Source organism: Psychrobacillus sp. 05T411, from assembly GCF_056396485.1.
In genome coordinates this window covers 115,343-162,688 of sequence record NZ_JBFTLO010000006.1, presented here as the reverse complement: position 1 = coordinate 162,688, position 47,346 = coordinate 115,343, and the positions used below count along the sequence as shown (strand labels likewise).

Here is a 47,346-nt window from a genome sequence, read left to right as displayed (position 1 = left end):
CAATTTAGTTGCTCTCGTGCTGATTTGGTTGCTTTCCGATTAGAATTGATTGCTCTCCACTTGGTACTGGTTGCCTTCCATCATCAATTGATTGCCCTTATCCATTTCCTGGATGATATTACTGGATAGTGTATTTACTAAAAAATCATTTTCCACTGCATTTCTACTATCTATTTTTAAAGCAATACGATAATTTGCTAGCAAATCTTGTAGGTTGAAGCGGAAAGCGTCCGCCCTGCAGCGAAAATCATAGAGGTCACCGTACGACACATTATCCCTATACAACGCAAATAAGTACATTACCAACAAGTGATTTTGAATTGATTGCTCTAAGAAATTTTGTACCAAATCATTAGCTTTTTAGCTTGTCATTTAAAATGCTATCCTCCAAGACAGAAAACTTATCTCCATATACTTTTGTAATATGAACTTCTCCCCATGTACATAGCGCATCTAAAATGCTTCTTAGACTCAAACCATATTCACTCAATTCGTATTCTACTTTTGGTGGAACTTGGTTGTAAGCAATTCGGTTAATAACCCCATCTGCTTCTAATTCCCTTAATTGCTGTGTTAGCATTTTTTGCGTGATATCAGGCATGAGTCGTTTCAACTCACTTGTTCGTTTTTTTCCGTGAGTTAAATGGCAAAGAATCACACATTTCCACTTTCCACCGATTACTTCTAATGTTGCTTCAACGGATATATTATATTTCTTTTTTGTCATTTTTCTTCTCCTTCTTTATAGGAACTAATAAGTACCTATATAACTTTTTGGTTTCTATATTACTTTAAAGTGCGTACTTTTCTTTTGAATCCTTATTACTCATACTAACATTTGCTGGTAGATTTACACTAGTTTTAATGAAAACTCTCTAATACAACAGAGGAAAGAAAGGATGAGAAAAAAATGACTTTAGATAAAAAGCGAAGTATGTTTGCGCTACTTGCGTTGGCTATAAGTGCATTCGCAATCGGAACAACCGAATTTGTTAGCGTGGGGCTTCTACTATTAATTTCTCATGATTTAGATATATCCCTTACGACGGCTGGTCTTACTGTTTCACTATATGCATTAGGTGTAATGTTTGGAGCACCAATTTTAACATCTCTTACATCCAAAATGCCACGTAAAACATTATTATTATGGATAATGGTAGTCTTTATCATAGGAAACGGCATTGCTGCGAGTGCAACAAGTGTGACAGTTTTACTAGTTGCCCGTGTCATTTCCGCATTTTCGCATGGTGTTTTTATGTCGATAGGATCGACGATTGCCGCTGATTTAGTACCAGAGAATCGCAGAGCAAGTGCAATTTCTATTATGTTTACGGGACTGACTGTTGCAACGATTACAGGCGTTCCATTTGGTACATTTATTGGTCAACAGTTTGGCTGGCGTTTTGCTTTTATGGCAATTGTCGTCATAGGTATAATAGGATTTATCGCTAACAGCATCCTTATTCCATCCGATTTACGCAAAGGTACTTCAACAACCATTCGAGATCAAGTCAAGCTTATGACCAATAGTCGGATATTATTGGTATTGAGTATTACAGCGCTTGGTTACGGTGGAACATTTGTTGTATTCACATACTTATCCCCATTACTTCAGACAATAACTGGATTTAAACAAGAATCGATTGCAATAATTTTGCTTGTTTATGGAGTTGCGATTGCAATCGGCAACATGTTAGGTGGAAAGCTTTCGAATAAAAATCCAATCGGTTCGCTATTTTATATGTTTATAGTACAAGCGATTGTGTTATCTATTTTAGTATTTACAGCCCCGTTTAAAGTTGCTGGGTTAATCACAATTATTTTTATGGGCTTGTTTGCATTTATGAACGTCCCAGGACTTCAGGTATATGTAGTAATGCTGGCAGAACGCTTTGTCCCAAGTGCGGTTGATGTTGCCTCTGCTATGAACATTGCTGCATTCAATGCGGGAATTGCAATTGGTTCCTATTTAGGGGGTGTTGTAGCAGAATCTATTGGTCTTATCCATACTACATGGATTGGAGCATTAATGGTTGTACTTGCGGTAATACTAACCGGTATCAGTCGAATGCTCGAAAGAAAAGATAAACAACATATGATGAAATTGGAGGAACTATAAATGATGAAAAATTTACAATCTACAACAACGTTGAATAATGGTTTTGAAATGCCTTGGTTAGGTCTAGGAGTATTTAAAGTAGAAGAGGGACAAGAATTAGTTGATGCTGTAAAAACTGCTATTAAACATGGTTATCGCAGTATTGACACTGCTGCTATTTACGGCAACGAAGCTGGAGTTGGACAAGGTATTCTTGAAGCAATAGAAGAGACAGGTATTGCAAGGGAAGAATTATTTATCACATCTAAAGTGTGGAATTCGGAATTAGGATATGAAAAGACGATTGCAGCTTACGAAGAAAGTTTGTCTAAGCTTGGCTTAGAGTATTTGGATTTGTATCTAATACATTGGCCAGTAGAAGGTAAATACAGTGATGCATGGCGAGCACTTGAAACACTTTATAAGGAAGGTCGAGTGAAAGCAATCGGCGTAAGTAATTTTCAAATTCATCATTTAGAAGATTTGATGAAAGATGCAGACATTAGACCAATGGTGAACCAAGTGGAATATCATCCACGATTGACCCAAAAAGAACTAAAAGCATTTTGTAAAGAGAATAATATCCAGTTAGAAGCGTGGTCTCCACTTATGCAAGGACAATTGCTAGATAACGAAGAACTTCAGGAAATTGCAAATAAATACAGCAAATCTGTGGCTCAAGTCATCTTACGCTGGGACTTACAAAACGGGGTAATTACCATTCCTAAATCGACAAAAGCACATCGAATTGCAGAAAATGCAGATGTGTTTGATTTTGAATTAACAGAGGAAGATATGAAGCATATCGAGAGTTTAAATCAGAATCACCGAGTAGGACCAGATCCAGATAACTTTGATTTTTAAAAAGCGTCCCTGTGCAGCAAACAATTCAGAATCATTTGCTGCACAGGGACAAAAAAATCTTGATTGGAGCGCAAGGCGGCGACTCACCGCTCGCCCCACGGAAAGCGTCCGCCTGGAGCGGAAATCATGGCGAACACCTTAGTATCTTTACGACGCATTATACCTATACTGCACAAACACGATTCTTTTTCAGCGTGGTTTTCTTATTAATTCTTTGAGTTATGTGATAAGATTTCTAGAAGAAGGTAGCCTTCAAGAACGAGGAGGATGAATATGAAACGTCGAGTGGTTGTAACAGGATATGGAGTCATATCGCCATTAGGAAATGATGTGGGTACGCTGTGGAAAAATATTAAAGAAGGTAAATCAGGTATCAAGAAAATTGAATCAGATGATTTTAAAGAAATTAATACACAAATAGCTGGGATTATAGATGATTTTCCAGCGGAAGAATACTTAGATAAGAAAGACCTAGGAAAATATGATTTGTATACACAGTACGCATATGCAGCTACAAAGCAAGCGATAGATCAATCGCAACTAGACTTGGAAACGGTAAATAAAGAACGTATTGGTGTATATATTGGCTCGGGAATCGGGGGCATTAATACTACCCTTGAAAATCATAAAGTATTACTAGAAAAAGGACCGCGTAGAGTATCTCCATTTATGGTACCGATGATGATTAGTAATATGGCAACAGGTATTATTGCTATTAAATATGGATTTAAAGGACCAAGTTTTTCACCGGTTTCTGCTTGTGCAACGGCAAACCATGCAATCGGTGAAGCTTATTTAAATATTTTACACGGTTATTCAGATGTAATAGTAGCAGGAGGAGCAGAGGCATCTATAAACCCATTATCTTTTGCTGCTTTTTCTAGAATGCGGGCGATGTCTACTTTAAATGATGCGCCGGAAAAAGCTAGTCGTCCTTTTGATAAAAATCGTGATGGATTTGTTATGTCGGAAGGGTCAGGTATTTTAGTATTGGAAGAGTATGAACATGCTAAAAAACGTGGGGCAACTATTTTAGGGGAACTTGTTGGTTATGGTTCAACAACCGATGCTTACCATATTACATCGCCTGATTTTGATGGAGCAGCAAGAGCGATGAAGTTAGCTATCAATATGGCACAAATCGATCCTACGGAAATTGTTTATATAAATGCGCACGGGACAAGTACTCCTGAAGGGGATAAATCCGAAACGAGAGCGATTAAAGATGTCTTTGGCGAGCATGCGTATGAATTGAAAGTAAGTTCTACCAAATCAATGACGGGTCATTTATTTGGTGCTGCAGGTGGAATCGAGGCAATTATAACGCTTAAAAGTATTTTGGAAGACATTGCACCAGCTACGATCAATCAGGAAACTTCAGACGAAGAGTGTGATTTGAATTATGTGCCAAACGAAGCGCAGGAAACAGAAATAAACTATGCGCTTTCAAATGGTTTTGGTTTTGGCGGACATAATGCTGTGCTTGCTTTTAAGAAATTTATTGATTAATAATGACTGAACATAATAAAAGAAGCTTTTTGCTAATGCAAAAAGCTTCTTTTATTATGTTAAGATCCTACAAAGTCACCACCATCGACATGAATGGTCTGTCCTGACATGTAACTGGAATCAGCTGTAGCTAAGAGAACATAGGCGGGTGCAAGTTCTGCAGGTTGGCCACGTCTACCAATCGGTGTATCCGCACCATGTTGTTCGACTTGCTTTTTATCGAAAGTGGCTGGTATTAGCGGAGTCCAAATAGGACCAGGTGCCACGGCGTTTACGCGAATTCCTTTTGCTATTAAATGTAGCGCAAGGGAGCGGGTAAATGCAGTAATGGCACCTTTTGTGGCAGAGTAGTCGATAAGTTGTGGTGAACCATTATATGCTGTTATGGAAGAAGTGTTTACAATTGTATCTCCCTTTTTCATATGAGGCAATGCAGCCTGTGTCAGATAGAACATCGAATAAATATTCGTGGAAAATGTTTCTTGTAATTGATCAGGTGTAATTTTCAAAAAGTCGTTTGTAGGAAATTGCTTTCCTGCATTATTCACTAATATATTAAGTTGCCCAAAATGTTCAATTACTTCATCAACTGTATGTTGGCAGTTTTCATCGTCACTTAAGTCTGTTTTAATTTTTATCGATTTGACTCCGTATTTTTCTATTGCTTCGATTGTTTCTTCGGCGTCTTTTTGTTCATTTTCATCCAAATAGACAATGGCAACATTGGCCCCTTCTTTGGCAAACGCTACAGAAACGGCTCTTCCAATTCCACTATCACCGCCTGTAATAAGTGCTACTTTACCGGAGAGTTTTCCGGAGCCTTTATAATTTACATCATCATAAATTGGTTGGGGATTCATTTCTGTTTCTGCACCAGGTTGTTGGTTTTGTGTTTGTCCAGAAACCTCTTTATCGATTTTTGCATATTTATCTGTTGTCATGTAAATCCTCCTTTTAAGTAGTTAATTGTATTATTCCCTCCTTAAATGAAAACAAACTTGTTAAAAGTAATTTATTGGAATGAAAAGTTCGTTTTTCTTATATAGAAAAAGGGTATATGAAATTATTAAATATACATACTTGTAGAACGGAGATTTTTAGATGAAACCAATTGTGGGAATTACAGCAGAAGTGAAAGAGGATGGTAACTATTTTATGCCAACTGTCTATACAAAAACCATCATATAAGCGGGTGGAGTTCCAGTAATAGTACCGCTAATACCAGGAGGAGACTTGGATGAACTATGTGAAGGAATAGATGCACTTTTTGTAACTGGTGGGGAGGATATTGATCCATCCTATTATAATGCCGACCCACATATCCACTTAGGAAGGATCACACCTAAATTAGATGAAATGGAGTTTGCGCTCGTACAAAAAATGCTTGAGTTGGATAAGCCATATATAGGGGTTTGCCGAGGAATGCATATGTTAAATGTAGTCTCTGGAGGTACCCTTTTTCAGTCCATTCATTCACAAAGGAAAGAACCTGTTATGCAACATTTACAAATAGCAGATCGTACACATAGATCTCATCCGGTAAAAGTGGAAAAAGACAGTCGTCTATATGAATTATTGCAAGAAGATGAGTTTAAAGTAAACTCCTTCCACCATCAAGCGTTGAGTAAAGTAGGAGAAAATTTGCGAGTTGTTGCGAGAGCTACCGATGGCATCATTGAATGTGTAGAAAGTACAAAGCATACTTTCGTATTTGGTTTTCAATGGCATCCAGAGGAGTTCGCAGTAGAAGGGGACGAGCCTTCAAAACGTGTATTTAAAGCATACGTACAAGCTGCTTTAAAGAGAAAAATATAAAACCTAGTACAATTTTCGATTGTATGAGTTCAAGAATTATTGTAGATTGAGTACATTGCGAGTATTCAAAAAACGGACTGGGGACAAGAGAATGAGTGACACAAAATTACTGTTTGAGGCATATAAGGAAACAAAGTATCAAGTATCAGGACACGGAAATCGAGATATACAAGTCTTGAAGAATGCTTTGGAAAAGGTGGATGGCAAGCAGGAAATTGATGTTTACGGTAATGGAAGCCTTATCGAAGAATTTCAAACAAAAATGGCAGAATATCTTGGAAAAGAAAAAGCAGTTTTCTTCCCAAGTGGAACAATGGCCCAGCAAATTGCCTTACGTATTTGGTGTGATGATAAAGGTTCAAAAAAGGTAGCATATCATCCACTTTGCCATTTAGAAATACATGAGGAAGATGGGCTAAAGGAATTGCATCATATCCAGTCTGTTTTGTTAGCAGACAAAGATAAATTAATAGAGTTGGCAGATGTATGGAATATGGATGAAGAGGTTGCTTGTATATTACTTGAATTGCCTCAAAGGGAAATTGGCGGTCAATTGCCTGATTATGAAACGATAGAGAAAATTTCTATGTATTGTCGTGAAAAAGGTATTAGACTACATTTGGATGGCGCACGACTTTTTGAAATACTACCTTATTATGAAAAAACAGCTGCTGAGATTAGTAATCTCTTTGATAGCGTATATATATCATTTTATAAAGGCATTGGAGGAGTTGCCGGTGCTATTCTTGCAGGTGACAAAGCCTTTACTGATGAATCGAAAATATGGAAAAGACGACATGGTGGGGACCTGATCAGTTTATACCCATATATCGTCAGTGCTAATTATTATTTCGATGAAAATGAACAGAGGATGACTCAGTTTTACAACGACGCTATAGAACTTGCTGTCTTTTTCAATTCATGTGAGGCGGTTTCAACTATCCCGCAAATACCTGTTTCTAATATGTTTCATGTCCATTTTCAAGCATCTAGAGAACAGGTAGAACCTATACTGGCAGAGTTATATAAGGAAACGGGTGTTGGATTAACAGGTTATTTAAAAGAGGTAACACAAAAGTCATGTTGTTTTGAAGTGAATGTTGGTAATCAGTATGCAATTCTATCAAAAGAAAAATGGAAGCGAGTATTTCAATTACTTGATGAAAAACTAAGGAAATCTCAAATTTAAGTTTTATTGATGCAGTTTAGAAAAAGTTCATACTTGCAAAGTGGATATGAGTAATAGCTTACCCATGAATAAAAATGGACCAATTGCACAAATTATTTGTCATGGAGGTGAAAATTCATGACAAAAGGTAAAAATCCAAGAAAATCTGTAGATCGTGAAGAATATGGGTTTGGATACGATGTAAGCCCAGATGATTTAGATGTAAGAGGTCAAAATAAAGAAGCAAAAACAAATAATGACAATGAGAATAAAAGCAAACCTACCAATAAAAATAATCCTTCTAGATTAAATATTTGATAAACAAAACGGTGAAAGCGATATGCTTTCACCGTTCATTACTTTTTCAAATAATACATAACGACCCGATCTAAATAAAGACTAGCCCAACAACTCTATGAATAATATCTAAAATAACATCGAATATTGTTCTAATTCCTCTCTTTGTCTCTTACATTGTTATAACGACATGAAAAGGGAGTAGATCATGTATGTTAATAGATGGGGTTTTTTCGGGTGGTGGAATGAAAGGGATTGCCTTAGTTGGTGCTTTTCAAGTATTGGAAGAAAAGGGGTATGAATTTAAACGGGTTGCGGGAACGAGTGCCGGTGCCATTTTAGCGTGTTTTATAGCAGCGGGATATACAGGGAAGGAAATTGAAGAAATAATGGTGGAGCAAGATTTCCAGGCTTTGCTTGATCCACGTAAAACGGTACTTCCTATCCCCTTTATGAAATGGTTGAATTTGTATTGGGGACTAGGTTTATACCAAGGGAAAGCGTTAGAAAATTGGTTTTTGGAAAAGTTAGCGGCGAAAGGAATTTATTCATTTTCTGATTTGCCTCAGGGGTCTTTAAAACTTGTTGCATCTGATTTAACGAATGGGAAGATGATGGTGCTTCCAGACGATTTGGAGCGGTACGGGGTATCTCCTGATAGCTTTCCTGTTGCTAGGGCTCTGCGTATGAGCTGTGGCATTCCATTTTTCTTTGAACCTGTAAAAATGCGGGTTGGTTCAGGAGACACCATTGTTGTAGATGGAGGAGTTTTAAGCAATTTTCCAATGTGGATTTTTGATAATGGAAACAAGGAGCGTCCAATCGTCGGCTTAAAGTTAAGTGGTAATTCTGAGGAAATGAAGCCACATAAAATAAAAAATGGACTGCAATTATTTGAAGCCCTTTTTTCCACGATGAAAAATGCACATGATGAACGTTATATTTCTCGGAAACTCGAAAAGAATGTTATTTTTATTCCGGTTGATGAATATAGTGCTACGCAGTTTGATCTGGATAGAGAAATGAAGGCCAATTTATTGGATAAGGGAAGAAAACGAGCGACACAATTTTTAAAGATGTGGTGATTTAACCTGTTCATTTAAAAATTTAAACAAAGTAAACCCCTTCTTCAAGAAGGGGTTTACTTCATGATGCTAAATATTCCATGTGCCGGTTGACAAGCTACTATTTCAAATGACATTTCAATTCACTGTGTTTTATATCTACAGTTTCCACTTGTATGGTTGCATGCTCTAAGTGGTATATTGCTTTTAACTTATCAAGGGCTTGTTGGAGAATACGTTGACTATTCTTTTCGTCATCAATGACAATATGGCAACTTAAAGAATCTAATCCAGATGTAATTGTCCATATATGAAGATCGTGTACATTGTTAACGCCCTCGATTTTCTCTAACTCAGCTTTTACTTCTGCTTGATCGATGGATATTGGTGTTCCCTCCATTAAAATATGGACGGAATGCTTGATAAGCCCCCAGGCACTTCTTAAGATCAATAAAGCGACAAGGACTGAAATGATTGGATCAGCCACAAACCAATCAAATAATAGCATGAGAATTCCTGCTACTATTGCACCGAGAGATCCTAAAGCATCTCCGAGAACATGTAAATAAGCACCCCGTAAATTTACATTGTTCTTTACATCACCTTTTCGTATTAAAGCGAAAGCACTTAAAAGATTTGCAAACAAACCAATTGTAGCAATCAGCATCATTGTGCCACTTGCAACTGTTGGAGGTTCTACAAATCGTCCAACTGCTTCCCAAACGATAAATCCAGCAATAATAAATAGCGTAATCCCGTTAAATAATGCAGCTAGTATTTCAAAGCGATATCCTCCAAAAGTTCTAGCGGATGAAGGGGGTCTAGAAGAAAACCAGATAGCTACTAAGCTTAATAGCAGAGCACTTGCATCACTAAGCATATGTCCAGAATCGGATAATAAAGCCAAGCTATTTGTAAATAAGCCTCCGAAAAACTCTAAAAACATGATTCCGGTCGTAATAAGTAAAGCAATGAGTAAGCCCTTTTTATTTCCTTGTCGAGACTCCTCAAAATGATTATGAGAATGCCCGTGATGGTGATGGTCGTGACCATGATGGTGATGACCCATAAATTTTCCTCCTTATTTGCATTCAATATGTGAAATGACTTGATTTAAAACGGTAATAACATGTTCATCGTCGTACGTATAATAAAACGTGTTTCCATCCCGTCTGTACTTAACTAGCCTTAAATTTCTTAGTAAGCTTAGTTGGTGAGAAACAGCAGATTGCGTCATATTCAATACTTCCGTAATATGACTTACCGAGCATTCCTCTTGAGAAAGCAAATATAATATTTTGATTCGAGTTGGATCGGCTAATGCTTTGAAAATCCGCGAAGCATCATTGACCGTATTTGGAGATAAAAATACATGTTCTTGTTTTTTCATTAGAAAACCTCGCTTTCATTATTTGTATATGAACATATGCTCATATACATATTATACGCATTAACAAGAAATATGGTCAATGATTTAACAACAATTTAGAAGGGGAGTATTAGACTCGAAAAGCAAAAAAAGCCCCTAAAAGAGGCTTTTGTTACTTTCTTTTTTTCTTTGTGGTGTTTTCTTTCAGTTCTGCAAACTCCGCAGCGAACTCTTCTTGCACATTATTGGGTTTTATTTTCTGGTTTTTAGGTGTTTGAGGAAGTGTATCTTTGTTTTTGCTTTTACCTTGCTTATTATCTCTTCCGATATTAATTCTCCTTTCTATTTTTAGTTCTATAATAATATGGCACCAAAATGTTAATTTAATCATAAAAAATAAAAACACTGAGAATATTCTCAGTGTTTTTATTTTTCTTTGTTAAAAAAAGTAACTAATTGTTTTGGAGTTGGAGCTTGTATTTTGTACGTTAGTTCACGGTCCCCGTTATTTTCAATACGTGGAATAATGGATTCGATGACGTTAAATTTCCAAAATGAAGGTTTACTTTTTGTGCTCTTTTCCGTATCAGCAGTCATCATTTTTCTTTGAAAAGGATGAAGCTTTGCCATTAAGAACTTTTCTTTTATACGGATGAGTAAATATCCTTCATCAGTTTCGGGATCAAATTTTTTCATAAGTGATTCACCAAGTTCAAATGTGTTCGATTTATTTTGAACGGATGGTGAAATAACTAAGATATTTCCCTTTCGAAACAGGGCGGTATTTGATACTTGTCGAAGGCCCAAATCATTAATTAAAAAATCTAGGTTTACTTGAGATGCTTCACTAGCAACTGACATATTCATACCTCCTTTTCTTTTTTTTACGTTCTATAGTAATAGTATATCCTATTTGACACATAAAAAATTCATTTTTGGGAATATCCTCTTAAGTAATGTGAAGAAATGAATGAAAAGTACGAGGATTTCTTCATTTTTTAAGGAGAAATGTCGTTATTTGTATGATTCTCAAGTCTCTCGATAATTCTCCTTTTACGGAATAGCATTTGCCCTGCTTCTCCAATATCGTTTATAGCAGATCGGTTAATGAATGCTCCGAATACGAGACCTGCTATTGGAATCATTTGAAATAGTTTTTTCCATCCGAATTGATCACGATAAGAAAACATTACTTCACGCCAGCCTTGTAACTCAGATAGGATTTCTCTTTTTGCATGCTCATCTTGTTTGTCAAACATCGATAATTGAGCAAGAATTGTTTGCTTTCCGACTATATCGGCTGAGACAAATTGAAGGCATTTTATAATAAATAACCTCTCTTTTTTGTCGTTTGGATCGTAGCCATAGCAAATAGCAATATCTTGTAATGTCTTTAATTGCAAACCTAAAAGAAGGGGAATATCAATAGATAATGTGAAAATACCGCCAATACCTGTACTAGCCCCTTGTATGGTTGCTAAATTCTTTCTGTTTCCTGTAAGTTTTTCTGCGGCACCATCCATTTTAGCAACTGATAATTTGTTTACTTCTTTTAATGTTTGTACTTCCATATCGGGAAAATAGGAAGGGATTTTAGAAGTAGAACTTAAATAACTACCACCTGTTTGAACATATTGGCCAAGCTCATCCACAAGTATGCCGATTTTGTTCTGAATGAACGAGGGAGTCCATTTATCAATTATTTTAAAAGGTAGACGACCAAGTTTCTCCCAAAACCATAAATCATTTTGGTCTTTCTCCCAATCATCCACATGTTTTAATTCTTTTATTAACCACTCTTTGGAATCATGCACTTTTAGTCTCGCCTCTTTCTTTGTATACATACTTTTACGTTTTTATAAGTGAAAAGTTTCAAATGTGTATTTATTAGTATGGGGAAAGTACATAAAAAAACTACAGCAACTTGTATTTCTACAAGTATTGCTGCAGTTTTTTTGTTAATCTATTTCTATTACATACTTATATCAAGTCAGTTGCAACAGGTGTTTTTGGCGTTTGATCATTGTCTTCAGTCTTTGGTTGTCCTGTAGCTGGAGTGTTTTCATCAGTACCGGGTTGATCTGAAGTGTTAGTATCTTCATCAGTGCCAGATTGTTCTGGTGTTTCAATATCACCTGACTCCTCGATAACATCGGATGAATCTAAGAATTTCCAGTTTCCATCTTTATCTTTTTCAAGAAGATATACAGTAGTATGTTCTAGTGAATCTGTTGTATTGAAAATTGATTTTTGTTGATGTATAACTGATGCTGTATTGTCCGTAATGTATTGAACTTCTAAATCTAACGTTTGGTATCTTACATTATAATCTTTGAAAGTTGATTCTAAACTTTCTTTAAGTGACGCATAGCCAGGAAAGTCTTTGCTGTATAAACTTAACGTTTCATCAAGTTTTTCATCATTTGCATACTCAGTAGCTTTTTGGAAGAATTCAGTAATCTCTTTTTCTTGTGCAAGGAAGTTCTGGTCTTCTCTAATGTTGTCATAGTAAGCATCATAAAGGTCACTAATAATTGCATCATCTTCAATTGCATCTAATGAGTCAAAGAATGTAGATACTTGTGCTTCCACTGTTTTTTGATCTGCTTTTTTAGTGATCAAATCGTCTAGTTTGTCTAACTCCATTTTTGCAGTAATGACATATTTGGATGATTGAAGAGCTTTTTCACCTGGAGTTTTGTATTTCGTTAAAATTGCCTCACGAGTTGTTTTTCCATATACACGGTAAAGCAAGATTGCTTGCTTACGAATTTCGCTAGATAATTCATGGTAGCTTTTTTCTGTTACATCTGATGTTGGATTAGCCTCATATAGTTTGTTAAACTGATTTGCTTTATCTACAATTTTCTTACCAGAAGTGATTGCATCAATGTAACCCATTGCGCGAGTATAGTGGATACCAGCGTTATCTTCTAGGCGTTTTTCTAACTTCACTTTATCTTTAGCATTTACTTTTGCAATCTCTTTTTTTGCATTTAAGTAAGCGTCTTTTGTTAAGTTGAAAATTTTCATATCTGGATACTTAATCTCTTTTGTAAGTTCTACCGAGATTTGCCATTTTAAAGCTCCAGCTTGTTGCTCTGCTTCTTTTACTAAAGATTCAGCTTTAGTGATAGATGCTGCCTCAGCATTTGTAAAAGGTGTAAAAGTACTAGCTCCTGCAATTCCAGTTGCTAATACAATAGATAATAATTTCTTCATTTCTATTCTCCTGCAAAATAAAATAGTCTTATACAATCTTTATTACATAAGCCTTATTRAGAATATGTCATTTCAAGTATCTCTTCTAGTATTATCTTATGGGAATGTAACCATATAAAGGATATTATTATTGAGGATGTATAGTGAACTATTCATGTTCATCATTTTTAAACAATCAATCTTTCTCTTATTGCTCCTTGTCTATTAATTTACTATAATTTACTTTAAGGATCCCACTATTTAGAATTGTCCGTCAACAAAAGGTGCTATAAATTATCAATAGAAAGTAGGCTTTTATTTAGATGGGAAAAAAGGTGAAAATAGGAATTAACTCTAAAATTATGTCTGGTTATTTATTAATAATCATGCTAATTATTATTGCTTTTTTCCTTATTAGTAAGCAGTTTGCTTCGTTACAAGCGGATAAAGATTATATCATGGGTCATGATTTTAAAGTGAATGCGCTATCTCATCAAATAGAGAATAGCGTGCTTGAAATGGTTAGAGGAGAAAGAGGATACATTATTACCGGCAATGAAAACTATCTGCAACCTTATCTCATTGCACAATCAAAATGGCAAGATTCCTTCACTGAATTGGATCAATTAGTAAAGGACAATCCAGCACAACAAGAGGTATTAAAAGAAATTAAGCAAAATATTGACTACTGGATTGAGAATACCGGGGAGCCATCTATTAATCTCAAAAGACAAGGAAATAACGATGAAATTTCTGGTTATTTGGAAATTAATCAGGGGAGAGCAGAAGTAGAATCGATAAGAAGTATGTTCAATAGTTTCAGAAAAACGGAACTGGATGGCAGGCAGCAAAGATCAGATGAGTTAAATGAAGATATCAACTTGATTGTTAAAGGTTTAGTCATATTAGGTCTACTCGTATTTGGAATTGCTATTAGTATATCTATATTGGTATCTCGCTCTATTGTTAAAACAATACAAGAAGTAATAGGGACGATAAGAGATATTGCGACATTCTCCAATACAAACGAGCTAGATTTATCAAGAAGAATTCAATTACGATCTCGAGATGAGATTATGGAGCTAGCTACAGCGACAAATGGGTTGTTAAGTAATTTAGAGTTACGTGACTCACATCAACGACGTATTAATAATACTATCTATTCTTATCAAGGAATGACGAATATAGCAGGACTAAGTAATGCATTTATTTCATCTATATCAACAGAAGCCAATGCAGCGTTTGCAGTTCTTTATATAAGAGAATTTCACAATGAGCGAAATCGTTTTACAAAGTGCGCGACTTTTGCAGATGGGTTTGCTACAGTTGGGAGAAATAATTTTGAGTTAGGACAAGGGTTAATAGGCGAGTATGCACTTAAAAAACGCATGCATGTATTGAATGACTTGGATAATTTCCAATTGATACCTACAGCATTGGGAACAATACGTCCAAAAGGGATGATTATCGCTCCGATACTTCACGAAGAAGAAGTAATTGCTGTGATTGAAATACTAAGTTTGTCTAACTTCTCCAAGTTAGATCAGCAATTTATCACGGATGTTGTGGATCATTTTGGAGTTACGTTAAATAGTGTGAAGGATAGAGAAGAAATAGAGCGTTTACTGACCGAATCTCAAACAATGACAGAAGAATTACGCGTTCAATCGGAAAGTTTACAATCGCAGTCAGAAGAATTGCAAATGCAATCGGAAGAATTACAAGTAATTAATGAGATGTTGGAAGAAAGAACGAGAGACGCCGAACAAAAGTCAACAGCATTAGCTCAGGCGAAAATAGTATTAGAGGAACAGGCAAAACAGCTTGTGTTGAGTTCCAAGTACAAATCCGAGTTTCTTGCGAATATGTCACATGAGCTTAGAACTCCTTTAAACAGTATATTAATCCTTTCCGAATTGATCGCAGAAAATGCGCAGGAGCAATCGAGGGAGGAAGAAGAAAAATTCGCTAAAGTTATCCATACATCTGGGCAAGATCTTTTATCATTAATTAACGATATACTTGATTTGTCCAAAGTAGAGGCAGGTAAAATGGAAATTTTTTGTAGCGAAATAAACCTCCATAATCTTCCGACCTATTTAGAGATGAATTTTAATCATGTTGCAGAACAAGAAGGCTTGCAATTTACTATGAGTATGGATCCGAACATTCCAAATCAATTTTGTACAGATGAAAAAAGAATGCTACAAATATTAAAAAACCTTCTATCGAATGCATTTAAGTACACGGAGCAAGGAAGTGTGCATCTTAATATTAATCAAGTACAACGAGAAGGATTGGAGCATAGGTTTGCAGAAAAAGAAGGAGATTATTGGGTTTCATTTGCAGTAAAGGATACAGGAATTGGTATATCTAAAGAGAAACATCAATTGATTTTCGAAGCATTCCAACAAGCGGATGGAGCGACAATGAGACAATATGGTGGTACTGGTCTTGGTCTATCCATTTGTCAAGAATACGCCAAACATTTAGGGGGGTATATTACTTTAGAGAGTACAGAAGGGGTCGGCAGTATTTTTACATTATATCTACCAAGTTTGTCAAAGATGGAGGAAAAAGAAGTTGTCGTTTTAAACGCATTAAATGAGGTTGCAGCATCAAAAATAGAGGATGAGTTGTTACCTATTCAAAAAGTAGAAGTGAATTCTCTCCAAGTAGAAAAGAACAATATCTTACACGGAAAGAATGTACTAATTGTAGATGATGATTCACGCAATATCTTCGTGTTAGAAGTTGCTTTGCGGCAAGAAGGAATGATTGTGCATTCTGTAAATAATGGGGTAGAATGCCTGGATATATTAACAGAACAACCGGCATTATTTGATATTGTCTTAATGGATATTATGATGCCTAATATGGACGGATACGAAACGATGCGGAGAATTCGCTTAAATGACGAATTTCAAAAAGTGCCTATTATTGCGCTTACTGCCAAAGCTATGAAACAAGATCGTGAGAAGTGTTTAGAAGCAGGGGCCTCTGATTATGTAAGTAAGCCTCTAAATATGGGACAGCTTCTATCTGTACTAAGTGTATGGCTTTCTAACGAATAGAAATGGATGATTTAATGAATACTCAAGAGGAAATTCGGAAAAAAGAGCTAGAAGTGGACTTACTTTTAGAAACAATTAATAGTTTAGCCGGTTATGACTTTAAACAATATGTGCGTGCTTCTATTGTTCGAAGGATTGAAAACCAACTAACGATCGAAAACGCTCCTACTATTACTACGCTCGTTGAAAGGGCAATTCATGAACCTGGCTTTCTAAATAAAATGATTGAGGGATTTTCCATACCTGTCACAGAAATGTTCAGGGATCCCTCTTTTTTTAGAGAATTTAGAATGAAAATTATTCCCGTTTTACGCAATTATAAGGACATCCGGATTTGGCATGCTGGCTGCGCAACGGGAGAAGAAGTACTTTCAATGGCAATTCTTCTGGAAGAAGAGGGATTGCTACATAAAGCAACTATTTATGCAACTGACATGAGTGAAGTGGTACTTGAGAGAGCAAGAAAAGGGATAATTCCATTGAATAAAATGCAAATGTATACAAAGAATTATTTGCAGGCAGGGGGAACGAAAGAGTTTTCGACATATTATAAAACGAATTCTCAAAATGCTTTATTTTCAACTAGATTATTGGAGAATATTATTTTTGCACAACATAATTTAGTAACAGATCAATCGTTTAACGAGTTTCATGTAATTTTCTGCAGAAATGTATTAATCTATTTTAATGCAACGCTTCAAAACAAAGTACATGAATTGTTTATCCAAAGTTTGTCAAAAGGCGGATTTCTCGGGCTAGGCAATAAGGAAACTTTAAAAGTTAGTCAATACAATAGTGCTTATGAAGAGTTTTCCGCTTTAGAACCGCTTTACCGAAAACTATTATAGTAACTTTTCCATATATCTAGATGGGAGGGTTTGACAACTCTTTGTGTCCGCCTCTCCCATCTTTTTGATGTTTATGTAGTTTTGATCAGTAACAAGCAGATATCATCTTTTTGGTTAGACTGGTTAATATCGCTGAGAATCGTCTGGAACAGACAATCCGTATCTTTCCATTCTTGCAAAGTGACTAATTGTAACTTCTCAATAGTCTCCATTTCATCAATAGACTCAGACTCTAGTATTCCATCCGTATATAGTAACAGTTGGATATCCTTTTCATAGAAAAGGGTAGACTTTCTTACATTAATTTCATCAAATAATCCTACTGCACAAGCCCCCCTTTCCATCGTTTGAAGCGTTCCATCAATACGTAAGAATCCTGGTGGATGTCCAGCATTTACATATTCTATTTCTTTTTTTTCCGTATCGATAATTAGATAGATTGCAGTGAAATAATAATTCAAATTATTTTTATTATGTAATGAACTCATATAACAGTTTAATTCTTTAATAACAAGTACTGGATCTTCTAAGTTTTTTATTGTATCTCTCAGTACAGAGGAGATGAACATACTAACAAGGGAGGCGCTAATGCCGTGTCCCATCATGTCGAAGAGAATAATGCCGTATCGATATTCACTAAATTTATGCCAGTGGTACATATCTCCGGAAAGGTTATTGGAAGGACAATGAGATACTTGAATACTTAAATGTTTATCGATTATAGAGTCATTTAAGAGACTACCTTGTACTTGCATGGCAAGTAATAAATCTTCCTGCATCTTCGCTTCCTGCTCTTTATTTCGATCTTTTTCAAACTTCAATCTTAAAGCAAGTCGGATTCTTGCCAAAAACTCTAATTTATCAATTGGTTTAGTAACATAATCAGTTCCTCCGACATCAAATGCCTCTACTAGATGTTTAGAGTCATTTAAAGCGGTAAGAAAAATAATCGGTATCTCTTTTAATCTATCATCTTGCTGAATACGTCGGCAAGCTTCAATTCCATCGATTTTAGGCATCATAATGTCTAATAGTATTAGGTCAACCATTGGAGCAGGTACTTCTTTTTCATCCAATCGTAAGTATTGAAACAATTCTTCTGCAGAATTTAGGGGATGACAATTTTCATAACCTGCTTTTTTTAAGATACTTTCAATTACAAATAAGTTTACAGAATTATCATCTACCATTAGGATTGTCATCTCTAGATATCCTCTTTCCATTAAATCTATGTTCTCTATATAATAGAACATAAAGAGGGGAACAATCAACAGAGTAAAGTGAAAATAATGTAAATATATAATAATCAGAAATCAATTGGCGAGTTATGAAAAAAGTTCAAGTATATGCCAACCTTAACATCAGATATTGGTATAATATGATTTGTTACAAGTGAGATTTTATTAAATAGAACACAGGCAGGGATACATATGAATTTACGAGGGATTTTATTACTTATTTTTTTATTTCAGACAATCGTTAATGCGACAAGACCAGTTATTACGCTATCGGCTGACGAATTTGGAGCATCCATTTTTATGATAGGCATACTAACATCTTCGTTCGCGTTTTTACCACTGATTTTCTCTATTCACGCTGGTAAAATAATTGATAAATTTGGAAACCGTATGCCAATTATTTTTGGATTTGTCGTTTCCATGGCAGGAATGATTATTCCTACTCTTTACTCTTCTATATGGGCATTATTTGCGAGTCAACTGTTATTAGGGCTTGCCAATATTTGTATCCCTATTGCTTTGCAAAATCAATTAGGGCACCAATCTACTCCTAAAAATCGAGACTATTTTTTTAGTATGTTTAGTCTGTGCGTTGCTTTAGGGGCTGTTGTTGGCCCTTTAGTTGGCGGTTATTTATCGGAGCATGTATCATTCCAAATAGTTTACGTTTTTAGTATAGTAATCGGCGCTATATCCATTGTATTCTCTTTCCGAATTCCGAACGTGGCAGAGAGAGTTAATAGACCACCGACTAAATTAGTTGATTCGTTTAAGTTGTTTGAAAATCCGCTTGTAAGAAAAGCGTTGTTTTCAAGTGCACTTGTTTTATATTCGAAAGATATTTTTGTCGCATATTTCCCATTGCTTGGAAAGCAGATGCATTTATCGACTTCTGCAATTGGATGGATTATCGCATTACAAGGCCTTGCTACGATGTTTGTCCGCTTTATATTGCCGAAATTATTGGAAACATATAAGCGGGATACCGTTTTGTTCATGTCAATTTTAGTTGCTGGAATTGCATTTCTTTTATTGCCATTCAGTCATTCCGTATACTTGATTGCTGTATTTGCTATTGTGATGGGGCTTGGTTTAGGCTGTGGCCAACCGATTTCCATGACGACCACCTATAATGCATCTCCTCCAAATCGAACAGGGGAAGTATTAGGACTTCGAATTGCTACAAATCGTTTTTCTCAGTTAATCGCTCCGACTTTATTTGGGATGATTGGTGGTTCTGTCGGCATGATGGGAATTTTTCTATTTAGTGGAGTGTTTTTAGTAGGGGGTTCCTTGTTTTTTAGAAAACATGAAGAGTAATTGGCATCTCACTCCAAGTAAACTAGTTATTTTAAGAAGTGATTGCTTTCGTAGTAGAACTGGTTGCTTTCAATGACTAGTTAGTTGCTCTTAGCCATTTTCTGGTTTCTCACATTCGAAAGAACTGGAATAATTTTTTTTTCAATTTGATACTGGGTAAGTGAGCAGTTTCCTTAGATTTTCGCAGCAGGCGGGGATGGTTCATATCTTACCCGGCAAATAGAAAAAACCAGTACCTCCGTATAGGAAGACTGGCATATTTTTAACTTAATTCTTTTCAAAAAATGTATATCGGTCTGTGTGTACAAAACTACAATCCGCATCGCATAAAGGTCCATGAATAGCACCAAATTCATCTAAAGCCTGAGTGAGGTGTGCTAACTCAGCTTTCTCCATCTTATATTCCAAAACATATTGATACAAATGAGGTTTAGGTTCTGTTATGGAAACGATTGATCCAACAAACTTCACAATCTGATTTAGAATAGTTGTTTTTAACTGTAAAATAATCTCATGATTGATAGCTAACTTAAAATCTGATAAAAACTTCAATCTTTTCGTGCAAATTTCTTCAATGAGAATGTCCATTGTACCTAGTTCTACTTTATTACCACGAATTTGTGTTAAAGTCATCGCAGCTTTTAAAGGATTTTCTAGTATTATGTTAAAAGCTTTTCCGTATTCTATTGAATTCTCATCTACCGTGTTTATTTCTTCTGGCATCAATTTACCTTTACGCAATAGTAGCTCAAAGTCCGCTGCTGGCACTGGTTTGGAAAATAAATAACCTTGAATGGTATTGCAGTTATAATCTTTTAACACATTCAGTTGAGCAGTAGTTTCCACACCTTCAGCAACAACTTCCATATTCAATTGCTGAGATAATTGAATAATCATATTCGCGATAAAATTTGAATCAGCTGTATCAATTGGTGTTAAATCATTAATAAATGTCCGGTCAATTTTCAAGATTTCTATTAGCCCTTTGAATCGATTTAAAGAAGAAAGGGAAGAGTACCCTGTACCAAAATCATCTAAGGCCACTTTGACTCCTAGTCCTTTTAGTCCTTCTAGAACCAAAAACACAGTTTTTTCATTCTCCAATAAAGAGGATTCTGTAATCTCTATTTCCAAGTATTTGGACTCTAATTCTGTCTTTTCTAAAACACCTTCCACACTAGTTATTAGACTTCTATCTAAAAAGCGATTTGCTGAAAGATTAATGGAAACGGGGATTCTTGGTAAATTAGCGTCTTGCCATTGTTTATTTTGTATGCAGGCAGTCTGTTTCACCCAGTATCCAATTTCATTATCAAGTCCGGTTTCCTCGGCTAGTGGTATAAATTCATCAGGAGATACTAGTCCCCATTCAGGATGATTCCAACGTATGAGTGCCTCTGCACCAACAATCTCATAAGTACTTGGACAGACTTTTGGCTGATAGTATAATTCTAATTGTCCTAGTTCAATTGCATGCCGAAGACTGGACTCTAATGAAAAAATTTTATATGTTTGAGCATTTAAAGAAGATGAATATACTTGAAAATTATTTTTACCTAATTCCTTTGCTTTATATAAAGCGGAATCGGCATTTTTCATTAATGTGGCTGAGTTTTCCCCGTCCTGTGGATAAATACTTATTCCAATACTCGTAGTAACGAAAAGATTATAATTGTCTACGAGAAAAGGTTTATCTAAGGCTTCAATTATACTTTTTGAGCGCTCTTTTGCTTGTTGAGTATAAAAATCCGTCAATAGAACACCAAATTCGTCTCCTCCAAGTCGAGCTATAACAGCATTCTCACCTAAGCAATACTTTAGTCTTTTAGCAATTTGTATAAGTAATTTGTCTCCATGTGTATGGCCTAGTGTGTCATTAATATATTTAAATCGATCTAAGTCTAAATACATAACGGCTACTTTTTGATTTAATGTATTTGCTATGATTGTCGCTTGTTCGAGCTTTTCTTGAAATAGTTTTCTATTTGGTAATCCAGTTAATGAATCATAATTGGCTAAATAGGTATTTAACTTTATGGCTTCCATATGATCCGTTATATCTTTTGCAATTCCAAAGGCACCCAATATGATCCCGTCTAAATAAGCAGGCATCATGGTTAAGTTGATGTCAATTGTATGACCGGTTTTATGCAAGAACTTCATATTCATATTTTGTGGTATGCCCGAAAGTACTTTTTGAAATGCTTCCTTATGTATCTGACTGTAATTGGAAGGGATCAATGAGTCCATTGTGTTAATTTCGTAACTATTAGAGAATCCAAGTTTTTTGGAAAAAACATCGTTCGTTTTTTCTAAAATTCCCGATGTATTAACAAAATATACAATATCTGGATTGTATTCAAATAAAGATTGGTAAAAATGATTATTATCATCTTTGTGTTCCATTCTATCCATCCTTTTTTATTTAATAGTAATTTTGAATCTGTATTGATTTTTTCTTTTTTAGGTATTTGAATCTATTTATATGTATGGAAAATTGAATTTTGACAGGAAATTTTGTTATCTTTAATAATATTGTAAATTGCTAGATAAATATAGTGGATAAAGCAAATAAAAAATTTAGTAATTCTTTTCAAGTTTCTAAGTGATAAAAATCTATTTTCAAAAATGTTGGATACATAGTATAGTCTAAATAATATATTCGAAAAAAAGGTAGTGAACATTTTGAAATATTATGTTACAGCAAAGGATGTTGCGAAGCTTGCGGGTGTTTCACAATCGTCCGTTTCGAGAGTTTATTTTGAAGGGGCAACAGTTTCTAAAAAAACTCGTGAGAAAGTTATAGCAGCAGCGAAGGAGTTGGGATATAGACCCAATGAATTTGCGCGAAGCCTTATTACGAACCGCACAAAAATTATAGGGTTAGTAATGAAAGGAATTCAAAACCCTTTCTATCCACAAGTGTTAAAGCAATTTACAGCAGCGTTTCAAAAACTTGGTTATAGCGTATTGTTTGTATCTACAAACAATGATGAAATACAGAAAGAAGATATCGACATGCTGAGGAATTATAATGTTGCCGGAGTAATTATTACGGACGCCTCTTTATCTTTGAATGTAACAGAAGATTTTAAGGAGAGCCAAGTTCCACTTGTCCTTTTTAATCGCAAAATTGACGGCGAACAGTTTTACTCGGTTTGTTGTAATAACTTGGATGCAAGTGGAAAAATTGCGGAGTATTTTATCGAAAAGGGTTGTTCTGATGTAGCATACATTGCAGGAAATGCAAATACTTCTACAAGTCGAGATAGAGAAAAGGGCTTTACCTCTATAATTGAAAAGAATAATATGCCATTTAACAAGTATACATCAGATTATACATATGAAGGTGGCTTTAAAACGGCACAAAAGATTATTGCAGAAAAGAAAATACCAGATGGGATTTTTGTTGCAAATGATATTATGGCACTTGGTGTAGTAGATGCTTTAAAAGAAAATTCCATCATGATTCCAGCTGAAACAAAAGTAGTGGGGTTCGACAATATCGAAATGGCTTCATGGCCAACATATAATCTAACTACTTGGGAGCAACCAATTACAAAAATGGTCGAACAAACAGTAAATTATTTAATGGCTGAAATTGTTGAATTCTCTGGATATACTGAAAATGTAGAGATAAATGGCGAGTTAATTGTGCGAAAAACTACATAATTTTTATTGACTTGTGCTTGAATTTAGAATATTCTTCTCGTGAGGGTATTTTGCATACGTATGCAAAAATGAAATGAATGCGTTTACAATTAAAGGGAGGAATATAAAATGGTAAAAGTATTAAAAGCAGGTAAATCACAAGAAGAAGTTAGTGCAAATGATTTAAAAGTTTCTCAAATAGTATCAGAAGCATTGAAAGACGTAGAAGTAAGAGGAGATCAAGCGGTTCGTGAATTATCTGAGAAATTTGATAAATGGTCACCTGAATCATTCCGCCTATCTGAATCTCAAATAAATGAAATCGTTTCTAAAGTTCCAGCAGAAGTAATAGAAGATATTAAATTTGCACAAAAAAATATTCGCGAATTTGCAGAAGCGCAACTTGCTTCCATGCATGACGTAGAAGTTGAAAATATTCCAGGTGTTATTTTGGGACATAAAAATATTCCGGTAAACAGTGTTGGCTGTTATATTCCAGGCGGTCGTTACCCAATGGTAGCTTCTGCACATATGAGTGTTTTAACAGCAAAAGTTGCAGGTGTTAAGCGTGTAATCGCTTGTACTCCTCCGATTAATGGAGAAATTCCAAACGCGACAATCGCTGCTATGTCTTTAGCTGGTGCAGATGAAATTTACCTTTTAGGTGGAATTCAAGCGATGGCTGCAATGGCTATCGGTACTGAATCGATCGAGTCAGTAGATATGATCGTTGGACCTGGTAATGCATTTGTTGCAGAAGCAAAACGCCAGTTATACGGCCGTGTAGGAATCGATTTATTCGCTGGTCCTACAGAAACTTTAGTAGTTGCAGACCATACTGCAGATGCAGAAATGATTGCAACAGATCTTCTTGGACAAGGTGAACATGGGCCTACATCACCAGGTGCACTTATTACAACTTCTGAAAAACTAGCAGAAGAAACAGTGAAAGAAATTGAACGTCAATTAGAAACACTTCCAACAGCAGATGTTGCGCGCGTTTCATGGGAAGATTACGGTCAAATTTTATTAGTAGATTCTATCGAAGAAGCTCGAATTGAAGCAGATCGTCTTGCTTTTGAACACGTAGAAATTTTAACGGAAGATCCAAATTACTTCCTTGAAAATATGACAAACTATGGTTGCCTATTCTTAGGGCCAGAAACAAATGTTGCTTACGGAGATAAAGTAATTGGAACGAACCATACATTACCTACAAAAGGTGCAGCTCGCTACACTGGTGGACTATGGGTTGGGAAGTTCATCAAAACAGTAACGTATCAAAAAGTTACACCTGAAGCTAGTGCCTATATCGGGGAATATGCAGCTCGTTTATGTCAATTAGAAAACTTTGCAGGGCATGCTGAACAAGCATTACTTCGTGTAAGAAGATACGGAAATAAATAATTCATATAAAGGGTTATTGGGGGAAAGTTTATGTTAGGGATGATTGGTCTATTTGGTGGCCTAGCGCTACTAATTTACTTGACAATGAGAGGGATGAACCTTCTAATTGCAGCACCACTTATGGCTTTAGTTGTTGGGATTTTTAATGGTTTGCCAATTTTCCCGCAGCTGGCAGAAGAAGGAGCAGCAAACTTTTTAACGAACTATATGACAGGATTTACAGGATTTATCGCTTCTTGGTATTTAATGTTCTTAACGGGTGCGATTTTCGGTAAAGTAATGGAAGATAGTGGAGCTGCAGATAGTGTTTCACAATGGATTGTTAGTAAAATTGGTATGAAACGTGCGGCTTTAGCGGTTGTTATTGCCTGTGCTGTATTAACATATGGTGGGGTAAGCTTGTTCGTTGTTGCGTTCTCAGTTTATCCAATGGCATTAAGTTTGTTTAAACAAGCAGATCTTCCAAGACGCTTTATACCAGCGGCACTTGGTTTTGGTTCTACAACGTTTACGATGACTTCAGCAGGTTCTCCTGAAATCCAAAACTGGATTCCAATTGAATTTTTAGGGACAACTCCATATGCTGGTTGGGAAGTAAGTTTTATCGTTGCTGTATTTATGATGGCTTTTGGATACTGGTGGCTGAAAAAAATGATTTCCAAAGCAATGTCAAAAGGCGAGCGATTTGTTAGTAGAGATACGGATGTAGAAGCGGTTACTCGTTCTGAATTGCCGGATCCATTACTAAGTATGGTTCCTTTACTTGTTGTTTTAGTTATTTCATTTTTCTTCCATAATTCATTAGGGACTTCTGCATTAATCATTGCTTTAACTGGCGGTATTTTAACAACTTACTTGATTAACAGAAAGTATTTCCACAACTTTGGAAAAGCCGTTGGAGACGGTGCAATGGGTGCAATTGTTGCCATTGCCAATACAGCAGCAGTTGTTGGCTTCGGTGGAGTTGTAAAAGCAACACCTGCATTTACATCAGCAGTTGGCTTTATGACGGATATTCCGGGAAGCCCGCTAATTGGTGGAGCTCTTGCAGTAGCGGTTATTGCAGGTCTTACTGGATCTTCTTCAGGTGGACAAGCAATTGCATTGCCACTTTTAGCACCCCATTATTTAGATTTGGGCGTTAACGCTGAAGCCTTGCACCGTTCGGTTGCGATTTCTTCAGGGTCACTGGATTCATTGCCACAGGGTGGATATGTTGTAACCACAATTCGTTCAATAGCTGGTGAAACACATAAAGATGCATATCCTGCATTTGGGGCATTAACAGTAGTAGTGCCGATATTAGGTGTTATTTTAGCTGTTATATTATTCTCATTCGGTTTAGGAATTTAAGGAATAGAAATAAACACATGCCCAACAAACTAATTTATAATAAGTTTGTTGGGTGTATTTCGTTATACATACAAACATGAAGGGGACGTGGATTAGATGGAAAACGTATCAATTATTGGTTGTGGAACGATGGGGCATTCGATAGCATTATCAGCTGCTTGGGCAGGCTTATCTGTAAAAGTGTATGGTATTAATGAGAAGGATTTGGAAAATGCCGACAAAGGCTTACATAGTAAATTAAAAGTAATGACAGATAATAATGTGTTCACTGAAGAAACCGCGACAAAAATTAGAGAGAAAATAGTCTTATCCACATCGCTAGAAGAAACGATTGCAAATTCTACATTTATCATTGAAGTAATTCCAGAAGTATTGGACATGAAAAAAGAAATGTATAAAAAAATGGAAAGTATGATAGGTGAAGAAGTAGTCATTGCAAGTAATACTTCTGGCTTTAAGCCAAGTTTACTAGCGGAAGAGATGCAATATCCAAATCGTTTTGTTGTGACGCATTTTTGGAACCCAGGACATTTAATCCCTTTAGTAGAGGTCGTAAAAGGGGAACAAACGGATGATCAAACAGTAGAGCGTGCAATGCAAGTAATGAAAGATATGAATAAACAACCAATACTATTAAACAAAGAGATTCCAGGTTTCATCGGTAACCGCTTACAGTACGCTTTATTTCGTGAAGCACAGTCCTTACTCGATGCAGGTGTAGCTACAAAAGAAGATATTGATGCAGCAGTTACGTATAGTATTGGACGACGTTTGCCAGTGACAGGACCTTTAATGACGGCTGATATGGGCGGATTAGATGTATTTTCAGCGATTTCCAATTATTTATTTGAAGATTTAAGTACGGATCAAAGGTCGGGTACAGTACTTACGAAACTAGTAGAAGACAATAAGTTTGGGGATAAAAATGGGGAAGGTTTTTATACTTGGGAACCTGATTTTTCAGAGCAGAAAAATGCAGAGCGTGAGCAAACGCTTATTCATTTCTTAAAAAATGATTTGCAGAGAAATGAGGGGAAATAATGCAAGCCTTTTTCTCTGAACTAGCAAATAAAACAGTGGTTGTAACCGGCGGAAGCAAAGGAATTGGAAAAGATATTGCACTCACTTTTGCTAAATTAAATGCAAATGTGGTTATTTCCGGACGAAGTGAATCAGCTTTGCATGAGGCACTTAGTGAATTGCACGCATTTAACGAAAAATGTATTGCTGTGCAAGGAGATATGAGTAATATTGCAGTTGTGAAAGATTTAATCGATCAAGCAGCAAGCGAATTTGGAACTGTGGATGTACTCGTGAATAATGCGGGTGTGAATATTGCCAAGCCAGCAATGGAAGTAACCGAAGAGGACTGGGATACTGTACTTGATTTGAATTTAAAATCAGCTTTTTTTGCTAGTCAAGCAGCAGCAAAATATATGCTTGCCCAAAAAAGTGGTAAAATTATTAATATAGCTTCTCAAATGGCATTCGTTGGCTATTATAAACGGGCGGCATATTGTTCCAGTAAAGGTGGGCTCGTGCAAATGACGAAAGCCCTAGCTGTCGAATGGGCAAAGCAAGGTATTAGAGTGAATGCGGTAGCTCCGACATTTGTGGAAACTGAGTTTACGGAAAAGATGTTTGAAGACCAAGCATTCAAAAAAGATGTGGAAAGCCGTATTCTATTAGAAGGGTTATCCAAACCACAAGATGTTTCGGGAGCAGTATTATATTTGGCTTCCAATCTAGCAAATTTTGTAACAGGTGAAACTTTAAAAGTAGACGGTGGATGGACTACAATTTAATCTAGGGGGTAATGTAATGGAAGGAAAAGTGTTATTTATAACTGGAGCTGCACGTGGTATCGGCTTTGATATTGCTAAAGCATTTGCAGATGCAGGTGCCAATGTAGTGATTTCTGATTTGGCGCAAGATGCAATCGATGAAGCAGTAAGTAAATTGAGTGGCAAAGCAAAAGGAATTGTTTGCGACGTGACGAAAGAAGCGGACATAGAAAATGCCATTCAATTTACGGTTGAGAATTATGGACGCATCGATTTCCTAGTGAATAATGCTGGAATGCAACATGTTTCGATGCTTGAGGATTTTCCAACTGAAAAGTTTGAGTTACTCGTGAAAATTATGCTGACGGCTCCTTTTATCGCGATCAAAAACGCATTACCTCATATGAAAAAACAAGGCTTTGGACGAATCATTAATATGGCATCGATTAATGGCGTGATTGGGTTTGCGGGGAAAGCGGCATATAACTCGGCAAAACATGGTGTTATTGGATTAACCAAAGTAGCGGCACTTGAATCAGCTACAGATGGTATTACAGTGAACGCAATATGCCCGGGCTATGTGGATACAGCGCTTGTACGAAACCAATTTGCTGACTTAGCGAAAACTCGTAATATCGAAGTAGAGCAAGTATTGGAAGAAGTATTATATCCGCTTGTTCCGCAAAAGAGATTACTAGAAATTAGTGAAATAACAGATTTAGCTTTATATATTGCTAGTGATTCAGCAAAAGGAATGACTGGTCAAGCGGTTATTTTAGATGGTGGGTATACAGCACAATAAAGTTTTGAAAAATGCTCGTGAAGTTCATGACTTCAAGGGCATTTTTTGTGCTTTAGGAAATAATAAAACTAAACATGTGGATAACTATTCTTTTGTAGAATTCCCCTTCAAACTCACAACATTATAGACCATTTGCGCAACCCTTATAAAAAATACGTCGTAATCAGTTTCATCTCAATCCAAGTAAACTTATTAATTTGAGAATTGGTTGCTTTCACTGGCGATTTGGTTGCTCTCATGTTGGTTTGATTGCTTTCGGAATAGAATTGATTGCTTTCAGGGACTGATCTGTTGCTCTTAGCCATTTTCTGGATTCTCTTATTGAATAAACTGGGTAATAACCTGTTTTTGGCGAGTAGATACTGAATAGGTAAACAATTTTCCATTGATTTTTGCGGAAAGCGTCCGCCTTGCAGCAATAATCACTGTGGTCACTAAGACGCATTATCCCCATTATGTGCGACAGCCTATTATTGTTAAGCACTTCCCTTAAGGAAATATTCCCCAAGTCGTTCGCACCTTAATATTTCACGTAAAACATGTTAAACTAAGACTTCAGCAAATTTTTAACTTATTGAAGGACGTGTTTTGATGGTAGGACGTAATGATCCATGCCCATGTGGTAGTGGAAAAAAATATAAAAAATGTTGTGAGTCCAAAGAGACAATTACAATTGAAGAAGTACAAACAGAAGAACTAGAACGTATTTTACAAACATTTTATGATGAATATCCAGAAAGAAAAGATGTACCAGCCTTCCAGGAGCTGGTGAAAACTTGGGATGAATCCCTTAATAAATACTTAGAAGAAGAAATGATCGAAGCGATTGTATTAGATGAATTCTTTTTCCATCATAAACCGGAAATATGGGCTGGCTTCTTAGAAAAACAACAAAAGAAAATCGTGCGACCTTCTACATTGAGTGCAATCAAACAGTGGAATGAACCACGTGTGTTTGTTGGCGAAGTAATAGATGTAGATGATCATTATATGACCGCAATGCATATTTTGACGAAAGAAACGATACGGTTAAGACGCGAAGGTGAAAAACCAGTACCTACTGGTGTACATATGTATTGTTTCATCTTGCCGGACGGGACATCGAAAGAAAATCACTATTTATCAATTTCTAGTTTAATCTTCTTCCCGACAGATCACCAAAATGTGTTTTCCGCTTTTGTTAGTCAATTTGAATCTCAACAAGATTTATCAGCTTCAGCATTTTTGAAAGAAAAGGCTACTACATTGTGGACTTTACTTGGTGAAAATGGTTACGAAGGTGGAGAATACACGCAATTTGAAGCGGGAGTTTTACAAGTTGCAATAGATTTCTTAGAGAAAAATAATCGAGAATATCATAAGCTTGTAGAAATAGTGGAAGATTATTTAGTAGAACAGCAACCAAATGCGCGTAAAGAAGTCGCAATTTCAGCAGGTGCCATCAGGTTCGGTCAGGAAAATGGCTTTTTTGAACCGCTAGAGATGACGATTAAAGAAATTGCGGAATCGTTTAATGTGTCCACTTCTTCATTGAATAAATACTATAATGATTTGAATATGTACTATGAACATGTCAAATGACATAATTCGGAGAAAACCAAGCAAGAGTAATAATTTTGCTTGGTTTTTTTGTCTTTATAAATGAGATAACAACGTTTACACTGAAGTGGAGAACATACCAAAGTATTGGGGTGATAAACTTTGAGACAATTATGGAAAATGCCTTGGTTTTCACGTCTTATAAAAATATTAGTTCCACTTTTGATACTAATCGTATTCTATTTTGAATCCAATCAAGCACTTAAAAACTTGGACTTTTCGCTTTTAAAAAATAACTTTAATGCACTGGCTTGGAGCCATCTTGTCATTATTATCATTTCGGGTTGCATTGCAGTACTGCCAATGATTTTATATGACTTTGTATTAAAACGTAATTTACAAATAAAGGCATCAATCAAAGAGACTGTAATATACTCTTGGACTGCTAATGCACTTTCTAATTTTATTGGTTTTGGTGGAGTAGCCGGGATGGTCATCCGTACTCTTTTTTATAGTCGATACGGTCACGAGAAAAAGACGCTTGTGAAAGGAATCGGGTTAATTACGTTATTTTATTTGTCCGGTATGTCGTTATTAAGTTGGCTTCCACTACTTGGGATTATTCAAACACCTATTTTTAAAGAAGTTAAATGGATTCATATAGCATTAATAGGATTAGCATTATATTTACCAATTCTAATTGTAAGTGTAAAAAGGCATAAGGCAGGCACCACTCCAGAACTTATTAGTAAGAATGATATCCTTACTTTAGCAGTCATATCTTTGTTAGAGTGGTGCTCTGCTTTTGGATTGATTTATATAATTACTTATTTTCTAKGTATTTCGGTCCCGATATCTAGTATGTTTGCGACGTTTATTGTTGCCTCCTTTGCAGGAATTATAAGTATGTTACCTGGAGGAATAGGTTCGTTTGATTTAATGTATTTGCTTGGTATGGAGGGTTTTGGGGTTCCTACTGAGACAACTTTATTAATTTTGCTGTTGTATCGCATCAGTTATTTTATTATTCCCGCGCTAATTGGGACTATCACTTTATTATTATATTTTTGGGCAGAATTGAACCAAAAGCTAAATAGGATTCCAACTACTATTTTACAAAACGTCAGCCATTGGATGGTTACTGTTTTTGTTTTATTAGCTGGTGTTATTTTACTAGCATCGGCAGCTATTCCTGCCGCATTAGAGAGGATAAAAATGGCAAATGAAATTTTGGCTTTGCCTGTTATGAATATGTCTCACGAATTTACGGTTGGCTTAGGCATCTCTCTCTTAATGTTGACGAGAGGGATACAGTATAGAGTGAAGTGGGCATACACCTTAACACTTGTGACATTAATAGTGGCAGCAGTATTTTCGCTCTCCAAATGGTTTGACTACGAAGATGCTATTTTTGTATTAGTTGTATTTGTTATACTTCTTTTATCCAAAAAGCAGTTCTATAGAGAGAATATAGTTCCTACTTGGGGCAAATCATTAGTTGATATTATAGGAATCGCGATTATACTAGGTTTCTTTATATTTATTGGATACGTCAACTTGCCGTCTTCTCATATTACTATCCCAGTGAAATTGCAACCTTATATTATAACGGATTCCACCGATTTATTAATAAGTGCAGCGGTGGGAATCATTCTAGCGATGGTGTATATGTCTATCGGTTATTTACTTGCGAAACCACGATATTTTCCTTTTGAAAAATCCGAAAGTCATGAGTGTGAAATAAAAGAGCATCTTGAAAAATATGAAGGTACAGTGCTATCTCATTTAATATTCTTACATGATAAATATATTTATTGGAATCACTCCAAAACAGTCATGCTAGCTTTTCAAAAGTATTCGGATAAGTTGATTGTTTTAGGTGATCTAGTTGGGGAGAAAAAAGATATTCTCCAAGCGATGGAAGAGTTTCATGATCGGGCAAATTTATATGGGTACACGCCTGTTTATTATCAAGTTACCTCGAAGATGTTCCCTTATCTACATGAAAATGGATATGACTTTTTTAAGCTAGGCGAAGAGGCACTAGTAAATCTTTCTTCATTCGATCTAGTAGGTAAGAAAATGAAAAATCTACGTGCCAATAAAAATAAACTCGAAAGAGAAGGGTATCATTTTCAAGTAACTCAGCCTCCTCATACGGGTGAGTTTCTTGCAAAGTTAAAACCTATTTCCGATGAATGGCTAGAAGGAAGAAAAGAAAAAGGATTCTCTTTAGGATGGTTTAACCCTTCATATTTAAAATCTGTTCCAATTGCAATAGTAACGGATAAAGAAGGGGAACTTGTTGCTTTTTGCAATATAATGCCCGCTTACGATGGGGATAAAATGGTTTCCGTAGATCTGATGCGTTATGGATCAACCGCCCCAAATGCAACGATGGATTACATGTTTATTAAACTTTTTGAATGGTACAAAGAAGAAAACTATGAAAAATTTAATCTTGGAATGGCGCCTTTGGCAAACGTGGGTCTTTCAAAGTATTCATTTTTAACGGAAAAGATTGCTTACCAAATTTTCTTATATGGTCATGCATTTTATCATTTTAAAGGGCTGAAGATGTTTAAAGAAAAATACGCTGACGGGTGGGAACCTAAATATTTGGCAATGCGAAAAAAAACTTCTTTACCGATTACAATGGCGCAAGTTTCTTTGCTCATAGCCCGTTCAGGCCCGATTAATCCAATCAAATGGAGGAACGTCTTACTAAAACTCTTTAAATAAGCTCTTTTTCTTACAGGTGAAATCTAAAATGGTTACATTTCTCTTTTCTTGGCTATAGCTATAGATAGAAGTTCTTCAAGAGAGGGGAGTCATAATTGCAATGAAAAAGTATTCAATCTATGGGAGTATACTATTGGTAGCAACTCTACTATTAGGGGCTTGTGGAGCCGATAATAAAGTAAAAGGCTCACAAACGCCAGAAGAAGCGGAAACAGATCTCGGGTTTACTTCTTTTGAGTTAGAGGTAGATACTAAGGACCATAAAGGAGCAATCGAGGCGTATCTTGAGATGAATGGATCGAATATTGAAGCTGAATATGTGAACCGTATAGAACCTAAAAAACTTAAAGGGGATAAAGCATACGATGAACTGAAGCCAATATTAAAAGATCTCGGATTAACGAAAGAAATGACTAAAGACGAAGTGATTGAAAACGTATCAACAGCTTTTGAAGTGGAAGATTATACGAAGTTCGATTTAGAAGTAGAATATTCCGATGGTGAAGAAAAAGAGTATAAGGATACGAAAAAAGAATAAAGAAAAAAGTCGTGATGGAAGCCACGGCTTTTTTTATGCTTAGGAAACTATAAAAGTTTAGACATGTAGAAAATTATTTAAAAGTGACGTTAGGGGTATCACATTTTTTATTGTACGTAATATAGGGATAATGCGCCGTAGGCATCGTCGTCTCAATCCAAGTAAAGAGCTACTTTAAGCATTGGTTGCCTTCACCAGTAATTTGGTTGCTCTCGTGCGGAACTGGTTGCTTTCGCTGTGATTTGGTTGCTTTCCGAGTAGAATTGGTTGCTTTCCATGCCCGATTAGTTGCCCTTAGCCATTTATTGGATTTATTGCGTTTGAGTAAGACACATTATCTATATTGATTGTGCGTCATTCCATTCATCGTTCCCATTTGCTAGATCATGGGCACTTTTCTTATTTGAAGAACTTATAAGCTGTGGATAATTTTCATAGAAGAGGAACAATGTTTAATATTCTAAAAATAGGCTAAACAAATAAAAACAGTCAAGGGAGAGATTCATATGACAAAGAAACCAAATGCAGATCGTGAGAAACAGGATATTGCTGGTCGTATATTAGACAACCCTGATTTGGTGAACACAGAAAAAGAAAGCATTTTTGATATAGATGAGGATATGAAAAACGTAGATCCAATTCCGGTAGAAGAATTGAATGAACAAGTAAAAGATGAAGAAAACAAAGACTCTACGAAGTCAACATCAGCTAGTGAAAAACGTTATCCTGGTTAAGTAATATCACTAGATGTTTATTAATCATTTGTGATGGAAATAACTAATTTTACGAGTAATTACGTAATATGTGAGGAGAATTAGGATGAAAACAAAAAAATACACAATAATTGGAAGTACATTACTATCAACGGCTCTTTTACTAGGAGCATGTGGAGAAAAGGAAGAAGTAAAAGATGCACCTTCAAATAGTGACATGCAAAATGAATTTGGATTTCAATCATTCGATTTAGATATTGATACAGCCGATCAGAAAGATGCAATTGATGCTTCCTTTGATATAGATGTATCCGAAACCGAAGCCGAATATGAAAACAAGTTAGAATCTAAGAAATTGACTGGTAATGAAGCATACGCTGAGTTGGAACCAATCTTTAAAGAACTTGCTCTAACGAAAGGTATGAATAAAGACGAAGTGATTGAGAAGGTTTCTAAAGCGTTTGGAGTAGAAGACTACACAGAATTTGATTTGGAAGTTGAATTTTCAGATGGAGACGATCAAGAATTTTCGGATCGCAAATAAAGAAAATGCAAAAAAAAGTCGTGATTAAATTCACGGCTTTTTTTACTTTGTAAATTAAAATTGCTATGAATTGCATAATAGTGTATTATACACAGTATAAATATAGTGTACGACATATAGTATAAATATGTGAGGTGGAATATGAGCAAATTACTAAGTTCATTGATAACAGAATTGCGTAGAGGAACGCTGACACTGGCTGTTTTGAGCCAGCTTAGAACCCCTCAATATGGATACTCTTTAGTTCAATTACTGGAAAAGTCGGGTGTATCGATTGATCAAAGCACCTTATATCCTTTGCTTCGACGTTTAGAAAAACAAGAACTGGTCGAAAGCAGTTGGGATACAACGGAAAGTAGACCGAGAAAATACTACATTTTAAGCGAATATGGAATAGAAGTTTTAGAGCAGCTGAAAGAAGAATGGGAAAAAACGACAAGAGAACTTGAAAAACTATTGAAAGGAGATGGGCAAAATGCACCTGATTGATATTTATATACAGGAAGTAACACGCAGACTTCCTGAAAAGAACCGGGAGGACATCGCGCTGGAACTAAGGTCAACTATTGAGGATATGTTACCTGAAGATTACACCGAGAAAGAAGTGAAGGAAGCCCTTAAAGATTTAGGAAATCCAGCATTGCTTGCAAGTGGATATGCTGATCGACCGATGCATTTAATTGGACCTAGATATTTTGATATGTATATGACTTTATTGAAAATGATCATACCAATAGTGGCTATAGTTGTATTAATAGTCGTCATTACGGAGAATATTTTAACTTATAGTGGGGAAGAAGCCATACTTGGAACAATTCTTTCTATTATGGGGCATAGTATTTGGGGAATGATCAGCTCGTCTATTCAGACTTTTTTCTGGATTACGATTGTATTTGCCATTTTGGAGCGGACGGACACTTCTAAAGAGAAGTCACCATTAACGCCCAATTGGAAAGAATGGACACCAGATGATTTGAAAAGTATTCCGCACATTAGGAAAGAAAAGAAAATTTCTAAAGTCGAAGTATTTGGTGGATTACTTTGGATTGCAATTTTTGTTGCTGTTTATTTCAATGCATCTCATTTAATTGGCGTATATGAAAAGATAGAAGGGAAACTACAGTTCATCATCCCTACTTTCAATCAAGAAGTATTACATTCCTATTGGTTTATAGTTCTCGTTGCAATTGTGATAGAAGTTATATTAGTGCTCTATAAATTTGTCACTTCGCAGTGGACTCATAAAGTGGCAATATTGAATACAGTAAGACAGGTAGTATCTATAATTGTATTGATCATTATATTTAATAATAATAGTTTAGTGAATGTAGAATTCTACGCGTATCTAGAAGATTTGTTTCATTTTACATTTGAGCTTCAAAGTCCTGTTAAGTTGGGAGTTATATTAATATGTGTAGTTTTTGCTGTGATCGATGTGGTGCAAGGATTTCGAAAAGCGAATATAAGATAGTAAGAAGAGAGGCTGCGGTCGCTCTTCTTTTTTCAATTATTACAATCTGATTAAATTCAGACAGGAAAGGTTAGTTTGAAAGGTCTGCTGGGTATAACATAAACAAGACGAAAATTAGGAGGAAATACGATGAACATTGAATCAAATCGACGAATTGAAATAGCTCGTTCAGAAGAAGAGATGTATGAAAAGTTGGAACTCCTGCAAGAACAAGGATATGCGGAAAGCGATATCCATGTAATATCGCAAGAAAATAATCATTTATATACGTTAAATCGTCATTCTGAGGTGTCGACACATGAAGCGGGCACATTTATGGATAAATTTAAATCCTGGTTTACGGGTGAAGATGCTATAACAGAAGGGCTTCGGAAATTAGATTTGTCCGTAGAAGAAACGGAACGCTATGCAGGAGAAGTTGCAAGAGGGGCAATTGTATTATATACGGATGTGTTAACGTATGGGGATGATCCGTCAACTGCTAGATTTGATGAACCGCAAGATCATTTTGTCCGCGGAGAGACATTTGCGACAGATCCATTTTTAGTTGGAGGAGAAAAACGCAGTACCCCGGAACAATATAAAGAAAGAAAAGAAATCAAAGAGAGGCTGGATGAAATTCCGCCTAGAAATAGATTATACTAACGGAATAGTAACATCGACCCCTTGCATAATTGCAAGGGGTTTTAAGTCGACGCTCAACTATGAGATAATAAACAGATTCGAACAACAGTAAGGTGGGATAAGAAATGGACTTTGTGGCAATAGACTTTGAGACTGCAAATAGTGTTCGTTCTAGTGTTTGCTCAATCGGCATAGTGAAGGTAAAAAACGGTAAAATAGCAGAAGAAATACATACATTGATCAACCCATTAAGTGAATTTCACTATTACAATACGAAAATTCATGGAATTACGGAAGATATGGTACATGATGCACCGACATTTGAAGAATATTGGCCAAATTTTAAACAGTATATCGATAAGGAAATGATCATTGCGCATAATGCAAGCTTTGATATAGGGGTGTTACGAGATTCTTTAAAAAGGATTCACGAACCAGAGCCAAACTTTCAATATGGATGTTCTTACCGAATCGCGAAAAAAGTTTGGCCAAATTTGTACAATCATAAACTCTCTACAGTCGCAAATTATTTAAACATTAGCCTTAGACATCATGATGCATTGGAAGACGCTCGAGCTTCTGCAATCATCACACTAGAAGCGATGAAAAAAACACAGACAAGTTCTATCCAAGAGCTTTCTGCTTTGCATAAGCTTAAATTAGGCAACCCGGCCTCTTTAAATAATAAAACGACTCGCACTAGAAAGAGTTCCGGCGATGCATCATTACACTCGATTGTGGCAGAAAGTATTCCGCTTAATACAAAGCATCCATTTTACGGAGCTAATATTGTCTTTACAGGAAAAATGGTGTCCATGACAAGACCGATAGCTGCACAGTATGCAACAAATTGTGGTGCTATTTGTAAAGGGCAAGTAGACGGGACAACAAACTTTTTAGTAGTTGGAGATCAAGATTTATATAAATATGTACAAGGTATTAAAAGTACGAAAATGCAAAAAGTTGAAGCATTGATCGAACAAGGATACCCAATTGAAATTGTAGGAGAACAAGATTTTTTAAGATTGGTGAAATAAAAGTCAGAAAATGGAAAAGGGCAACCGAATGTAAGTTGGAAGCAATCAAAACAATCACCAAAGCAACCAACTCCACCTTGAGAGCGATCATTTCTATAAAGAAAGCAACCAACCGCCATTCTTGATAAGAAAGTCACGACTAAGCCGCATACTATTGGCTTAGTTTTTTTCATTTCTTAAAAACAAACTTTACCACTAGGTATAATTTGATTATGATGATAGATAAGAAAAGAGGGATAAGAAATGAATATCGATCATTTGGAAGCGTTTATGTATGTCGTGCAGTTAAAAAGCATTCATAAAGCAGCGGATGCATTGTTTTTGTCCCAACCGACTGTGACTGCGAGGATTAAGACATTAGAAAGAGAACTGAATACTGAATTATTTGCAAGGCTCGGCCGAGGACTTTCACTTACAGAGCATGGTAGAGAATTTATACCTTATGCAGAACAAATTATTCAAACGTATAAAGAAGGGAAAAAAATGATGAAGGAAAGAGATGAACAGGAAGAAGTGATTATTGGCGCTAATATCATTACTTCTCAATACTTTATTCCTTACGCATTGCCATTGTGGAAACAAGCTAATCCTCAATTACGTTTTAAATTCATATCAGCACCAAATGACGTTTTAATTGAAAAACTTTTGCAGAAACAAATAGATATAGCTTTTATAAAGGATACGGCGAATGAAAGGCTCCAAAAACAGCAGCTGCTAGATAATTCCGTAAGGCTAGTTGTTCATCCAGATCATCCTTTGCAATACCAAAAAAATATAACTGCTAATCTTTTAGCAGAAGAACCCATGGTATTTTTTGAGTGTGGAGCTTTTGATTGGAATCGAATTCATAAACTGTTTGAAGTGGGTAAAGTGGAACCGCGAATTGAATTCCAAGTGGATCATTTAGAAGTAGCGAAATCCATTATTAAAAACCGTTGTGCCATTGGATTTTTACCTTATTTATGCATCAAAAATGAACTAGCTAGTGGAGAACTGATCGAAATTGATGTCGCACATTTAATCCAAATAAAGCAGCATGTCTTTCTTACTTATACAAATCAAGAGGTAAGGAAGTGGCAATTATGGAAAGATATCAATCAATCTGTCGAAAGCTTTCCATTACATCAATAGACTTTCTCTATCAATACAATAAATTTTTCTATCAGTAAACGTATTGCAATTCACCTCTTTAAAGTGTTAGCATAAGACTCAATACAAAACGCATATTAATCATATCAGTTAACTAGGTATAAAAATGGGAGGAAATCACATGGCGAACAATAGAAAAATTAGATTTGGTGCAATCATTCATGGAGTTGGCGGTAACATATCTGGCTGGAGACATCCAGAAGTTCAAACAGATGCGAGTGTAAGTCTGGACTTTTATAAGCAACAAGCCCAAAAAGCAGAAGAAGGAAAGTTTGACTTAGTTTTTATCGCAGATGGATTATTTATTAATGAAAAGTCGATTCCACATTTTTTAAATCGTTTTGAGCCTTTGACCATTTTATCGGCACTTGCCGCTGTAACTTCTCGTATTGGTTTGGTAGGTACCGTGTCCACTTCTTACAGTGACCCATTTACAGTTGCACGTCAATTCGCATCTCTCGATCATATTAGTGGAGGACGTGCAGGATGGAATTTGGTGACGACTCCTTTAGAAAGTACTGCACTTAATTTTAATAAAACAGTTGAAGAGCATCCAGATCATGCAACGAGATACAAAATCGCAGAAGAGTATTTACAAGTAACAAGAGGTCTTTGGGATTCTTGGGACGATGATGCATTTGTTGGGGATAAAGAAAAGGATGTGTTTTTCGATCCATCCAAATTACACCATTTGAATCATAAAGGGGAATATTTCTCTGTACAAGGACCATTAAATATTGGACGTTCTAAACAAGGGCAACCGGTAGTATTTCAAGCGGGCTCATCAGGGCCAGGAAAGACAATTGCGGCAAAGGGAGCAGATGCTATTTTTACCATGCATCCAACGCTTGAATCTGCAAAAAATTTCTATGAAGACGTTAAACAACAAACTATCGAGTTTGGAAGAAATCCAAATCAGTTAAATATTTTCCCAGGTATCTCACCTATTATTGGGGATACGGAAGAAGAAGCAGAAAAAAAATATGAAGAGATTGCTAATTTAGTATCGATTGATCGAGCTTTAGCATACTTAGGTCGTTACTTCGATCATCATGATTTTTCTCAATATCCAGTAGACGAGGCTTTTCCTGAATTAGGAGACATTGGGAAGAATAGTTTCCAAAGCCATACAGATCGTATTAAACAAGAAGCAAAAGAGCAAAAGCTGACACTTCGTCAAGTGGCACTAAGAGAAGCAACTCCGCGGTCAGAGTTTATCGGAACACCGGAAAAAATTGCAGATTTAGTACAAAAGTGGTTTGAAGAACGTGGTGCGGATGGATTTATCATTGCAACGCAGGCACCTCACACATTAGACGATTTTGTGGAGAAAGTTGTCCCAATTTTACAACAACGTGGTATATATCGTGAAGAATATGAGGCAGATACGTTGAGAGGAAACTTAGGTCTTCCATTTTTGGAAAGTCGGTATACGAAACAGCTGGTTTAATTGGAGGGTTTAATTATGAGTTATAAATTAGGAATTTTAGATCAAAGTCCGGTCGTTGAAGGTGTATCTAATTATGATACTTTACAAAAAACAGTAGATTTAGCTCAGAAAGCGGAAAGCTGGGGCTATGAACGATTTTGGGTATCGGAACATCATAACTCAGATACAGTCGCGGGCTCATCTCCTGAAGTTTTAGTTTCCTATTTGTTAGCGAAGACAAAAACGATTCGAGTAGGTTCTTGTGGAGTTATGCTGCAGCATTACAGTCCATATAAAGTAGCGGAAAATTTTAATGTACTGTCCACACTTGAACCTGGAAGAGTAGATCTTGGAATCGGAAAAGCACCGGGAGGATTACCCCTTTCAACAAAAGCATTACAATATGGAACGGTGAACACAGGGGAAGATTTTGAAACGAGACTTGCTTTCTTACAACAACTTATAGATGATAATGTTCCCGAAACGCATGAGTTTGCTAGTATTCAAGCAACTCCGATACCTCCTGTAAAACCAGAAACCTATTTGTTAGGCGCAAGTCCAAATAGTGCAAAACTAGCCGCAGAGTTAAAAGTTTCATTTGCTTTTGCACGATTTATAAATGCGGATAACGAAATTTTAAAAGAGGCTTCTAATTTGTATCGAGCAATTTATCCAAAAGGAACTTTTATCGTTTCTGTCACGGTTATTACAGCATCTACCGAAGAGGAAGCTAAAGAACTTGCTAGCAATCAAAAAATTATCAAAGTCCATTTGGCAAGTGGTCGTACATTATCATTACAAACTGAAGAACAAGCAGAGAAGTTCGGAAAAGAGTCCGGAGAAGCATATGAAGTGAAACAATATGATGCAAATATCATCTATGGAACACCGGAGCAGGTGAAACAGACTTTAGATGAATTGCATCAAACATACGGTGTAGATGAGTTTATCTTGCATACGCCAATTCCAAATTCGGAACAACGCCTTCGCTCCTTTGAATTATTAAGTCCAAAAAATCTATTAAAACAAGCAGTTCATGCTTGAAATTGGAGGAAAAAAACATGGCACAAAATCTATCAGTAGTCGTATGGTCCAAACAAGGATGTAGTTATTGCAACGAAGTAAAGGAATATTTAACAGAGCAAAATATTGCTTATAAAACAGTAGATGTGACGAATCACGATGAATTCCGCGATATTTTAGATACCAAATATGGCGTTCGTCATGTACCAGTTGTTGAAATCGGTGAAGGAAATGTTTATAGAGCTGTAACCGAGGTTGGTTTAGAGCATTTGAAAGATGCTTTAGAAACGGTAAGTGTATAAGTATTTTAATATCTATAAATAATTAAGAGAGGATGGTGTGCGAATGCTAAAACTATTAATAAACAGAGGCATTACAGCAATTATTGTACTTTTAGGCTCCTTACTCGTTGTATTTTCGATCAATTATTTTCTACCGACAGATGTAGTAGATACTCTACTTGCTGAAAATGCAGGTAATCCTGAAATGGCCGAAAACTTGCGTAAAGAGCTGGGGTTGGATTTGCCGTTTTATGTCCAGTTTTCTAATTACGTTACAGATTTGGTGCATGGTGATTTTGGTCAGTCTGTTATTGACGGGGAGCCAGTTATGGATAAAATTATTACACAGTTTCCAGCAACACTAATGCTTACACTGGCTAGCATTACCATCTCGATCTTAGTTGGTGTTACTTTAGGTGTCTTAGCAGCAATTCATCAAAACAGTTTTATTGATTATGTTGCACGTCTTATTGGTTTGTTTGGAATATCGATGCCGACGTTTTGGTCGGGTATTTTGTTGATTTTAATCTTCTCTATTTCATTGGGGTGGTTTCCTGCAATGGGATCCGAGGGAATTATATCACTTGTTTTACCAGCAATAACATTAGGGCTCGTTGGAGCAGGATTTATCGTTAGGGTCGTTCGAAATAGCATGTTAGAAGTGATTAATGAATCATATATAGCAACACTTAGGGCGAAAGGGTTGTCTGAAAGAATTGTGATGTACCGGCATGCTCTACGTAATGCGTTAATTCCTGCGATTACAATGATTGGTGTTATTATAGGTGATTTTCTTGGTGGTACGGTTGTAATAGAAACGGTTTTTGCTAGACAAGGAATTGGAAGAATGGTTGCTGATGCAATTATGGCGAAGGATTTTCCGATTATTCAAGGGGTTGTTTTTTTCATCGCCATTGTATATGTCGTCATTAACTTATGTATAGATGTTTCTTATTCGGTTATAGATCCTAGAATTCGAAGAGGCCAGTTAGGAGGAAGATGAGTATATGAGGGAAATTGCGCCAGCACAAGAAAAATCCGTTGTCTCACCGTTGATAAAGTTAAAAAAGCGTACATTTGGTGCGTTTCGAATGGAGAAACTTTTCATTTATTTCTCCTTATTAGTGATTGCTTTTTTAGTTGCATGTGCCATCGTACCTCTGTGGATTGCTCCATATCCTCCAACAAAAATGTTTTCGGATCGAATTTTACAGGCACCGTCTATGCAACATCTATTTGGTACAGATTATTTTGGTAGAGATGTATTTAGTTTAGTTATTCATGGTAGTAGAACATCCCTATTAATAGGAGCGGTTGCAGTATTAGTAGGTGGTTTTGTAGGAAGTTTCATCGGGACTATATCAGGATATGTTGGTGGTGTTGTAGATACCATTTTTATGCGAATAATTGAAGTGCTTCAAACAATACCTGGTGTATTATTAGCAATCGCTTTAGCGGCAGCATTAGGTTCTAGTTTTACGAATTTAGTAATTGCGATATCTATTGCTGCAATACCTACCTATGCGCGCGTTATGAGAGGGCAAATTATAAGCGTGAAAAACAGACCTTATATTCTTGCTTCTAAGTCGATTGGAACAAATAGACTAACAATTTTTATCAAGCATGTACTACCGAACTCTTATTCTCCATTATTAGTAATGGCATCGAATGGATTAGGAACTGCTATTTTAACTGGTGCAGGATTAAGCTTTTTAGGTTTAGGTGTTGTAGCTGATATTCCAGATTGGGGATTTTTACTGTCTCAAGGTAGAAACTATATTGCCGCAGCATGGTGGATTGCAACATTCCCAGGTCTTGCAATCGCTTTGTTTGTACTGGCTGTCAATATAATTGGCGATAGTTTGCGAGATCACTTTGACCCTAAAAAACGAATTGTATAAGGGGTGAAAATTTTGACTACATTATTAGATGTAAAAGACTTAACGGTCGATTTTAAAACAAAAAGAGGTCTGTTAACTGCTATTTCAGACATTTTTTTAACTATAAAACCGAGTGAAACAGTTTGTTTAGTGGGGGAGTCTGGAAGTGGAAAGTCCGTAACATCAAAAGCAATTATGCGATTAATTGACTATGACAATGGTGTCATTTCTAACGGCCAAATTCAATTTAAAACGGATGATGTCGCTCGTTTATCATCTAAAGAGTTAAATAAAATTCGTGGTAAAAAAATTGCTATGATTTTTCAAGAACCTTCTGCTGCCTTTGATCCAGTGTTTACAATTGGATACCAATTAACGGAAACGATAATTAAGCATACAAAACTATCTAAAAAACAGGCTTGGGAAAAAGGAACATCGCTTCTGAAAAAGGTTGGATTATCAGAACCTGAAATTCGTATGAAGCAATATCCTAATGAGTTATCGGGAGGGATGTTGCAACGTGCGATGATTGCGATGGCCTTATCATGCGAACCTGATTTATTAGTTGCAGATGAACCAACAACTGCTTTGGATGTAACGATACAAGCTCAAATTATCCAGTTATTAAAAGAAATAAAAGCAGAGCTTAATATGGCTGTTTTATTAATAACACATGATTTGGGTGTTGCAGCACAATTAGCAGATCGAATTGTCGTCATGTATGCAGGGAAAATTGTGGAGGAAGCAACCGTACAGCAATTATTTGAGAAACCTCATCATCCATATTCAAGGGGACTACTTAAATCCATCCCTAAATCGGGTACTTCTAGTCAGAAGAAGTTATTGTCTATTGAAGGAACAATTCCGAGTCTTTCAGATATGCCAATTGGTTGTCGATTTAGCCCAAGATGTCCATTTGCAACAGATAAATGTCGACGTGAAAGCCCCCCATTAGAATCCTTTGGTGGACGTGAAAGTGCATGTTGGCATACGAAAGAACTTATTGAGCGGATGGATTGGTTTGATGATAATGAGGTAACTGTTTCAGAGCCATTAGGTGAAGTAGAAGGAGAGATTGAAAGAGATACACTATTTGAAATTAGAGAGCTTAGTAAATATTATCCTTTAAAACAATCTGGAAAGCAGTTAAAAGCTGTAAATAATGTTTCATTTTCCATCAAAGAAGGAGAAACATTTGGGTTAGTAGGGGAGTCTGGAAGTGGTAAATCCACTTTAGGAAGAACCATTTTGCAACTCGAAAAAGCTACTTCAGGGGATATCTTATTTAAAGGACAATCTTTATTAAACTTAAAAGGCTCTGAAATGCGTAAAATGAGAAAAAATATGCAAATGATTTTCCAAGATCCATATGGCTCCATTGATCCAAGATGGACGATTGGTGAAGTGATTGCAGAACCTCTTAAGACTCATTTTAAAGGGCAATCATCTAAAGAAGTGGAAGTAAAAGTAAAGGCACTATTGCAGCAGGTCGGACTTAATCCCGAATGGGTAGGTCGTTATCCGCATGAATTTTCAGGTGGTCAACGTCAGCGAATAGGAATAGCAAGGGCAATTGCTATAAATCCTTCTTTTATTCTTGCTGATGAGGCTGTTTCTGCATTAGATGTGTCCGTTCAAGCTCAAATTATTAATTTACTAAAAGATTTGCAGCATTCACTAGGACTTACGTATTTATTTATTGGTCATGACTTGAATGTTGTTCGACATATTTCAGATCGAATTGGTGTGATGTATTTAGGAAAAATTGTTGAGATTGCGCCAAGTGAGCAATTATTTAGAGCACCTCTTCATCCTTATACTCAAGCATTGATCCAGTCAATTCCAAGTACAAATTTAACGGAAGCAAATAAAGTCGTATCAATAGAAGGAGAGATTCCTTCCCCTTCTAGCCCACCATCTGGTTGTGCGTTCCGAACTCGTTGCCCATTTGCGACAGAGCTTTGCAAGCAAGAAATACCAGATTTTATCGAACAAAAGGCTGGACACTTTGTTGCGTGTCACTATGCAAATAAATGAGAGAAAATAGAAGATTAAAGGGATGATGTAAATGTCTATAAACAAAAAAGTATATCAATTGTTCACTACATTGTTAGTTTTAACATTAGTATTAGTCGGTTGTTCTTCAGGAGGAGAATCAAATTCAGATTCTAACGCTAGCGCTGAAGAAAAAGAAGCTGTATCCGGAGGGGAGCTAACTTATGCATTATCTACAGCTCCTGATACATTAGATCCACAAGTGAGCACTTTTGCAGTATCTACACGTGTTATTAAAGGGATCTTCGAAACATTAGTATATCAAGGATTAGACAATGAAATAGAACCTTGGTTAGCGACAGAATGGGATATTTCAGAAGATCAAAAAATATATACATTTAAGTTGAGAGAAAATGTTACTTTTCATGATGGATCTGAATTTAATGCCGACGTCATAAAATACAATTTTGATCGAATTTTTGATCCAGTAACAAGAGCGTTGTTTGGAGCGAACTATATGGAAATGGTTGAATCTGTTGAAGTAGTAGATAAATACACAGTTAAGTTTACATTGTCAAATCCATCTTCAACGTTTTTAACGCTGCTGGCACATTCTAATTTATCAATCGTTTCAAAAGAAGCAGCAGAAAAAGCGGGAGATCAATTTGGACTCCATCCTGTTGGCAGTGGTCCATTTAAGTTTGTTGAACAAGTTGAAAACGACCGTGTAGTGTTAGAAAGATATGAAAACTACCACGGTGCATATCCATTTGCTGATCATGAAGGAGTTGCTTATTTAGATAAATTGACTTTTAAAATTGTTCCAGAAGAAGCAACACGAATTGGTAGTGTTCAGAGCGGACAAATAAAAGCAGCAGAAACAGTTCCACCGCAAGATATTATTGCTGTAGAAAAAAATAAACAACTAAAGCTTTGGGAAGCTGAAACAGGCGGTTTAACTTACACCCTGTTTATTAATAGCACCAATGCACCTTGGGATGATGTGAAAGCACGCCAAGCATTAAGGGCAGGAATTGATGTAGAAAGCATTGTAAATACATTATATTTAGGCACTTACAAGCGTGCATGGTCCCCATTAGCTCCAGTGTCATTTGGTTATGATGCAAGTTTAGAAAACCAAGAGAGTTTTGACGTAGAAAAAGCAAACACATTGTTTGATGAACTGGGCTGGAAAAAGGATTCTGATGGATTACGTAAAAAAGATGGTAAAACATTGACACTTCGCATTTTAAATAATTCTGTGAATCGAGAAAAACGACAAGATATTAACTTAATGGTGCAAGAGCAACTAAAAGCAATTGGTGTAGAAGTTCAAATGAACACGACTAGTGAACATATGGCGGTTTTGAAAACTCCTACAGAGTTTGATGCATATGGGAATAGTCGTGTAGGGATTACTTCAGATGATCTTCGACTGTTCTATCATTCAGACAAAATGTTGGATAATGGTGGTAGTAATATTGGATGGTACAGTGACCAAGAGTTAGACAGTGTTTTG

42 protein-coding genes and 1 pseudogene (1 of these 43 running past the window's edge) are annotated in these 47,346 nt (G+C 36.1%); 33 read left to right on the top strand and 10 right to left on the bottom strand.

Annotated elements, in window-relative coordinates; genetic code table 11:
• Positions 1 to 352: 352 nt before the first annotated feature.
• Positions 353 to 727, bottom strand: a complete 375-nt coding sequence (locus AC1DFT_RS06880; protein WP_477918453.1) for a winged helix-turn-helix transcriptional regulator — start codon at positions 725 to 727, stop codon at positions 353 to 355.
• A gap of 183 nt (positions 728 to 910) precedes the next feature.
• Between AC1DFT_RS06880 and AC1DFT_RS06875 the strand changes: the two genes are divergently transcribed.
• The 3 genes from AC1DFT_RS06875 to fabF all read left to right on the top strand — a co-directional run bounded on the left by AC1DFT_RS06875 (position 911) and on the right by fabF (position 4,471).
• Complete coding sequence (locus tag AC1DFT_RS06875; RefSeq protein WP_477918452.1) at positions 911 to 2,119, top strand: MFS transporter; 1,209 nt, start codon at positions 911 to 913, stop codon at positions 2,117 to 2,119.
• A 3-nt stretch (positions 2,120 to 2,122) separates the two neighbouring features.
• The gene (locus AC1DFT_RS06870; RefSeq protein ID WP_477918458.1) at positions 2,123 to 2,962 is read left to right on the top strand and encodes an aldo/keto reductase; all 840 of its coding nucleotides are present in this window, start codon (positions 2,123 to 2,125) and stop codon (positions 2,960 to 2,962) included.
• Positions 2,963 to 3,235: 273 nt separating this feature from the next.
• Entirely contained in the window at positions 3,236 to 4,471 is a 1,236-nt protein-coding gene (gene fabF, locus AC1DFT_RS06865) for a beta-ketoacyl-ACP synthase II (protein ID WP_477918451.1), read from the top strand.
• A 59-nt stretch (positions 4,472 to 4,530) separates the two neighbouring features.
• Here fabF and AC1DFT_RS06860 read toward each other — a convergent pair whose 3' ends face one another.
• The gene (locus AC1DFT_RS06860; RefSeq protein WP_477918450.1) at positions 4,531 to 5,412 is read right to left on the bottom strand and encodes an SDR family oxidoreductase; all 882 of its coding nucleotides are present in this window, start codon (positions 5,410 to 5,412) and stop codon (positions 4,531 to 4,533) included.
• 259 nt (positions 5,413 to 5,671) lie between these two features.
• Here AC1DFT_RS06860 and AC1DFT_RS06855 point away from each other — a divergent pair.
• The 4 genes and pseudogenes from AC1DFT_RS06855 to AC1DFT_RS06840 all read left to right on the top strand — a co-directional run.
• A pseudogene (locus AC1DFT_RS06855) lies at positions 5,672 to 6,286 on the top strand (gamma-glutamyl-gamma-aminobutyrate hydrolase family protein); the annotation flags it as partial.
• 91 nt (positions 6,287 to 6,377) lie between these two features.
• Positions 6,378 to 7,475, top strand: coding sequence for a threonine aldolase family protein (locus AC1DFT_RS06850; RefSeq protein ID WP_477918449.1), 1,098 nt, complete (start codon positions 6,378 to 6,380; stop codon positions 7,473 to 7,475).
• 117 nt (positions 7,476 to 7,592) lie between these two features.
• Positions 7,593 to 7,772 carry a hypothetical protein gene (locus AC1DFT_RS06845; RefSeq protein ID WP_477918448.1) on the top strand — a complete coding sequence of 60 codons (180 nt, stop codon included), beginning with the start codon at positions 7,593 to 7,595 and terminating at the stop codon, positions 7,770 to 7,772.
• A 191-nt stretch (positions 7,773 to 7,963) separates the two neighbouring features.
• The gene (locus AC1DFT_RS06840) at positions 7,964 to 8,836 is read left to right on the top strand and encodes a patatin-like phospholipase family protein (protein ID WP_477918447.1); all 873 of its coding nucleotides are present in this window, start codon (positions 7,964 to 7,966) and stop codon (positions 8,834 to 8,836) included.
• Between the two features lie 100 nt (positions 8,837 to 8,936).
• Here AC1DFT_RS06840 and AC1DFT_RS06835 read toward each other — a convergent pair whose 3' ends face one another.
• The 6 genes from AC1DFT_RS06835 to AC1DFT_RS06810 all read right to left on the bottom strand — a co-directional run bounded on the left by AC1DFT_RS06835 (position 8,937) and on the right by AC1DFT_RS06810 (position 13,406).
• Entirely contained in the window at positions 8,937 to 9,884 is a 948-nt protein-coding gene (locus tag AC1DFT_RS06835) for a cation diffusion facilitator family transporter (protein ID WP_477918446.1), read from the bottom strand.
• Positions 9,885 to 9,896: 12 nt separating this feature from the next.
• A complete protein-coding gene (locus AC1DFT_RS06830) occupies positions 9,897 to 10,205 on the bottom strand; it encodes an ArsR/SmtB family transcription factor (protein WP_477918445.1) in 309 nt (102 codons plus the stop codon).
• A gap of 151 nt (positions 10,206 to 10,356) precedes the next feature.
• Positions 10,357 to 10,575: a YfhD family protein gene (locus tag AC1DFT_RS06825; RefSeq protein ID WP_477918444.1), complete on the bottom strand. Its 219-nt coding sequence runs from the start codon at positions 10,573 to 10,575 to the stop codon at positions 10,357 to 10,359.
• A 35-nt stretch (positions 10,576 to 10,610) separates the two neighbouring features.
• On the bottom strand, positions 10,611 to 11,045 hold the full coding sequence (locus tag AC1DFT_RS06820) for a hypothetical protein (protein ID WP_142608405.1): 435 nt from the start codon (positions 11,043 to 11,045) through the stop codon (positions 10,611 to 10,613).
• A 137-nt stretch (positions 11,046 to 11,182) separates the two neighbouring features.
• Positions 11,183 to 11,998, bottom strand: a complete 816-nt coding sequence (locus tag AC1DFT_RS06815; RefSeq protein ID WP_477918443.1) for an EcsC family protein — start codon at positions 11,996 to 11,998, stop codon at positions 11,183 to 11,185.
• Between the two features lie 166 nt (positions 11,999 to 12,164).
• Positions 12,165 to 13,406, bottom strand: a complete 1,242-nt coding sequence (locus tag AC1DFT_RS06810) for a hypothetical protein (RefSeq protein ID WP_477918442.1) — start codon at positions 13,404 to 13,406, stop codon at positions 12,165 to 12,167.
• Positions 13,407 to 13,720: 314 nt separating this feature from the next.
• Here AC1DFT_RS06810 and AC1DFT_RS06805 point away from each other — a divergent pair, with 314 nt between their 5' ends.
• On the top strand, positions 13,721 to 16,459 hold the full coding sequence (locus tag AC1DFT_RS06805; protein ID WP_477918441.1) for a response regulator: 2,739 nt from the start codon (positions 13,721 to 13,723) through the stop codon (positions 16,457 to 16,459).
• Positions 16,460 to 16,473: 14 nt separating this feature from the next.
• Positions 16,474 to 17,307: a CheR family methyltransferase gene (locus AC1DFT_RS06800; protein WP_477918440.1), complete on the top strand. Its 834-nt coding sequence runs from the start codon at positions 16,474 to 16,476 to the stop codon at positions 17,305 to 17,307.
• Between the two features lie 71 nt (positions 17,308 to 17,378).
• Here the strand turns inward: AC1DFT_RS06800 and AC1DFT_RS06795 are convergent, their stop codons facing one another.
• Positions 17,379 to 18,509 (bottom strand): SpoIIE family protein phosphatase, encoded by a 1,131-nt coding sequence (locus AC1DFT_RS06795; protein ID WP_477918439.1) that lies wholly within the window; start codon positions 18,507 to 18,509, stop codon positions 17,379 to 17,381.
• A gap of 228 nt (positions 18,510 to 18,737) precedes the next feature.
• Here AC1DFT_RS06795 and AC1DFT_RS06790 point away from each other — a divergent pair, with 228 nt between their 5' ends.
• Positions 18,738 to 19,865 (top strand): MFS transporter, encoded by a 1,128-nt coding sequence (locus AC1DFT_RS06790; RefSeq protein ID WP_477918438.1) that lies wholly within the window; start codon positions 18,738 to 18,740, stop codon positions 19,863 to 19,865.
• Positions 19,866 to 20,132: 267 nt separating this feature from the next.
• Here AC1DFT_RS06790 and AC1DFT_RS06785 read toward each other — a convergent pair whose 3' ends face one another.
• Positions 20,133 to 22,271 carry a sensor domain-containing protein gene (locus tag AC1DFT_RS06785; RefSeq protein WP_477918437.1) on the bottom strand — a complete coding sequence of 713 codons (2,139 nt, stop codon included), beginning with the start codon at positions 22,269 to 22,271 and terminating at the stop codon, positions 20,133 to 20,135.
• Between the two features lie 279 nt (positions 22,272 to 22,550).
• Between AC1DFT_RS06785 and AC1DFT_RS06780 the strand changes: the two genes are divergently transcribed.
• From AC1DFT_RS06780 to AC1DFT_RS06670, 23 genes are all read left to right on the top strand, one after another.
• Entirely contained in the window at positions 22,551 to 23,537 is a 987-nt protein-coding gene (locus AC1DFT_RS06780) for a LacI family DNA-binding transcriptional regulator (RefSeq protein WP_477918436.1), read from the top strand.
• Between the two features lie 108 nt (positions 23,538 to 23,645).
• Positions 23,646 to 24,923 (top strand): histidinol dehydrogenase, encoded by a 1,278-nt coding sequence (hisD, locus tag AC1DFT_RS06775; RefSeq protein WP_477918435.1) that lies wholly within the window; start codon positions 23,646 to 23,648, stop codon positions 24,921 to 24,923.
• Positions 24,924 to 24,953: 30 nt separating this feature from the next.
• A complete protein-coding gene (locus tag AC1DFT_RS06770) occupies positions 24,954 to 26,276 on the top strand; it encodes a GntP family permease (protein ID WP_477918434.1) in 1,323 nt (440 codons plus the stop codon).
• 96 nt (positions 26,277 to 26,372) lie between these two features.
• Positions 26,373 to 27,317 (top strand): 3-hydroxyacyl-CoA dehydrogenase family protein, encoded by a 945-nt coding sequence (locus AC1DFT_RS06765; protein ID WP_477918433.1) that lies wholly within the window; start codon positions 26,373 to 26,375, stop codon positions 27,315 to 27,317.
• Positions 27,317 to 28,081: an SDR family NAD(P)-dependent oxidoreductase gene (locus AC1DFT_RS06760; protein WP_477918432.1), complete on the top strand. Its 765-nt coding sequence runs from the start codon at positions 27,317 to 27,319 to the stop codon at positions 28,079 to 28,081. Before AC1DFT_RS06765 ends, AC1DFT_RS06760 begins: the two co-directional genes overlap by 1 nt.
• 16 nt (positions 28,082 to 28,097) lie before the next feature.
• Positions 28,098 to 28,862 carry a 3-hydroxybutyrate dehydrogenase gene (locus AC1DFT_RS06755; protein WP_477918431.1) on the top strand — a complete coding sequence of 255 codons (765 nt, stop codon included), beginning with the start codon at positions 28,098 to 28,100 and terminating at the stop codon, positions 28,860 to 28,862.
• 591 nt (positions 28,863 to 29,453) lie between these two features.
• On the top strand, positions 29,454 to 30,443 hold the full coding sequence (locus AC1DFT_RS06750; protein ID WP_477918430.1) for a YecA family protein: 990 nt from the start codon (positions 29,454 to 29,456) through the stop codon (positions 30,441 to 30,443).
• 120 nt (positions 30,444 to 30,563) lie between these two features.
• Complete coding sequence (gene mprF, locus AC1DFT_RS06745) at positions 30,564 to 33,143, top strand: bifunctional lysylphosphatidylglycerol flippase/synthetase MprF (RefSeq protein ID WP_477918429.1); 2,580 nt, start codon at positions 30,564 to 30,566, stop codon at positions 33,141 to 33,143.
• Between the two features lie 100 nt (positions 33,144 to 33,243).
• Complete coding sequence (locus AC1DFT_RS06740) at positions 33,244 to 33,681, top strand: YusW family protein (RefSeq protein WP_477918428.1); 438 nt, start codon at positions 33,244 to 33,246, stop codon at positions 33,679 to 33,681.
• 506 nt (positions 33,682 to 34,187) lie between these two features.
• Positions 34,188 to 34,415, top strand: coding sequence for a hypothetical protein (locus tag AC1DFT_RS06735; RefSeq protein WP_477918427.1), 228 nt, complete (start codon positions 34,188 to 34,190; stop codon positions 34,413 to 34,415).
• Between the two features lie 85 nt (positions 34,416 to 34,500).
• On the top strand, positions 34,501 to 34,938 hold the full coding sequence (locus AC1DFT_RS06730; protein WP_477918426.1) for a YusW family protein: 438 nt from the start codon (positions 34,501 to 34,503) through the stop codon (positions 34,936 to 34,938).
• A gap of 141 nt (positions 34,939 to 35,079) precedes the next feature.
• A complete protein-coding gene (locus AC1DFT_RS06725; protein ID WP_477918425.1) occupies positions 35,080 to 35,427 on the top strand; it encodes a PadR family transcriptional regulator in 348 nt (115 codons plus the stop codon).
• On the top strand, positions 35,414 to 36,409 hold the full coding sequence (locus AC1DFT_RS06720) for an HAAS signaling domain-containing protein (RefSeq protein WP_477918424.1): 996 nt from the start codon (positions 35,414 to 35,416) through the stop codon (positions 36,407 to 36,409). Before AC1DFT_RS06725 ends, AC1DFT_RS06720 begins: the two co-directional genes overlap by 14 nt.
• A 129-nt stretch (positions 36,410 to 36,538) precedes the next feature.
• On the top strand, positions 36,539 to 37,054 hold the full coding sequence (locus AC1DFT_RS06715; protein WP_477918423.1) for a general stress protein: 516 nt from the start codon (positions 36,539 to 36,541) through the stop codon (positions 37,052 to 37,054).
• A 104-nt stretch (positions 37,055 to 37,158) separates the two neighbouring features.
• The gene (locus AC1DFT_RS06710; RefSeq protein WP_477918422.1) at positions 37,159 to 38,070 is read left to right on the top strand and encodes an exonuclease domain-containing protein; all 912 of its coding nucleotides are present in this window, start codon (positions 37,159 to 37,161) and stop codon (positions 38,068 to 38,070) included.
• Between the two features lie 243 nt (positions 38,071 to 38,313).
• On the top strand, positions 38,314 to 39,201 hold the full coding sequence (locus AC1DFT_RS06705; protein WP_477918421.1) for a LysR family transcriptional regulator: 888 nt from the start codon (positions 38,314 to 38,316) through the stop codon (positions 39,199 to 39,201).
• Between the two features lie 139 nt (positions 39,202 to 39,340).
• Entirely contained in the window at positions 39,341 to 40,669 is a 1,329-nt protein-coding gene (locus AC1DFT_RS06700; protein ID WP_477918420.1) for an LLM class flavin-dependent oxidoreductase, read from the top strand.
• A gap of 15 nt (positions 40,670 to 40,684) precedes the next feature.
• On the top strand, positions 40,685 to 41,692 hold the full coding sequence (locus AC1DFT_RS06695; RefSeq protein ID WP_477918419.1) for an LLM class flavin-dependent oxidoreductase: 1,008 nt from the start codon (positions 40,685 to 40,687) through the stop codon (positions 41,690 to 41,692).
• A gap of 17 nt (positions 41,693 to 41,709) precedes the next feature.
• Positions 41,710 to 41,973, top strand: coding sequence for a glutaredoxin family protein (locus AC1DFT_RS06690; protein ID WP_477918418.1), 264 nt, complete (start codon positions 41,710 to 41,712; stop codon positions 41,971 to 41,973).
• A gap of 43 nt (positions 41,974 to 42,016) precedes the next feature.
• Positions 42,017 to 42,955 (top strand): ABC transporter permease, encoded by a 939-nt coding sequence (locus AC1DFT_RS06685; protein ID WP_477918417.1) that lies wholly within the window; start codon positions 42,017 to 42,019, stop codon positions 42,953 to 42,955.
• 4 nt (positions 42,956 to 42,959) lie between these two features.
• On the top strand, positions 42,960 to 43,853 hold the full coding sequence (locus AC1DFT_RS06680) for an ABC transporter permease (RefSeq protein ID WP_477918416.1): 894 nt from the start codon (positions 42,960 to 42,962) through the stop codon (positions 43,851 to 43,853).
• A gap of 3 nt (positions 43,854 to 43,856) precedes the next feature.
• A complete protein-coding gene (locus AC1DFT_RS06675; RefSeq protein ID WP_477918415.1) occupies positions 43,857 to 45,869 on the top strand; it encodes an ABC transporter ATP-binding protein in 2,013 nt (670 codons plus the stop codon).
• A 31-nt stretch (positions 45,870 to 45,900) separates the two neighbouring features.
• On the top strand, positions 45,901 to 47,346 hold the 5' portion of the coding sequence (locus tag AC1DFT_RS06670; RefSeq protein WP_477918414.1) for an ABC transporter substrate-binding protein. The gene runs 198 nt beyond the window's last position; only the first 1,446 of its 1,644 coding nucleotides appear in the window; its start codon is at positions 45,901 to 45,903; its stop codon lies beyond the right edge, outside the window.

Coding starts and splice junctions, on each gene's coding strand:
- AC1DFT_RS06880 (WP_477918453.1), bottom strand. CDS start 727: ATGACAAAAAAGAAATATAATATATCCGTTGAAGCAACATTAGAAGTA.
- AC1DFT_RS06875 (WP_477918452.1), top strand. CDS start 911: ATGACTTTAGATAAAAAGCGAAGTATGTTTGCGCTACTTGCGTTGGCT.
- AC1DFT_RS06870 (WP_477918458.1), top strand. CDS start 2,123: ATGAAAAATTTACAATCTACAACAACGTTGAATAATGGTTTTGAAATG.
- fabF (WP_477918451.1), top strand. CDS start 3,236: ATGAAACGTCGAGTGGTTGTAACAGGATATGGAGTCATATCGCCATTA.
- AC1DFT_RS06860 (WP_477918450.1), bottom strand. CDS start 5,412: ATGACAACAGATAAATATGCAAAAATCGATAAAGAGGTTTCTGGACAA.
- AC1DFT_RS06850 (WP_477918449.1), top strand. CDS start 6,378: ATGAGTGACACAAAATTACTGTTTGAGGCATATAAGGAAACAAAGTAT.
- AC1DFT_RS06845 (WP_477918448.1), top strand. CDS start 7,593: ATGACAAAAGGTAAAAATCCAAGAAAATCTGTAGATCGTGAAGAATAT.
- AC1DFT_RS06840 (WP_477918447.1), top strand. CDS start 7,964: ATGTTAATAGATGGGGTTTTTTCGGGTGGTGGAATGAAAGGGATTGCC.
- AC1DFT_RS06835 (WP_477918446.1), bottom strand. CDS start 9,884: ATGGGTCATCACCATCATGGTCACGACCATCACCATCACGGGCATTCT.
- AC1DFT_RS06830 (WP_477918445.1), bottom strand. CDS start 10,205: ATGAAAAAACAAGAACATGTATTTTTATCTCCAAATACGGTCAATGAT.
- AC1DFT_RS06825 (WP_477918444.1), bottom strand. CDS start 10,575: ATGATTAAATTAACATTTTGGTGCCATATTATTATAGAACTAAAAATA.
- AC1DFT_RS06820 (WP_142608405.1), bottom strand. CDS start 11,045: ATGTCAGTTGCTAGTGAAGCATCTCAAGTAAACCTAGATTTTTTAATT.
- AC1DFT_RS06810 (WP_477918442.1), bottom strand. CDS start 13,406: ATGAAGAAATTATTATCTATTGTATTAGCAACTGGAATTGCAGGAGCT.
- AC1DFT_RS06800 (WP_477918440.1), top strand. CDS start 16,474: ATGAATACTCAAGAGGAAATTCGGAAAAAAGAGCTAGAAGTGGACTTA.
- AC1DFT_RS06795 (WP_477918439.1), bottom strand. CDS start 18,509: ATGACAATCCTAATGGTAGATGATAATTCTGTAAACTTATTTGTAATT.
- AC1DFT_RS06790 (WP_477918438.1), top strand. CDS start 18,738: ATGAATTTACGAGGGATTTTATTACTTATTTTTTTATTTCAGACAATC.
- AC1DFT_RS06785 (WP_477918437.1), bottom strand. CDS start 22,271: ATGGAACACAAAGATGATAATAATCATTTTTACCAATCTTTATTTGAA.
- hisD (WP_477918435.1), top strand. CDS start 23,646: ATGGTAAAAGTATTAAAAGCAGGTAAATCACAAGAAGAAGTTAGTGCA.
- AC1DFT_RS06770 (WP_477918434.1), top strand. CDS start 24,954: ATGTTAGGGATGATTGGTCTATTTGGTGGCCTAGCGCTACTAATTTAC.
- AC1DFT_RS06765 (WP_477918433.1), top strand. CDS start 26,373: ATGGAAAACGTATCAATTATTGGTTGTGGAACGATGGGGCATTCGATA.
- AC1DFT_RS06760 (WP_477918432.1), top strand. CDS start 27,317: ATGCAAGCCTTTTTCTCTGAACTAGCAAATAAAACAGTGGTTGTAACC.
- AC1DFT_RS06755 (WP_477918431.1), top strand. CDS start 28,098: ATGGAAGGAAAAGTGTTATTTATAACTGGAGCTGCACGTGGTATCGGC.
- AC1DFT_RS06750 (WP_477918430.1), top strand. CDS start 29,454: ATGGTAGGACGTAATGATCCATGCCCATGTGGTAGTGGAAAAAAATAT.
- AC1DFT_RS06740 (WP_477918428.1), top strand. CDS start 33,244: ATGAAAAAGTATTCAATCTATGGGAGTATACTATTGGTAGCAACTCTA.
- AC1DFT_RS06735 (WP_477918427.1), top strand. CDS start 34,188: ATGACAAAGAAACCAAATGCAGATCGTGAGAAACAGGATATTGCTGGT.
- AC1DFT_RS06730 (WP_477918426.1), top strand. CDS start 34,501: ATGAAAACAAAAAAATACACAATAATTGGAAGTACATTACTATCAACG.
- AC1DFT_RS06725 (WP_477918425.1), top strand. CDS start 35,080: ATGAGCAAATTACTAAGTTCATTGATAACAGAATTGCGTAGAGGAACG.
- AC1DFT_RS06720 (WP_477918424.1), top strand. CDS start 35,414: ATGCACCTGATTGATATTTATATACAGGAAGTAACACGCAGACTTCCT.
- AC1DFT_RS06715 (WP_477918423.1), top strand. CDS start 36,539: ATGAACATTGAATCAAATCGACGAATTGAAATAGCTCGTTCAGAAGAA.
- AC1DFT_RS06710 (WP_477918422.1), top strand. CDS start 37,159: ATGGACTTTGTGGCAATAGACTTTGAGACTGCAAATAGTGTTCGTTCT.
- AC1DFT_RS06705 (WP_477918421.1), top strand. CDS start 38,314: ATGAATATCGATCATTTGGAAGCGTTTATGTATGTCGTGCAGTTAAAA.
- AC1DFT_RS06700 (WP_477918420.1), top strand. CDS start 39,341: ATGGCGAACAATAGAAAAATTAGATTTGGTGCAATCATTCATGGAGTT.
- AC1DFT_RS06695 (WP_477918419.1), top strand. CDS start 40,685: ATGAGTTATAAATTAGGAATTTTAGATCAAAGTCCGGTCGTTGAAGGT.
- AC1DFT_RS06690 (WP_477918418.1), top strand. CDS start 41,710: ATGGCACAAAATCTATCAGTAGTCGTATGGTCCAAACAAGGATGTAGT.
- AC1DFT_RS06685 (WP_477918417.1), top strand. CDS start 42,017: ATGCTAAAACTATTAATAAACAGAGGCATTACAGCAATTATTGTACTT.
- AC1DFT_RS06680 (WP_477918416.1), top strand. CDS start 42,960: ATGAGGGAAATTGCGCCAGCACAAGAAAAATCCGTTGTCTCACCGTTG.